Source organism: Streptomyces sp. S465 (assembly GCF_026898115.1).
Classification (GTDB): Bacteria; Actinomycetota; Actinomycetes; order Streptomycetales; family Streptomycetaceae; genus Streptomyces; species Streptomyces luomodiensis.
On record NZ_CP114036.1, the window covers coordinates 230,687 to 286,702 of the forward strand.

The 56,016-nt window shown below is 71.3% G+C and carries 53 protein-coding genes and 2 pseudogenes (1 of these 55 running past the window's edge); 22 read left to right on the plus strand and 33 right to left on the minus strand.

Annotated features, from left to right (window positions below; all coding sequences use genetic code 11):
* Together N6H00_RS01090 and N6H00_RS01095 are read left to right on the plus strand one after the other, a co-directional pair.
* Positions 1 to 943, plus strand: the 3' portion of a protein-coding gene (locus N6H00_RS01090) for a cytochrome P450 (protein WP_268969583.1). The gene continues 359 nt to the left of window position 1, outside the view; 943 of the gene's 1,302 nt are visible here — the last part of the coding sequence; the start codon falls outside the window, past its left edge; its stop codon occupies positions 941 to 943.
* Positions 944 to 1,053: 110 nt separating this feature from the next.
* A complete protein-coding gene (locus N6H00_RS01095) occupies positions 1,054 to 2,094 on the plus strand; it encodes a vWA domain-containing protein (protein WP_268969584.1) in 1,041 nt (346 codons plus the stop codon).
* 164 nt (positions 2,095 to 2,258) lie between these two features.
* On the opposite strand, the gene N6H00_RS01100 is transcribed toward N6H00_RS01095, so the two are convergent.
* Entirely contained in the window at positions 2,259 to 3,905 is a 1,647-nt protein-coding gene (locus tag N6H00_RS01100; RefSeq protein WP_268969585.1) for an alpha/beta hydrolase, read from the minus strand.
* Between the two features lie 529 nt (positions 3,906 to 4,434).
* On the opposite strand from N6H00_RS01100, the gene N6H00_RS01105 reads away from it, so the two are divergent.
* The gene (locus tag N6H00_RS01105) at positions 4,435 to 5,232 is read left to right on the plus strand and encodes a serine hydrolase (protein WP_443073189.1); all 798 of its coding nucleotides are present in this window, start codon (positions 4,435 to 4,437) and stop codon (positions 5,230 to 5,232) included.
* Positions 5,233 to 5,603: 371 nt separating this feature from the next.
* On the opposite strand, the gene N6H00_RS01110 is transcribed toward N6H00_RS01105, so the two are convergent.
* Both N6H00_RS01110 and N6H00_RS01115 read right to left on the minus strand, forming a co-directional pair.
* Entirely contained in the window at positions 5,604 to 5,903 is a 300-nt protein-coding gene (locus N6H00_RS01110) for a hypothetical protein (protein WP_268969586.1), read from the minus strand.
* Positions 5,900 to 6,184, minus strand: a complete 285-nt coding sequence (locus N6H00_RS01115) for a hypothetical protein (RefSeq protein WP_268969587.1) — start codon at positions 6,182 to 6,184, stop codon at positions 5,900 to 5,902. Before N6H00_RS01115 ends, N6H00_RS01110 begins: the two co-directional genes overlap by 4 nt.
* Positions 6,185 to 6,431: 247 nt before the next feature.
* Here N6H00_RS01115 and panD point away from each other — a divergent pair, with 247 nt between their 5' ends.
* Positions 6,432 to 6,854, plus strand: a complete 423-nt coding sequence (panD, locus tag N6H00_RS01120; RefSeq protein ID WP_268969588.1) for an aspartate 1-decarboxylase — start codon at positions 6,432 to 6,434, stop codon at positions 6,852 to 6,854.
* 100 nt (positions 6,855 to 6,954) lie between these two features.
* Here panD and N6H00_RS01125 read toward each other — a convergent pair whose 3' ends face one another.
* From N6H00_RS01125 to N6H00_RS01135, 3 genes are all read right to left on the minus strand, one after another.
* Positions 6,955 to 7,416: a MarR family winged helix-turn-helix transcriptional regulator gene (locus N6H00_RS01125; RefSeq protein ID WP_268969589.1), complete on the minus strand. Its 462-nt coding sequence runs from the start codon at positions 7,414 to 7,416 to the stop codon at positions 6,955 to 6,957.
* A 14-nt stretch (positions 7,417 to 7,430) separates the two neighbouring features.
* Positions 7,431 to 8,504, minus strand: a complete 1,074-nt coding sequence (locus tag N6H00_RS01130) for an alkene reductase (protein ID WP_268969590.1) — start codon at positions 8,502 to 8,504, stop codon at positions 7,431 to 7,433.
* 97 nt (positions 8,505 to 8,601) lie between these two features.
* Entirely contained in the window at positions 8,602 to 9,516 is a 915-nt protein-coding gene (locus tag N6H00_RS01135; RefSeq protein ID WP_268969591.1) for an NADP-dependent oxidoreductase, read from the minus strand.
* Positions 9,517 to 9,804: 288 nt separating this feature from the next.
* Here N6H00_RS01135 and N6H00_RS01140 point away from each other — a divergent pair, with 288 nt between their 5' ends.
* Positions 9,805 to 11,046 (plus strand): PP2C family protein-serine/threonine phosphatase, encoded by a 1,242-nt coding sequence (locus tag N6H00_RS01140; RefSeq protein WP_268969592.1) that lies wholly within the window; start codon positions 9,805 to 9,807, stop codon positions 11,044 to 11,046.
* A 103-nt stretch (positions 11,047 to 11,149) separates the two neighbouring features.
* Here the strand turns inward: N6H00_RS01140 and N6H00_RS01145 are convergent, their stop codons facing one another.
* Positions 11,150 to 12,190, minus strand: coding sequence for a DMT family transporter (locus N6H00_RS01145; protein WP_268969593.1), 1,041 nt, complete (start codon positions 12,188 to 12,190; stop codon positions 11,150 to 11,152).
* 390 nt (positions 12,191 to 12,580) lie between these two features.
* Here N6H00_RS01145 and N6H00_RS01150 point away from each other — a divergent pair, with 390 nt between their 5' ends.
* Entirely contained in the window at positions 12,581 to 12,937 is a 357-nt protein-coding gene (locus tag N6H00_RS01150) for a deoxyxylulose-5-phosphate synthase (protein ID WP_268969594.1), read from the plus strand.
* 768 nt (positions 12,938 to 13,705) lie between these two features.
* Positions 13,706 to 15,712 (plus strand): ABC transporter ATP-binding protein, encoded by a 2,007-nt coding sequence (locus tag N6H00_RS01155; RefSeq protein ID WP_268969595.1) that lies wholly within the window; start codon positions 13,706 to 13,708, stop codon positions 15,710 to 15,712.
* Positions 15,713 to 15,731: 19 nt separating this feature from the next.
* Here N6H00_RS01155 and N6H00_RS01160 read toward each other — a convergent pair whose 3' ends face one another.
* From N6H00_RS01160 to N6H00_RS01170, 3 genes are all read right to left on the minus strand, one after another.
* Positions 15,732 to 16,661 carry an alpha/beta hydrolase gene (locus N6H00_RS01160; RefSeq protein WP_268969596.1) on the minus strand — a complete coding sequence of 310 codons (930 nt, stop codon included), beginning with the start codon at positions 16,659 to 16,661 and terminating at the stop codon, positions 15,732 to 15,734.
* Positions 16,658 to 17,644, minus strand: a complete 987-nt coding sequence (locus N6H00_RS01165; protein WP_268969597.1) for an amidohydrolase family protein — start codon at positions 17,642 to 17,644, stop codon at positions 16,658 to 16,660. Before N6H00_RS01165 ends, N6H00_RS01160 begins: the two co-directional genes overlap by 4 nt.
* Before the next feature lie 123 nt (positions 17,645 to 17,767).
* Positions 17,768 to 18,328 (minus strand): quercetin 2,3-dioxygenase, encoded by a 561-nt coding sequence (locus N6H00_RS01170; RefSeq protein WP_268969598.1) that lies wholly within the window; start codon positions 18,326 to 18,328, stop codon positions 17,768 to 17,770.
* A 106-nt stretch (positions 18,329 to 18,434) separates the two neighbouring features.
* Here N6H00_RS01170 and N6H00_RS01175 point away from each other — a divergent pair, with 106 nt between their 5' ends.
* Positions 18,435 to 19,340 (plus strand): helix-turn-helix transcriptional regulator, encoded by a 906-nt coding sequence (locus tag N6H00_RS01175; RefSeq protein ID WP_268969599.1) that lies wholly within the window; start codon positions 18,435 to 18,437, stop codon positions 19,338 to 19,340.
* Positions 19,341 to 19,445: 105 nt separating this feature from the next.
* Here N6H00_RS01175 and N6H00_RS01180 read toward each other — a convergent pair whose 3' ends face one another.
* From N6H00_RS01180 to N6H00_RS01220, 10 genes and pseudogenes are all read right to left on the minus strand, one after another.
* Positions 19,446 to 20,348, minus strand: a complete 903-nt coding sequence (locus N6H00_RS01180) for a DMT family transporter (protein ID WP_268969600.1) — start codon at positions 20,346 to 20,348, stop codon at positions 19,446 to 19,448.
* Positions 20,349 to 20,469: 121 nt separating this feature from the next.
* A complete protein-coding gene (locus tag N6H00_RS01185) occupies positions 20,470 to 21,399 on the minus strand; it encodes a DMT family transporter (protein ID WP_268969601.1) in 930 nt (309 codons plus the stop codon).
* Positions 21,400 to 22,117: 718 nt separating this feature from the next.
* The gene (locus tag N6H00_RS40390; RefSeq protein ID WP_443072890.1) at positions 22,118 to 22,522 is read right to left on the minus strand and encodes a hypothetical protein; all 405 of its coding nucleotides are present in this window, start codon (positions 22,520 to 22,522) and stop codon (positions 22,118 to 22,120) included.
* A 112-nt stretch (positions 22,523 to 22,634) separates the two neighbouring features.
* Complete coding sequence (locus N6H00_RS01195) at positions 22,635 to 23,303, minus strand: bifunctional 4-hydroxy-2-oxoglutarate aldolase/2-dehydro-3-deoxy-phosphogluconate aldolase (protein WP_268969602.1); 669 nt, start codon at positions 23,301 to 23,303, stop codon at positions 22,635 to 22,637.
* On the minus strand, positions 23,300 to 24,052 hold the full coding sequence (locus tag N6H00_RS01200; protein WP_268969603.1) for an IclR family transcriptional regulator: 753 nt from the start codon (positions 24,050 to 24,052) through the stop codon (positions 23,300 to 23,302). Before N6H00_RS01200 ends, N6H00_RS01195 begins: the two co-directional genes overlap by 4 nt.
* 11 nt (positions 24,053 to 24,063) lie before the next feature.
* Entirely contained in the window at positions 24,064 to 25,098 is a 1,035-nt protein-coding gene (locus tag N6H00_RS01205; RefSeq protein WP_268969604.1) for a sugar kinase, read from the minus strand.
* Positions 25,095 to 26,108 (minus strand): 2-hydroxyacid dehydrogenase, encoded by a 1,014-nt coding sequence (locus tag N6H00_RS01210; protein WP_268969605.1) that lies wholly within the window; start codon positions 26,106 to 26,108, stop codon positions 25,095 to 25,097. Before N6H00_RS01210 ends, N6H00_RS01205 begins: the two co-directional genes overlap by 4 nt.
* A complete protein-coding gene (locus N6H00_RS01215; protein WP_268976821.1) occupies positions 26,105 to 26,557 on the minus strand; it encodes an SDR family oxidoreductase in 453 nt (150 codons plus the stop codon). Before N6H00_RS01215 ends, N6H00_RS01210 begins: the two co-directional genes overlap by 4 nt.
* Positions 26,496 to 26,903, minus strand: a pseudogene (locus tag N6H00_RS40395) (SDR family NAD(P)-dependent oxidoreductase); the annotation flags it as partial. The pseudogene N6H00_RS40395 and the gene N6H00_RS01215, both read right to left, overlap by 62 nt.
* Positions 26,904 to 26,909: 6 nt before the next feature.
* Positions 26,910 to 27,065, minus strand: a complete 156-nt coding sequence (locus tag N6H00_RS01220) for a hypothetical protein (RefSeq protein WP_268977288.1) — start codon at positions 27,063 to 27,065, stop codon at positions 26,910 to 26,912.
* A 215-nt stretch (positions 27,066 to 27,280) separates the two neighbouring features.
* Between N6H00_RS01220 and N6H00_RS01225 the strand changes: the two genes are divergently transcribed.
* Positions 27,281 to 27,649 (plus strand): carboxylesterase family protein, encoded by a 369-nt coding sequence (locus N6H00_RS01225; RefSeq protein WP_268969606.1) that lies wholly within the window; start codon positions 27,281 to 27,283, stop codon positions 27,647 to 27,649.
* A gap of 52 nt (positions 27,650 to 27,701) precedes the next feature.
* Positions 27,702 to 27,932, plus strand: coding sequence for a hypothetical protein (locus N6H00_RS01230; protein ID WP_268969607.1), 231 nt, complete (start codon positions 27,702 to 27,704; stop codon positions 27,930 to 27,932).
* A gap of 241 nt (positions 27,933 to 28,173) precedes the next feature.
* Here N6H00_RS01230 and N6H00_RS01235 read toward each other — a convergent pair whose 3' ends face one another.
* Positions 28,174 to 29,037, minus strand: a complete 864-nt coding sequence (locus N6H00_RS01235) for an SCO6745 family protein (RefSeq protein ID WP_268976822.1) — start codon at positions 29,035 to 29,037, stop codon at positions 28,174 to 28,176.
* Positions 29,038 to 29,081: 44 nt separating this feature from the next.
* Positions 29,082 to 29,786, minus strand: coding sequence for a GntR family transcriptional regulator (locus N6H00_RS01240; protein ID WP_268969609.1), 705 nt, complete (start codon positions 29,784 to 29,786; stop codon positions 29,082 to 29,084).
* A 186-nt stretch (positions 29,787 to 29,972) separates the two neighbouring features.
* Between N6H00_RS01240 and N6H00_RS01245 the strand changes: the two genes are divergently transcribed.
* Positions 29,973 to 30,512: a YbhB/YbcL family Raf kinase inhibitor-like protein gene (locus N6H00_RS01245; RefSeq protein WP_268969610.1), complete on the plus strand. Its 540-nt coding sequence runs from the start codon at positions 29,973 to 29,975 to the stop codon at positions 30,510 to 30,512.
* A 266-nt stretch (positions 30,513 to 30,778) separates the two neighbouring features.
* On the opposite strand, the gene rox is transcribed toward N6H00_RS01245, so the two are convergent.
* Positions 30,779 to 32,206 (minus strand): rifampin monooxygenase, encoded by a 1,428-nt coding sequence (gene rox / locus N6H00_RS01250; RefSeq protein WP_268969611.1) that lies wholly within the window; start codon positions 32,204 to 32,206, stop codon positions 30,779 to 30,781.
* A gap of 369 nt (positions 32,207 to 32,575) precedes the next feature.
* Between rox and N6H00_RS01255 the strand changes: the two genes are divergently transcribed.
* Positions 32,576 to 33,415: a peptidoglycan-binding protein gene (locus N6H00_RS01255; protein WP_268969612.1), complete on the plus strand. Its 840-nt coding sequence runs from the start codon at positions 32,576 to 32,578 to the stop codon at positions 33,413 to 33,415.
* The gene (locus N6H00_RS01260) at positions 33,412 to 34,302 is read left to right on the plus strand and encodes a helix-turn-helix domain-containing protein (protein WP_268969613.1); all 891 of its coding nucleotides are present in this window, start codon (positions 33,412 to 33,414) and stop codon (positions 34,300 to 34,302) included. Before N6H00_RS01255 ends, N6H00_RS01260 begins: the two co-directional genes overlap by 4 nt.
* A 118-nt stretch (positions 34,303 to 34,420) precedes the next feature.
* On the opposite strand, the gene N6H00_RS01265 is transcribed toward N6H00_RS01260, so the two are convergent.
* Positions 34,421 to 36,745, minus strand: coding sequence for a glycoside hydrolase domain-containing protein (locus N6H00_RS01265; protein WP_268969614.1), 2,325 nt, complete (start codon positions 36,743 to 36,745; stop codon positions 34,421 to 34,423).
* 25 nt (positions 36,746 to 36,770) lie between these two features.
* Complete coding sequence (locus tag N6H00_RS01270) at positions 36,771 to 37,193, minus strand: hypothetical protein (protein WP_268969615.1); 423 nt, start codon at positions 37,191 to 37,193, stop codon at positions 36,771 to 36,773.
* Positions 37,194 to 37,451: 258 nt separating this feature from the next.
* On the opposite strand from N6H00_RS01270, the gene N6H00_RS01275 reads away from it, so the two are divergent.
* From N6H00_RS01275 to N6H00_RS01285, 3 genes are all read left to right on the plus strand, one after another.
* Positions 37,452 to 40,451 (plus strand): AfsR/SARP family transcriptional regulator, encoded by a 3,000-nt coding sequence (locus N6H00_RS01275; RefSeq protein WP_268969616.1) that lies wholly within the window; start codon positions 37,452 to 37,454, stop codon positions 40,449 to 40,451.
* A gap of 80 nt (positions 40,452 to 40,531) precedes the next feature.
* Positions 40,532 to 41,587 (plus strand): acyl-CoA dehydrogenase family protein, encoded by a 1,056-nt coding sequence (locus N6H00_RS01280; protein ID WP_268969618.1) that lies wholly within the window; start codon positions 40,532 to 40,534, stop codon positions 41,585 to 41,587.
* Between the two features lie 143 nt (positions 41,588 to 41,730).
* Positions 41,731 to 43,215, plus strand: a complete 1,485-nt coding sequence (locus tag N6H00_RS01285; protein WP_268969619.1) for an MFS transporter — start codon at positions 41,731 to 41,733, stop codon at positions 43,213 to 43,215.
* Positions 43,216 to 43,327: 112 nt separating this feature from the next.
* On the opposite strand, the gene N6H00_RS01290 is transcribed toward N6H00_RS01285, so the two are convergent.
* From N6H00_RS01290 to N6H00_RS01300, 3 genes are read right to left on the minus strand one after another with little or no spacing between them, the layout of a single operon-like run.
* Positions 43,328 to 44,323, minus strand: a complete 996-nt coding sequence (locus N6H00_RS01290; protein WP_268969620.1) for an amidohydrolase family protein — start codon at positions 44,321 to 44,323, stop codon at positions 43,328 to 43,330.
* Positions 44,320 to 45,066, minus strand: a complete 747-nt coding sequence (locus N6H00_RS01295) for an SDR family NAD(P)-dependent oxidoreductase (RefSeq protein ID WP_268969621.1) — start codon at positions 45,064 to 45,066, stop codon at positions 44,320 to 44,322. The genes N6H00_RS01290 and N6H00_RS01295 overlap by 4 nt, the downstream gene beginning before the upstream one ends.
* A complete protein-coding gene (locus tag N6H00_RS01300) occupies positions 45,063 to 45,380 on the minus strand; it encodes a hypothetical protein (RefSeq protein WP_198276028.1) in 318 nt (105 codons plus the stop codon). Before N6H00_RS01300 ends, N6H00_RS01295 begins: the two co-directional genes overlap by 4 nt.
* Before the next feature lie 70 nt (positions 45,381 to 45,450).
* Between N6H00_RS01300 and N6H00_RS01305 the strand changes: the two genes are divergently transcribed.
* From N6H00_RS01305 to N6H00_RS01315, 3 genes are all read left to right on the plus strand, one after another.
* Entirely contained in the window at positions 45,451 to 46,308 is an 858-nt protein-coding gene (locus N6H00_RS01305; protein ID WP_268969622.1) for a LysR family transcriptional regulator, read from the plus strand.
* 242 nt (positions 46,309 to 46,550) lie between these two features.
* On the plus strand, positions 46,551 to 47,282 hold the full coding sequence (locus tag N6H00_RS01310; protein WP_268969623.1) for a trimeric intracellular cation channel family protein: 732 nt from the start codon (positions 46,551 to 46,553) through the stop codon (positions 47,280 to 47,282).
* Positions 47,266 to 48,534 (plus strand): amidohydrolase, encoded by a 1,269-nt coding sequence (locus N6H00_RS01315; protein WP_268969624.1) that lies wholly within the window; start codon positions 47,266 to 47,268, stop codon positions 48,532 to 48,534. Before N6H00_RS01310 ends, N6H00_RS01315 begins: the two co-directional genes overlap by 17 nt.
* Before the next feature lie 38 nt (positions 48,535 to 48,572).
* Here the strand turns inward: N6H00_RS01315 and N6H00_RS01320 are convergent, their stop codons facing one another.
* Positions 48,573 to 49,394: an SDR family oxidoreductase gene (locus N6H00_RS01320; RefSeq protein WP_268969625.1), complete on the minus strand. Its 822-nt coding sequence runs from the start codon at positions 49,392 to 49,394 to the stop codon at positions 48,573 to 48,575.
* A 238-nt stretch (positions 49,395 to 49,632) separates the two neighbouring features.
* Here N6H00_RS01320 and N6H00_RS01325 point away from each other — a divergent pair, with 238 nt between their 5' ends.
* Positions 49,633 to 50,022, plus strand: coding sequence for a hypothetical protein (locus N6H00_RS01325; protein WP_268969626.1), 390 nt, complete (start codon positions 49,633 to 49,635; stop codon positions 50,020 to 50,022).
* A gap of 35 nt (positions 50,023 to 50,057) precedes the next feature.
* Here the strand turns inward: N6H00_RS01325 and N6H00_RS01330 are convergent, their stop codons facing one another.
* From N6H00_RS01330 to N6H00_RS01345, 4 genes are read right to left on the minus strand one after another with little or no spacing between them, the layout of a single operon-like run.
* On the minus strand, positions 50,058 to 51,239 hold the full coding sequence (locus N6H00_RS01330) for an epoxide hydrolase family protein (protein ID WP_268969627.1): 1,182 nt from the start codon (positions 51,237 to 51,239) through the stop codon (positions 50,058 to 50,060).
* Positions 51,240 to 51,298: 59 nt separating this feature from the next.
* The gene (locus N6H00_RS01335; protein ID WP_268969628.1) at positions 51,299 to 52,192 is read right to left on the minus strand and encodes an AraC family transcriptional regulator; all 894 of its coding nucleotides are present in this window, start codon (positions 52,190 to 52,192) and stop codon (positions 51,299 to 51,301) included.
* 41 nt (positions 52,193 to 52,233) lie between these two features.
* Positions 52,234 to 52,968: an ABC transporter permease gene (locus tag N6H00_RS01340; RefSeq protein WP_268969629.1), complete on the minus strand. Its 735-nt coding sequence runs from the start codon at positions 52,966 to 52,968 to the stop codon at positions 52,234 to 52,236.
* Position 52,969: 1 nt separating this feature from the next.
* A complete protein-coding gene (locus N6H00_RS01345; protein WP_268969631.1) occupies positions 52,970 to 53,911 on the minus strand; it encodes an ABC transporter ATP-binding protein in 942 nt (313 codons plus the stop codon).
* A 129-nt stretch (positions 53,912 to 54,040) separates the two neighbouring features.
* Here N6H00_RS01345 and N6H00_RS01350 point away from each other — a divergent pair, with 129 nt between their 5' ends.
* Together N6H00_RS01350 and N6H00_RS01355 are read left to right on the plus strand one after the other, a co-directional pair.
* The gene (locus N6H00_RS01350) at positions 54,041 to 55,255 is read left to right on the plus strand and encodes a sensor histidine kinase (RefSeq protein WP_268969632.1); all 1,215 of its coding nucleotides are present in this window, start codon (positions 54,041 to 54,043) and stop codon (positions 55,253 to 55,255) included.
* A 14-nt stretch (positions 55,256 to 55,269) separates the two neighbouring features.
* A pseudogene (locus N6H00_RS01355) lies at positions 55,270 to 55,923 on the plus strand (response regulator transcription factor); the annotation flags it as partial.
* Positions 55,924 to 56,016 lie beyond the last annotated feature (93 nt).

The window sequence follows — 56,016 nt, forward strand, 5'->3', positions numbered from 1 at the left end:
CCACTGGGCGGAGTGCGCCCGTACCGGCACACCGACCGACGTCGGCGAGGACATGCGCTTCTTCGCCCTGGACACCATCTGGCGCTCCCTGACCGGCCACCCCCTCGACGAGACCACGAACCGCGAACTCGCCGCCGTCGAGGCGGTAGGAGCCGCCCTTCCGGCCACCCCCTCCGCGTCGGCCGACGCGGCCGGGCTGCGCGCCGCCGTGGCCGCGGACCTCGCGAGGATCGACGCCGTCGCCGGACGGGCGATCGCGGCCGCCCGCCGAGAAGAGGCAGGACCGGAAGGCCCCGGCCTGCTGCACGTCCTGGTGGACGCCGGGAGGACCCACCCCGAATACACCGACCAGCTGATCCGCGATGAGCTGGTCACCCTGCTCGCCGCTGGTCACGAAACCACTGCCAAGACGCTGACCTGGCTGTATCTGCTGCTCGACCGCCATCCCGAAGCCCGCCGCTGGGCCCTGGGCGCGGGAGCCGCGGGATCGCCCGAGCGGGAGAAGGCCCTCCGGGCCCTCGTCTCGGAGACCCTGCGGCTCTACCCTGCGGCGTGGCTGATCCCCCGTCACGCCACCGAGGACGACACCATCGCCGGCTACCGCGTGGTGGACGGCACTGACATCTTCGTGTGCCCGTACCTCACCCATCGCGATCCGGCACTGTGGCCCGAGCCGGAGCGGTTCGACCCCGAACGGTTCACCGCCGCGGGCGAGGACCGCCGCCCCTCCCGGCACGGCGCGTACTACCCCTTCGGCACCGGTCCCCGGGCCTGCCTGGGCGCGCAGTTCGCCATGCGCGAGACGACCGTGCTCCTGGAGCACCTGCTCCCCGCCTTCACCCCCTCCTTCCACACCACCCCGGCCTCAGCCGTCTTCGGGCTCACCGTCCGCCCCGACGGCCCGACGCCCGCCACCATCACGCCCACTCCGGACGGCTCATAGAACACCCCCGCCGGCGGCGGGCTGGTCCGGAGACCAGAGCCCGGTCCGAGATCGATTGTCAGTGGTGGGTGAGAAGGTAGGAGCATCGAGAGAGAAAAGGGGGAGCGGCCATGTCCGGAAACCAGAACTACATCAATCACGTTGCTCTTGTACTGGATGCCAGTTCGTCCATGTCGCACTTGAGCCGCAAGGTCGTCGAAGTCGCCGACCAGCAAATTGCGTATCTGGCCCGCCGGTCGAAGGAACTGGACCAGGAAACCCGCGTCACAGTGTACGTTTTCGCGGACAAGGTGGAGTGCGTCATCTACGACAAGGACGTGCTGCGGATGCCGTCCCTGAAGCAGCTCTACCGGGTCGGTGGAATGACGGCTCTGCTGGCGGCCACACTCAAGTCGCAGCGCGAGCTGGCGCAGACGGCCCAGCTGTACGGCGACCACAGCTTCCTGACGTTCGTGCTGACCGACGGTCAGGAGAACGCAAGTCATCGCTGCCCGGATGCCCCTACCAAGAACCAGCGTGACCTGGTGCAGGCCGTGGCCAAGATGATCGAGACGCAGGAGGACAACTGGACGCTGGCCGTCCTGGTGCCGGACCAGATGGGCAAGCGCGAGGCCATGCAGTGCGGCTTCCCGAAGGACAACGTCGCCATCTGGGACGCCACGAGCACACAGGGTCTGGAGGAGGCAGGGCAGGTCATCCAGCAGGCCACCGAGAACTTCATGGTGGGCCGGACCCGGGGCATCCGGGGATCGCGGGCGGTGTTCTCCACGAGCGCGGAAGCGGTCAACAAGGACACTATCGAAGCGGCCGGCCTCACCCCGGTGGATCCCTCGGAATACCAGCTGATTCCGGTGGCTCGCGAAGCGGCGATACGGGACTGGGTCATCGAATGCGGACACACTTACCGCACCGGTTGTGCCTTCTATCAGCTGAGCAAATCGGAGAAGATCCAGGCGCGAAAGCAGATAGCAGTGCTGGAGAAGAAGACGGACCGGGTATACACGGGTCCGGAAGCCCGATCCCTGCTCGGCCTGCCGGACCAGGAAGTCCGCGTCAGCCCGGACCGCAACGACGACTTCACCATCTTCGTACAGAGCACGAGCGTGAACCGGAAACTGGTCCCCCACACCCGGCTCTTGCTCATGATCTGAGAGACCGGAATCCCCACCGGACCGACTGGCAATGTGACCTTGAGGCGGCGCGAGCCGGGACCCGAGCCCGGCCCGCCGAGGTGAGCGAGGGGGCCGCGGCTCCGCGGTTCGGAGACGCGGCCCCAAGGCTTCCGCCCCGACTCCCGCGCATCACGCCTCAGCGGTCAGAAGCGGTCCGGGGAGCGCTGCGGGAGCGGGCTCCCGGAAGGTACGTCCTGCTTCCGGTCCTCCCCGGCGTCGGCGTTCGAGTCGGCCGTCGCCTGGCAGGTCAGGTCCTTCGCGGGAAGCTTGCCGGTGGTCAGGTAGCCCGCCACCGTGCCGTCCGTGCACGCGTTGCCGCTCGGGTAGACGCCGTGGCCCTCGCCGCCGAGGACCGTCAGCATCTTCGAGCCCTTCAGGTCGGCGTGCAGGGCCTGACCGCTGGGCAGCGGGGTCTGGGAGTCCCACTGGTTCTGCACGACCAGCGAGCCGACCTTGTTGTTCACGACGGTGGCCGGTTCAGCGGACTTGTCCCAGAACGCGCAGGGCTTGATGCTGGACGCGAAGTCGCCGAAGAGGGGATAGCGGTTCTTGTCCTCGATGGCGTCCCGCCGATAGCTCTCGGGGTCGCGGGACCAGGCGGCGGAGTTGTCGTTGCACACCACGGTCCAGAAGCTCGCGGTGCCGTTGTCGGCCGGTGTGTCGGAGTCAGCGGCCAGGCGCGCCGTTCCGGCCGGGGCCGGGAGCTTCTTCGCGGAGGCGGGCTCGCCGGCCGCGGCCTTCTTCAGCTCCACGACCAGTTCGGTGCCGTCCTGCACACTGAAGACCGCGCCGCGCATCATGCTCCGGATGTCATCGCCGGTGTAGGTCTGCCCGTCCATCTCGATGGGCGTCTCGTCCGCCTGCTGGACCAGGTCCCAGAACGTCCGGTCGACCTTCTTCGGAGTGTCACCGAGGCCGTACTTCTCCGAACGCGCCGCGGCCCACTCGGTCCACCGGTCGAACGCGGGCTCGGCGCCCTCCGCCCACCACTGGATCATCCCCCGCCAGGCGCGCGCCGGATCGACCGCGCTGTCCAGCACGAACCGGTCGGCCCGTTGCGGGAACAGCTGCGTGTAGACGGCGCCGAGGTAGGTCCCGTACGAGTAGCCGAGGTATGAGATCTTCTTCTCGCCGAGGATCGCCCGGAGCAGATCCATGTCACGCGCCGTGTTGCGCGTGGTGATGTGCTTGAGCGTGTCGCCCGACTTCTGGCGGCACTTGGCGGCCACGTCACGCGCCCAGGCGACATCCTTGTCGAACGTCGCTTCCTGGTACGGCCGCAACCAGTTCTCCTCCTCCGGTTCCAGATTGCAGGTGACGGGCGTGCTCCGGCCCACTCCACGCGGGTCGAAGCCGATGAGGTCGTACTTCTGCCGGGTGGACCCGGGCAGCGCGTCCTTCATGTGCAACGGCATGTCGAGCCCCGGACCGCCGGGTCCGCCGGGGTTGGAGAGCAGGACACCGTGCCGCTGGTCGGGTGTGGCGCTCTTGATCCGGGATATGGCCATGTCGATCCGCTTGCCACCGGGAACCCGGTAGTCAAGCGGCACCTTGATCGTCGCGCACTGATACTCCGCGGGCAGGTCGTCCTGGCACCGCTGCCACTTCGGCTTCTGCTTGACGTACCAGTCCATGGCGCTCGCGGTGGCGGAGGAGGAGGCGGCGGACGTCGGGGCGGCCGCCTCAACCGTGTCGGCCGGGGCGGCGCTGGCCGTCGAGGTGGCGAGCACGGGCGCCAGCGTTGCCGTGACACTGACGGCCAGCAGGGGCGCGAGACCTCGTCTACGCACGAAATCGTTCCTTCCGGTCACGTGTTGCGAACAGGAACGATCATTCAGGTGGCGTGCGTCGGGGAACATCGGCCGTGCGGCCCCAACTCCCCTCCGCCTTGAGAGTGATGGGGCGGCTCGTGCCTGGTCCCCTGGTTGTAGCGGACGGGTGCGGGGTGCCCGGTACGCCGTCCCTCGTCAGCCACGGGAAACGGTCGGACGGTCGGCGGAGCCATGACCGACGTCAACGCCCTGGCCACAGACCGGCGTTGTCCACCCCGGCGTGTCCGGACGCTGTGCGGATTGTGGAACCATCTTGTGAGACTCGGACACGTATCCGAACATCACTTGCGACCGGCTTGATATCCAGAGCCGGAGCACCGGGATGTCTTCGAGGCGCAGCCAAAGTCCCCGCGTGACGAACCGCCCCCACGAACGAACGGACAAGCACACCATGGGCCGACACCGCCGAATATCCCCGTCTCCCCGTACCGCCCTGGCGTCACGCGCGGCGCTGGCCGCGGGAGCGCTCGTGCCGACGATCGTCGCGGTGGGGTCGGCTCACGCAGCCACCCCGCAGGCGGCGATCTGCACCTCGGACAATCCGGAACTCGCCGACAAGCTCTCCCAGGACATCAACTCGGCACTGGACGGCTCCCCCGCCACGACCGCGATCAGCCTCCATGACCGCACCACGAACACGACTTGCACTCTGGATGCGGACCGCACGTTCGACTCGGCGAGCACGGTCAAGGTGACCGTGCTCGCCACACTGCTGTGGGACGCGCAGAAGGAGGATCGCGCCCTGACGCAGGAGGAGAAGGACCGCGCCACCGCCATGATCACACAGTCCGACAACGATGCCACCACCGCGCTGTGGAAGCAGCTCGGGACGGACAGGATCAGCGGGTTCCTGCAAGCCGCGGGAATGACCAACACCACCCTGGACAGCGAAGGTCACTGGGGACTCACCCAGATCACCGCGAACGACGAGGAAAAACTCCTCCACCTGGTCACCCACGCCAACCCGGTGCTCAACGAGGACTCCCGCGCCTACATCCTGAAGCTGACGAGCGAGGTCATCCCCTCACAGCGCTGGGGAACCCCGGCCGGCGCGCCGAGCGACGCGCAGGTGCATGTGAAGAACGGCTGGCTGGAGCGGGCCACGAACGGCTGGCGTGTGCACAGCCTCGGCGCTTTCACCGGCGGCGACCACGACTACACCATCACGGTGCTCTCGCAGGACAACGCCACGATGGACGACGGCATCGCCACCATCGAAGGCATCGCCCGCGCCGTCCACAAGAACCTCAACGCCCCCGCGTCCAGCGCTCACTCACCGGGATGAGCTGGGGGCCTTGCCTTACGACCTGGAGCCCCGGCCGCCGTCCCCGGTGGCGGAGAAGCCAGACAGAGCGCTGACCGTACCGATCACCATCGGTATCGCTCTCGGATCGTTCTGGCTGGCCTCCGGCCGCCGGTCAACCCAGACGGCAGCTGGAACCCGCAGTGGGCTGCTGTCGTGGCCTTCCCCGCACCTGACCAGGAGTCGATGCCGGCGGCTGCCGCCTGCCACGTCCGCCATTCCCAACCGGCCCTCCAGCCGGTGGGCCGGCTGTCGGGCAGGGCGCAAACGGTTTTATCGATCGCCACACGGTGCCCACGGGCAGTTGCCGGCGAGCCATGAAGCTCGGCGACCCCGAGGCGCCCAGGGCTCGGTCAGCGGAACCAGACCAGCACCGGGATACGGATCTCGCGTATGTCGCGGAGAGCGACGTACTCGAACACGACGGGCTCGCCGGGGCTCTGGAGGCTGTACCGGGTGCCGAGGTCGTCCATGTCGTCCATCGGGTCACCGGGCGGCCGCCGGTCACGGTCGATCGCGCCACCGACCTCCAGGGCCAACGCGCGCAGGAAGTTGACCACCTTCTTCGACAGGTCCGGTGGCATGTCGAGCATCGTCTGAGCCGGGATCTCCTCCGTCCAGACGGTCCAGCCGCGGCGCGGGGCGTCGCTCACCGAGCGGCCCCTTCGAGCTGGTCGGCGAGCTCGTCCACAGACACCAGGCGGCGGCCGGCAGCGGCGTTCGCACGGCTGTCCTCGGCACCAGGGGCGCGATCGAGCATCGCGGCCTTCCACCAGCTGCGCATGACGCCGGGAACGTCCTCCTCCTCGGCAGCCAGAACCTCGCTGTAGAAGCGGGCCCGCTGCGCACCGCGCAAAGCGTCACCGATGGCATTGATCGTGTGCGGGATCGCCGTGACCTGGCGGTCAGTCGGGTGGTCCGGCTGTGCGCTCATCCCTCGTTCCCTTCGTTCCCTCGTCGCTCCGAGTCTGACGACCGGCGGCCGAACCGTCCAGACCCGCTCGGCACCTCCGATTCTCCCGTACCACACAGCCTGTCCCCGGCCTGTCCCCGGGGCGACGGCCGGGATGCCGCGGAACGCCCCGCCGACCCCTCGGCAGCTCCTCCGGACCCGCGTCTACTCTGGATACGTCGGCGCGCACCCTGACAGGGACGCGACCTCTTCACCGAAGGGCAGTACCGTGCTGCGCACCATGTTCAAGTCCAAGATCCACCGGGCCACCGTGACCCAGGCCGATCTGCACTATGTGGGCTCCGTGACCGTTGACCGCGACCTGATGGACGCCGCCGACCTACTCCCCGGCGAACTGGTACATATCGTCGACATCACCAATGGCGCCCGGCTGGAGACCTATGTGATCGAGGGCGAGCGAGGCACTGGCGTGCTCGGCATCAACGGCGCCGCCGCCCATCTGGTGCACCCCGGTGACCTGGTCATCCTCATCAGCTACGCCCAGGTCGACGACGCGGAGGCCCGTACCCTGCGGCCTGCCGTCGTCCATGTCGACGCCGCCAACCGGATCATCGCGCTGGGCGACGACGCTGCCGAGCCCGCCCCCGGCACAGACACCGTCCGCCCTCCGCACGCGGCCGCGCACGCCTGAGCCATCGCCGCATCCGCCGTCGCCGACGATGTCGGCGACGGCCCGTTCGGCGTCGGACGTGGCGCTGCGCCCAGGGGGCGGGCGCGCGATCAGTGGACCTTCAGTCCCTGACCGCGCCCTCGATCTTGTACGCGATGGCGATGAACGCCTCGACCTCGTCCGGTGTCAGGTTCGCCACCGAGTCCTGCTCCAGGGTCCGCCACATGGCCGCGATCGGCTGCCGCATGGCGCGGCCCTTCTCGGTGAGGTGGACGACCATCACCCGCCGGTCGTGCTCGGCCGGCTCGCGGGTGAGCAGGCCCGCTTCCTGCATGCGGCGCAGCGACTTGGAAACGGTGGAGTGGTCCAGCCCGACGCTTTCGAGGAGTTCGGACTGGGTCTGGCCGTCCTTGTCGAACAGCTGCATCAGCAGCAGTTCCTGTCCCGGGTGCAGACGCATCTCCCGGAGCATGGCGGCGGCCCTGCCGCGGTGGGCTCGGGAGAGCTGGAAGACCGCGTAGCTCAGCCGCCCCTCGCCGACCGCGCCTGGGGACTGCGGGATGGGGGAAGCGGGGTCGGTCACGGGTGGGTCCTCCTTCAGGACGCGAGCGTGGGGTAGTCGGTGTATCCGGCCGCGCCGCCGCCGTAGAACGTCGTCGGGTCGGGGGTGTTGAGGGGTGCCCCTGAGCGTATCCGCTCGACCAGGTCGGGGTTGGCCAGGGCCGGCGCGCCGACGGTGACGACGTCGGCACGCCCGTCGGCGATGTCCGCCGCGCGGGCGGCCAGGTCGGCACCGGCCCGGTTGACCAGCAGGGCGGTCGGCCACAGTGTCCGCAGGGTGTCCAGCAGTTCCTCGTCCCCGGCGTGGACGATGTGCAGGTAGGCGAGGTTGAGCGGGGCGAGCGCGCGGACCAGGGCGGGGTACAGCTCGTGGGTGTCGTCCTCCTCGATGTCGTTGTACGGGTTGGCGGGCGAGATCCGGATGCCGGTGCGGCCGGCGCCGATCTCCTCCGCCACCGCCGTGGCGACCTCCAGCGCGAAGCGGATGCGGCCCTCGACGGAGCCACCGTAGCGGTCGGTGCGGCGGTTGGCGTTGGTGGACAGGAACTGGTGCACGAGGTAGCCGCTGGCGCCGTGGATCTCGACACCGTCGGCCCCGGCCTCGACGGCGGCCGCGGCGGCGCGCCGGAAGTCCTCGACCGTCGCGGCGACCTCCCCGGTGGTCAGCTCGCGCGGCTGTGGCATCGGCTGGGGTCCGGAGGCGGTGAACATGGTGCCCGCGGGGCGGATCGCGGACGGGGCCACCGGCTGCCGCCCGTGCGGGGTGTTGTCGGGGTGGGCGATCCGCCCGGTGTGCATGAGCTGGATGACGATCCGTCCGCCGGCCGTGTGCACGGCGTCGGTGACCTTGCGCCAGCCGGCGATCTGCTCCTCGGTGTGGATTCCGGGGGTCAGCAGATAGCCCTGTCCGTCGGCGGAGGGCTGGGTTCCTTCGGTGACGATGAGGGCGTGCGAGGCCCGCTGGGCGTAGTACTCGGCGTTCAGCCCGGTCGGGACGCCTTCCGGGGTGGAGCGGTCCCTGGTCATCGGGGCCATGGCCAGCCGGTGCGGCAGGGCGATGTCGCCGATGGCGGTCGGTGTCCACAGGGCGTCCAGTGGGGTGTCGGGCATGAGGATTCCTCCTTGAGGGGCTGGTCCGACGGGCAAGGGCCACCCCTGCACGCAGGGTCTGGCCCGGCGGGCAAGGGCGGGGCGGCCGGGGCGGGTTTCAGGCGACGGTGAGGACGAGCTTGCCGCGGCCGTGGCCGGCGTCGCTGGCCCGCTGGGCCTCGGCGGCCTCGCCGAGCGGGTAGGTGGCGCCGACCGTGGTCACCAGCCGGCCGGTGGCGGCCTGACGGGCGAGTTCGGCCAGCCGGGTGGCCGACTTGCGCTGGGGGCCCTCGGCGAAGACGACGCCCAGTTCTCCGGCGCGGAAGTCGGCGGTGGTGACGATCCGGTCGGTGCCGTCGCGCAGGGTGATGGAGTCCTCCAGCGCACCCTTGCCGGCGGCGTCGAGGACGGCGTCCACACCGTCGGGGGCGAGGGCGCGGACCCGCTCGACCAGGCCCTCGCCGTAGGTCGTGGCTGTGGCGCCGAGAGAGGTGAGGTACTCCTGGTTGCCGGGGCCGGCGGTGCCGATGACGCGTGCGCCGCGGGCGGTGGCCAGCTGGACGGCGATGGTGCCGAGGGCCCCGGCCGCGCCGTGGATCAGCAGGGTCTCCCCGGCCTTGACGTCCAAGAGGTCCAGGACGCGGTCGGCGGCGTCGCTCGCGACCGGCAGCGCGACCGCATGCGTCCAGTCCAGCCCGGCGGGCTTGGGCGCTATGGCGGCGGGGGTGGTCAGGGCGTACTCGGCGTAGGCGCCGGTGTCGGACCAGCCGAGCACCTCGTCCCCCACCTTCACCTGGTCGACGCCCTCGCCCAGGGCGTCGACGACGCCGGCGATCTCACTGCCGGGGGTCGCGGGCAGCGGGACGGGGAAGATGGCCGCCATGCTCCCGGAGCGGATCTTGCCCTCCACCGGGTTGACCCCGACCGCCTTGATCCGGACGCGGACCTGGCCGGGGCCGGGCTCGGGGATCCCGGTCTCGGCCTCGTGCAGGACCTCGGTGCCGCCGAAGCGGTCGAAAACAATGGCCTTCATGGCAACTCCTTGAGCGGAACCTGGGTCGTCGCGCCACTTATGTGGCCGACCACGTAAACATAGCACCGGATTGCGTGGCTAGCCAAGTAATTGGGTGTGGTCCGCTGCGGAGCGGACCGACCGGGGGCTTCCCGCGCTGCTGCACGGCTTCGACGCACCGGCCGAGAGCGCCGCCAGTCGGTCGTTCGAGTACGCGGCGCCTCCGGCGAACCGACAGGCCACCGCTCAAGGCCGGTCACATGGTCGAGAATCGGTAAGGAGACAGGGGGGACCGGACAGGAGCCCATCGTGACCACACCGCGGATCGACTACCAGGCAGTGTTCGCCGTGACGCCCAGCCCCTACCTGCTGCTGAGTCCCGACCTGGTGATCGTCGCGGCCAACGAGGCCTATCTGCGGGCCACGGGCCGGACCAGGGAGGAGCTGATCGGCCGGTACCTCTTCGCTGTCCACCCCGACAATCCGGCAGACCCGCATGCCGACGGGGTGCGCAATCTGGACGCCTCCCTGCAGCGCGTTCTGCAATCGAAGAGACCGGACACGATGGCGGTGCAGAAGTACGACATCCCTGTCTCCGGCCGCCCGGGAGTGTTCCGGGCGAAATGGTGGTCGCCCATCAACACCCCCGTCCTCGGGCCTGACGGAGAGGTGCGGTGGATCATCCACCGGGTGGAGGACATGACCGAGTTCGTGCTGACCCGCCCTTCTCGCCCACGGCCGGAGGATCCAGGCGGGGAGCGCGAGGCGATGGAGGCAGAACTGTACACGCGGATGCGGGAACTCCAGCGCCTCAACGAGGAACTCCGCGAAGCCCACGACCGGGAGCGCCGCACGGCCCTCACCCTCCAAGAGGCCATGCTGCACTCCCCCGACCTGGCCGAACACCGAGAGATCGCCGTGCGCTACATGCCCGCCGCCCGATCACTCAACATCTGCGGCGACTGGTACGACGTGGTGGACCTCTCCAAGGACACCTACACCGTCGCGGTCGGCGACGTGGTCGGCCACGGACTGGAGGCCGCCACCATCATGGGCATGCTCCGCAGCGCCCTGTCCGCCGCCGTCCGCGCCATCTACGAGCCCGGCAGAGCGATGGACGTCCTCAGCCGCTACGCCAGCGCCTTCGAGGGGGCACTGGCCACGACCGCGGTCAAGGCCGTGATCGACACCCGTCATCAGCACATCACCTACACCAGCGCCGGCCATCCCCCGCCCGTCCTGTCCCGGTCGGACGGCACCGTCGTCCTGCTCGACCAGGCCACCGACCCTCCGCTGGGCGTCTTCGCCGGCCATGACCAGCGTCCTCAGGCCACGGTGTCCTACACCCCGGGCGACACGCTGGTGCTCTACACCGACGGACTCATCGAACGCCGCGGCGAGGACATCGACGCCGGTCTGCACCGCCTCACCGACGCCCTCGCCCGCCACACCTGCCTCAGCCCCGACCAACTGGCCGACACCCTGCTCACCCGGCTCGGCGTGGCCAACGGCGGACGCGACGACATCGCCTTGATCGTCGTCCGGCTGTGACCCCGCGGACGCACACGCCGGCGTTTCGCTGTCCGGTCCGCCGTCGCGCGGCCCCGTGCCGTCGGACACGCGGCGATGGCGACGCACGGCGGATCACCGTCAGCTACCTGCCGGTCGGTCCGCCGCTCGCCGACGGCACCCCGTGATGGTCGCCGGACCTTCCGGCCTCGCTCAGGCGGCGTCCGCGGCCGGCGTCCGGATGGAGAGCGCGCGCTTCGGGCGGCTGGACCTGTTCAGCCGTACTTCGCCCGGAACGGCCGCGAGGTGTCTGGGGCAGGCAGGTGGTGATCACTCCGGCGAAGATCAGTGCGCAACCGGCCCACGCCGAGGGCGAGAGGTGCTCGTGGAGGAGGAGCACGCCGATCAGGGCCGCGGCCAGGGGTTCGGCGAGGCTGAGCGTCCCGGCCGTGGTCGCCCGCACTCGGCTGAGACCTGTGGTGAACAGCCAGTACGCGGCGGCGGTGGTGGCTATACCCAGCCAGGCGATCAAGGCGAGGGTGGCCTCGTCGCGCAGCGGGGCGGCATCCTCGGCCAGCCAGGGCAGCAGGGACAGGGAGCCCACCAGCAGGGAGAGCGCGGAGAGCGTGGGCAGGTGGGTGGCGGGAGCGACGACGGCCAGCTTCTTGGCGAACACCGTGTACAGGCCGTAGCAGGTGCCGGCGGCCACGGCCAGGAACAGGCCGAGCGGATCCACGTGGGCGCTTCCCGGTGCCAGCAGCAGAGCGCAGCCGGCGACGGCCGCGACCGTGCTGACCAGCCAGGCGGTGCCCATCCGTTCACCGGTGACCCACCGGGCACACAGGCCGGTCGCCGCAGGGGCAGTGCCCAGGGCGATCACCGTGGCCAGAGCCGCGCCGGTCCGCGCCACCGAGGACAGGAAAGCCGCCTGGTAGATGCCCGTCGAGAACGCGCAGATCAGCAACGGGCTCAAGACCGTACGCGCGGCGAGAGCCCGCACCATTTTCGGGCGCACGGTGAACGCCCCCAGGACCAGCCCACCCGTGAGCAGCCGCCACCCGCCGAGGGCCGCCGGCGTCATGGAACTGGACGCCAGCACTTGGGCGGGACCGACAGTGCCCCACAGCACCGCCGCCGCCAGCACCAGACTCGCGCCGAATGCCGGGGCGTTCGTTCGTGTACTCATGACGAGCGAGACTAAGCAGAAGTCCGATCCGATACACCGCTGGGCGCACGTCGTTCGGAGAAAGGCGGATTTCACAGAACGTGATGCGCTGGGCCGGGTCGTTCTGCGCGAACCGCGGAACGATGCACGGCAGACGACGCGGCCGTCATGGGGTTCGGTGAGCGGGGGCAGCGTCTGGAGCCGGGCGAGTGCCCGACGGTGGACGGCCACGGCGGCGCTCAGGACCGTCCGCTGCCCTCGGCGGTGCGGCGCCAGCTGTCACCGCGACCGGCCTCGAGCCACCCGGCGTTCTCGGCGCAGGCCGGAGGCCAGGGCCGCGGCACAACGCGGCACGCCGCGCCTGTGGAAATCCTGTCGCTCCCCGGTGCGCGTGGCATTTAGCCTGAGCGCATGCCTCCCGCGAAGACCTCGTACGTGTGCCTGCCGTGCCGGGCCTCGTACAAGCAGCCCTACCTCGGTGACCACGACCGGCTCTGCCCGCGCTGCGCGAAGCCGATGATCCACGTGGGGTCCGCCTTCGCCGCCCCTCGCCGACGGGACACGCAGGGATGGAGGGTACTTTCCGTGCTGCTCCACGCGGGCGTGCGATTCCACAAGAGCTGCTGTGGAGGTCCCGGCTACCGCCCCCGCACCCTGCACGAGGTACGCGAACGGATGAGGTACGCCCGGACTACCGGGGAGCCGTTCGCCCAGGTGCTCGTCCGCCATGAGCTTCATATGCGGCGGGACCGGTCACCGCGGAGTTGAGCACGGTGCGAACGGGGCCGCGCCCGCCCGCCGTCCGCACCTCCCCTCCAGGACCATCGACGGCTTCGTTCTGTCCCAGCGTGGCCTCAGCGCGGTCTCTCTTCCCGCAGGTCATGGGATGGGACATCCCATTTTTGCCCCGGACCGGCCGTCTTCCGGTGCGGTAGGGGGCCCAACCAGCGAAACTCATTGCTGCGAGCGGGACCGGCACCACCGGCCTCGCTCCTGACGGGGCCCGGGAGGGCCTGGCCGACGCCCCACGGGGGTGGGTATCGGCCGGGCCCGACCGCCCGGTAAGCCGCCTGCGCGATGAGCGAGTCGAGGGCGGCGTCGAGGCTCCGCCGGCCGGGCGCGGGCTTCCGCGATCCTCCGGTCACGCGAAGCCGCCTCGTCGAGGCATCGCAGCGCGAAGCCGAGGGCGGCCTGTTCGCACGACGGCGCACTGGCGGCTCCGCCTCCGTCGGTCAGGGCCACCGTGCCCGAAGACGGCGTCCGATGACCGCGCATCGTCGGCAGAACCTCGGCGAGAGGTGCCAGGCCACGTATTCGATGCCGAACGATGTGCTCCGGCCTCCTCCGGCGGGCCATCGGCGTTTCGGCCAACCAGTCCGCGCGGTGCGCTCTTGCGGGACAAGGGTCCATGCATCCGGCACCTTCCGCCATCCGCGCAGCGCCGGGTTTCACAGACCGGCCGAAAGACAGGTGTTCGAAAGGCGGGCGGCGTCGTTGAACCCGGCGACACCGCCACACCGTCGGGAGGGAGCGACGTTGACAACGGCCGGACCACGCCGCGATACGCCGCAGAACGCGAAAACCACCACAGTCGAGGACGGGATCTCCAACGCGGAGCGCGAGCTCTACGGGGGCAGACTCCGCTACGACCAGTCCTATGTGCGCCACGAGGGCCCGCTGACCCGGCTCTCGTTCGGGCACATGGCCGCCGCGCTGCCGCGCATGGCGGGCATGGTGCTGCGCACCGGCTGGCGGACGGACCCACGGGCCCTGGCCGGCGTCGTCGCGGCCCAGATCGGGCAGGGGGTGACGGCCGCGTGGGGGCTGGTCGCGGTGAACTCCATGCTCACCCGGCTGTTCGCGGACGGCCCGACCGCGGACAAGCTCCGCGACGCCCTGCCGGCGCTGACGGTGCTGGCCGTCACCGCGGTGGGCGCGGCGCTGCTGGCGGCGTGGTCGACGGCGATGTCGGGCCGGCTGGAGCCCCAGGTGGAACGGGCCGTCTCCGCGCGGTACTACGAGGCCGTCACCCGTGTCGAGGTGGAGGCGACCGAGCGGCCGGAGATCCAGCGCGTCCTGGAGGCGGGCAGGTTCGGCACCGACTCCGCCCGCAGCATGCTCCGCCTGTCGGTGGGAGTGGGCAATGTGCTCATCGGCATGGTGGCGGCCGCGGTCGTCCTGGCGTCGCTGCACTGGACCCTCCTGCCGATGCTGCTGGCGATCGCGCTGCCGAAGGGGTGGGGCGCGGTGCGTTCCGCGCGCCGCGAGTACGTCTCACGGCTGGCCTGGGTCGACCACCGGCGGGCGATCGTCTCGCTGCTGTCGTATCTGACCCGCCCGCATGCGGCCGGAGAGATCCGCGTGCACGCGGCCGGGAGCAAGCTGCTGTCGAGCTACCAGGAGATGTCCAGGCAGACGGAGGCCGAGCAGCGGCGGCTGGCCCGTGCGCAGGCCTCCACGGACCTGGTCGCCGGTGGCCTCGCGGGTCTGGCGTCGCTGGCCTGCTACGGGGTCCTGTGGTGGCTGCTGGCGAGCGGTGGACTGCCGCTCGCCGTCGGCGGGACCGCGGTCATCGCCATCCGTAACTCGACCGCACGGCTCACCTCCCTCGTCCAGCAGGTCAACCGCCTCTACGAGGAACTGCTGTTCCTCACGGACACGGAGACCGCCATCGAGCTGGCCACCGAGCACGCCATCCCGTCCGCCGGGGCCCCGCTGCCCTCGTCCGTGCGCGCGGTGCGGGTGGAGGACGTGTCGTTCACCTACCCGGGGGCGGCCTCCCCGTCGCTGACGGGGGTGAGCCTGTCGGTCCACCGGGGCGAGGTGACGGCCCTGGTGGGCGCGAACGGCTCCGGGAAGACCACCCTGACCAAGGTGCTCGCCGGGCTGCTGGTCCCCGGCGAGGGGGAGGTGTGGTGGGAGGGTGAGGACGGCAAACGGGTCGAGCTGCGGGAGGCCGACCGGGCCCAGGTCTTCCGCGCGGTCGGGATGCTGGCGCAGGACTTCCCGCGCTGGGAGATGACGGCCGCCGCGAACGTGGCCATCGGCGCCGGCGACCGTCCCCGGGACATGGACCGCGTCAAGGACGCCGCACGGGCCGCCGATGTGCTGGGGCTGCTCGAAGGACTGCCGCACGGCTTCGACTCGATCGTCTTCAAGGGCTACGAGCGTGGTGTCCAGCTTTCGGGCGGGCAGTGGCAGAAGCTCGGCACCGCGCGCAGCCTCTATCGTGGCGCGCCGTTCCTGTTCGTCGACGAGCCGACGTCGGCGCTCGATCCGCATGCGGAGATCGCGGCGTTCGAAGGACTGCGGTCCCTTGCCCGGGAGGGGTGTGCGGTCGTGCTGGTCACCCACAGGCTCGCGGCGACCGCGACGGCCGACCGCATCTACGTCCTCGAGCAGGGGCGTGTCGTCGAAGAGGGCACCCATGAAGAGCTGATGGCGCGCGAGGACGGCCTCTACCGGGGGATGTTCACCGCCCAGGCCGCGCAGTACGGGCACACCGTCCCGTCGGCGGGCACACTGCCGGCCCCACGGGGATGACCGGCACATCCTGCTCGGCTCAGGCTTCCTCCGCGTCCGTACGGCGACGGGCGAAGTCCACGGTGCGGGCGTAGCAGTCCGTCACCTCCTCGTCGGCCAGGCCCACCCAGAGGTGGTTGCCGCCGGTGACCAGGTGCAGGTCCGGGTGGTGCCCGGCCGCCCGCAGGGCCTCGGCGAGGCGGACGGACTGCCGGGCGGGCACCAGGGCGTCGTCGGTGCCGTGCAGGATGAGGAACGGCGGCGCGTGCGTGCTCACATGGGTGACCGGGCTGGCGTCGCGCGCCGCCTCGGGTCTGTCCGCCGGGGCCCCGCCGAGCAGCATGGCCTCGAAGGAGGCCGGGTCGTGCGGGTCGTAGGCGCCCGGCGGCCGGTCCTCGGCGAGTCCCGGCAGGTCGGTGGGGGCGTACCAGGTGACGCAGCCGGTGATGGTGGCGGTGTCGGTACGGGTGTGCCCGGTCAGTGCGGTCAGGGCGGCGAGGTGTCCCCCGGCGGACTCGCCCCACAGTACGGTCCGCGCGGTGTCGAGGCCGAGGCCGGCGGCGTGGGTGTGGAGCCAGGCCAGTGCGGCGGCCAGGTCGTCGGCCTGGGCGGGGTGCGGCGCCTCGCCGCTGAGGCGGTAGTCGGGGCAGGCCACGGCGAACCCGGCCTGGGCCAACCGGGCGAAGGGGCCCGGCCGCCAGTGGCGGAAGCGCGGGCCGAGATCGTCGCGCAGGCCCGTGCGCCAGGCACCGCCGTGGACGAACACGACGACGGGCACGCATCCGGCGGCGTCCTCGGGCAGCCACAGGTCGACGGTCAGCGGGCGGCTGCCGTCCGGTATCGCGTAGACGGCGCCGCGCAGGAGCCGCACGCCCGCGGCGGGGGCGGCCGGCGGGGGCAGGGGCAGGGCCGCCGGGTCGGGCGGTGCCAGCAGGTGCGGGGGGAGCGGTATGGGGCCGCGGTCGGTCACGAGGGGGACTCCGTAGGTCGGCGGGGAGTGCGGGGCAGGACGCGGCGGGCGTTGGCGGTGGTCAGCGCCCGCCAGCTCACGGCGCCTTCGGGTGCCGGAGCGGAGTCCAGGCCCGCGATGTGGGCCTGGACCGCGGCGGCTGGGGTCCAGCAGTGGTCGCTGCCGTACAGGAGCCGGTCGGTGCCCACCAGTCCCAGCAGGGCGGGGAGCTGACGGGGCAGGACGGGTCCGGCGAGGTCGTAGTAGAGCCGGCCGAGCTGTTCGACGGCGGTGGGCGACTCCGGGCGCGGCGGCATGAACGTGTTCATGAATCCGTCGATACGGTCGGCCAGGACCGGCAGGGCGCCACCGCAGTGCGGCACGATCACGGTGAGGTCGCGGTGGCGCTCCAGGGTGCCCGCCATGAGCAGGTCGGTGACGCTGCGGGCGGTGTCGAAGATGAACTCGATCATCGGCCGGGGGCGGCCGAGGGCGGACCGCTCCCAGCACACCGGGGACGTCGGGTGCAGGAAAACCACCGCGCCGCGCCGGTCGAGCTCGGCCCACACCGGCTCCAGGTCCCCGTTGCCGAGGTAGCTGCCGTGGGTGTTGGTCTCCAGGATCACACCGTCGGCGTGCAGGTCGTCGTAGGCGTAGGCGATCTCCTCCAGGGCGCCGTCGACGTCCGGCAGGGGCAACGAGGCGAACAGGCCGAAACGGCCCGGGTGCTCGCGTACGGTCTCGGCGCCTGCCTCGTTGACCTCACGGGCCAGGCGGCGGGCGGCGGTGTCGTCGCCGAAGTGGATGCCCGGGGAGGAGATCGAGAGCATCGCGGTCTCGATGGCGCAGCGGTCCATCAGCTCCAGGTGGGCGGTGGCCGACCAGGTGGGCCAGGCGGGGACGCCGTCGGGGAGTTCGTGCCCGGCGGCGCGCGCCTGGCGGACGTAGGAGTCGGTGACGAAGTGGGCGTGGACGTCGAGGTATCCAGGGGTGTCGCAGGACATGGGCCCTTCCGGTGTCTTCGGCGGACGGTGCGGGGGGGCGGTGCGGGCGACTCGGCACGTGCTACCGGGGTGTCCGTGCCGATCAGTGGCCGGCGAACGGCGCCTTCGGACAGGCGTGGTCGCTCAGCCGCCGGTGCGCCACTGGTGGTCGGGCAGGAAGCGCACGTCGTACTGGCGCGGCACGCTGGCGAACGCATGCGGCTCCGGCACGAACGGCTCCTGGGGGAGGCCGAGTTCGGCCGTGGGCGTGCCGAGGTTCTCGAAGAACCGCTCGAAGGTTCCGCCGGGGCCCGCGGCCACGCCCACGATGCGGCTGTGATGGCGCTCGATGCGGTAGGCGTGCGGGCAGTTCTTGGGGACGAACCCGAAGTCACCACTGGTGAGCAGCTTCTCGTACTGCTCGCCCGCCAGGTCCTCGACGAACAGGCGCACCGCGCCGTCGGTGATGTAGAAGACCTCGTAGGTGTCCGGGTGGGAGTGAGCGGGAATGGTGTCGCCCTTGGGGCCCTCGCAGGTGAAGAAGTTGAAGGTGTTTTCGGTCTGCTCACCACCGGCGTAGATGGTGAACAGGTCCGTGAAGAGGTGGGCGCGGTCCCCCATGCCCTTCTCGATGAAGTAGGGCCGGCCCGGCTCGGGCGGGATGCGGGAGCTCTGGCGGTAACGGGTGGCGAACTCGATCGTCATGGCGATCCTTCCTGAGGGCGGGTCACGGCTCGTGGGTCGGTGGCGCTTCCCGCCGGCCAATCTAGGACGGGCGGGTGGGAGCGGCCGGCGTAGACTCGGGCAGGCGATGAAGAAAAACGGACAGATCGCGGCCGACCGAGCGGCGACCGGCATCCCGGCCGTGTCGTACCGCCCGACACCCGGTCGGCCACCCGGTCTGGAAGTCCTCGACCTTCCCGGACTCGCCGCCCGCGCCGACGAGCGGGGGCTGCCCCTCACCATGCCCGCGCGTCCGGCCTTCCACCTGATCGTCGCGGTGCGCGGCGGGCGCCTGGAGTGCTCGGTGGACCTCACCTCGTACACACTGAGCGCGGGCGACTGGCTGTGGGTGTGGCCAGGGCAGGTGCTCCGGTTCCCGGACGGAGCCGGTGCCGGCGACGCCACCGCGCTGGTCTTTCCGTCCGGCTTCCCCAGTGCGGCGACGGACGCTCTCATCCGGGACGGCGAGGACATCCCGCACCGTCTCATCACACCGGACCCGCCCCGTCAGGCCGCCTTGCTCGGCCTCCTGGACGCGCTGGTGGCGGAGCACGCCGAGCTGTCCGGCCTGGCGCTGGAGGCATACCTCGAGACACTGCGCAACCTGCTGTCGGTGATCGTCATCCGGCTGGTCCATCTCGCCGACCCGCGACGGCGGAGGGACTCCGGCAGCAGCGAACCGTTCCACCGGTTCCGGCGGGCTGTCGAGGAGGACTTCCACCGCACCCACCGCGTGGAGGACTACGCCGCCCGGCTCGGCTACAGCGCCCGCACCCTCACCCGTGCCACCCGGGCCGCCGTCGGCTGCGGCGCCAAGCGCTACATCGACGACCGGGTGGTGCTGGAGGCGAAACGCCTGCTCGTCCACACCTCGCTGGCGCAGGCCGTCATCGGCGAGCGCGTCGGATTCGCCCTCCCGACGGTCTTCAGCGCGTTCTTCCACCGGCGCACCGGTATGACGCCGACCGAGTTCCGGTCGGTGGCCAGACCCTGAGCAGCGGTCCTCGGCGACTGTCGCCGAGATCGGCGCAGAAATCGGTGCTGTTCGACGGCGCCTTCGACGGGCCGGGAGCGGTGGTCGCGCGGGACGCGATGTCCCTCACCCCTCTCCCCGCGGATCTCCGCCGCCACGTGGACCAGCATCTGCCGGCCGGACCCCGGACGGCATCGCCGGGTGGCGGCCGAGCACGACGACCCCCGCCACCACGGCGAGCAGACCCCCCGCCTGCCAGGCCAGCGCGGCAGGGTCGAGACGCAGCCGGTCGCCGAGGAAGCCGACGCCGCAGACGATCCCGGCCAGGGGCTCGGCCGCGGTGAGGCCCGGCAGGGACATCCGCAGCGGACCGGTCTCGAAAGCGCTCTGCACCAGCATGAGCCCGGTCACCGCGAGCGCGACGATCGTGTAGGGCTGCCAGCTCGTCACCACCGCCATCACACCGCCGGCGCCGAACAACTCGCTCGACATCCGGGTCAGCGCGTCCTGTAGGCCGTACAGCACACCCGCCGCGGCAGCCAGGAACGGCGGCTCCTCCGCCAGGCGCAGATGGCGAGCGACCACGACCAGCGCGAGCGCCGTGGCCAGCACACCGCCGAAGACCAGCCAGAACCGCAGCGCGCCGATCTCCGCCCTGGAGCCGCCGGCCGGCCGGCCGGCCAGCATGAACGCCGCCACCCCACCGCTGAGCAGCACCACGCCCGCCCATCCCGACCAGCCCAGACTCTGACCGCTGAGCCGCCGGGCCAGGGCCATGGCGAACAGCAGATTGGTGGCCAGCAGCGGCTCGACCATGGACACATCGCCCTGGGCGAGTGCCAGCGCCCCGAAGATCTGGCCGACCACCATGCAGCCGATGCCGGCCAGCCACACCCGGTCATGGAGCAGGTCGAGGAGCAGCCGGAAGGACAGCAAGTCGGCCAGGGGCGCGCTCTGCGCCGCGTGCTGCTGCAGCACGAAACCCAGTCCGAGCAGGCAGGCGGCGGTGAGTCCGTACGCGTAGACCACGCTGCCACATCCCGTTCGATGGAGTTACTCGCCGCCCGGCGCAGCGGACTGTCCGCCCACGTCGGCACACGGGAGGTACCCCGCGACCGCGCGGCGGATGCCTCGCCGTGCCCCTCCTCGGCTATCTTTCGCCCGGTTGCCGGTGACCGTCCCTCGATGGTGTGACGGAGGGAAGGTCCCCGTCGCCCAGCAGGTCGGAGCGTGCCAGCACGAGCACGGAGAAGGCCAGCAGCGCACCGCCGGCCATCGCGAGCAGCAGATATGTGCCGCCCCGCACCCGCTCGCCGAACACCGCGACCGCCCACATGACGGAGACGAGCGGATCGGACAGCGTGAGAGCGGGCTGGGCGGCGATCAGGCGCCCGGCATGCATCGCCGACTGGAGCAGGAACATCGCCACCAGGCCGGAGACGGCCATCGCGTAGACCTCCCACCCGGTCAGGACGGCCCCGATGCCGTGCCCCAGCCGGAGCGTCATCGCCTTGACGAACGCGGCCGTCATCCCGAACTGGCACCCCGCGGCCAGTCCGAACCCCGCCGCCCGCCGGGCGCTGCCCACACGCTGGTCCGTCGCGATGTCACCGCGGCGTGCCCACTCGAACGCCGCGAGCGTCAACGCCTCCGTGGCGCCGGTCGCCATCAGCCAGACCTGCCACGGCACGGATCCGGGTGGGCCCGAAGAGGGGGCCAGAAAGTACAGGACCGCGGCCAGTCCGGCCGACATCCCCAGGCAGGCGGCCCACTCGCGGTGCCGCAGCGGCGCGTGGAAAACGCGTGCCGCGATCATCAGGGTCAGGGGCAGTTCGAAGGCGAGGATCGGTGCCACCACGGACAGCTGCCCGCGGTGCAGCGCCGCCGCCTGGAGCAGGAATCCCGCGATCACCCCCAGCACCCCGGCCACCCACACCGGGCGGCGCAGCAGCTGCGTGATCAGCTGCGGCTTCAGCTCGAACTCGACAGGGACTTCCCGGTTCGCCTTCCGTTGCAGCACCGACGCCACGGCGTTGGCGCATGCCGCCAGCACCGACAACACGTACGTCAGCACGGCCATGAAGTGCACCTCGTGACGCTGGAGCCGTACCTCCCCGGGGAGCCCGCCCCCGGTGCGGGGGATGCCTCCAATCTACGGGCCCGCGGCCACCCGGGCTCCCCGGCGGGCGGTCCCCGCCGGGCTGGGCCGCTGCGGTGTCACTCCGGGGCGACGACGCCTCCCGCGGGTGCGGCGGAGGTGTCCGGTCGGTGACCAGGACGTCGGCGAGCGAGAGGTCGCCCAGTGTCATTCGGCGGACAGGCCCCCGCAGCCGAGGATCAGGACGTCGAGGTGGACGTGCGGCCGCTCCTGCGCGGCGCTGATCACTGTCAGGTCGTCCCGGTGCGCGCATTGCGCGGCGACAGCGGCGCAGGTGGTACCGGTGCCGATGCCGACGGCGGCGGCCGCCCTCGACGAGGGCGGCCGCCGCGCGGGCGATCCTGGACGGAGCCCTTCCCGACCATGGTCACCCTGGGCGTGGTCGGGTCGCCGTGCCGCAGGACATCTGCGTCCCCCTGCCGGACACCGTCCCGCTGGAGACCGGCGCCCTGCCGGAGCCTGCCGGGGTCGCGGTGCACGCTCTGCAACGCGCGGGCTACGCGGTCGCCGGGAGCGGTGATCGTCAGCGGGGCCGGGCCGGCCGGCATGATCGTGGCACACCTGGCACACCTCATGGGCGCCGCGTACGTGATCGTCGGCGGGCAGTCCCGGCCGGCAGGCCGGCCGGGACGCTGGGTTCTCAGGTTCTCGAGGCGAGTGCCGTGCGGTCCGCACCGTCGAGCTCCCCGGAGTCCTCTCGCTCGGCGCGGGTGCGCGGTGAGCGGGCCAGGGCGAGGCCCAGCACCGTCAGTGCCTGGCAGGCGATGACGAAGCCGACGACCAGCCAGGGCCCGTCGGCCACGGCCACGAGCGCGGTGGCGATGAAGGGGGTGGTGCCTCCCAGGACCATCACGTTCAGCTCACGGGAGAAGGCGATCGCGGTGAAGCGGTAGCGGGTCTCGACGAGCGGTCCGAAGACCAGCGCTGATGCCACGCCGTACAGGGCGAAGTCGTACCACTCGATGACGGTGCCGATGGAACTGGCGACGACGACTCGTCTGATGGCTTTCAGGTCGACTTCGGGCGCGGAGGGTGTGTGGGTCATGGGGACTCTCTTCAGGATCGCCTTGCGGATCTCACCGTTGAAGTGCAGTGCGACGCCGCTGTCCGGGGGTGCGGCTGGTGCGGCTCTCGGGGGCGGGAGGTTCCCGCGGCGGTCAGGACAGGGGTGAGCGGGGCCCTGCCGTGTAGGACGGTGTTTCTCGTCGCACGGGGCTCACCGCCTCCCGCAGCCGGGGAAGGGCGGCGGGGTCGGCCAGCGCCGACCCCACGGCGACGGCGGCGCACCCTGCCGACAGGAAGCCGGCGGCGTTGTGCGCACCGATGCCTCCGGTGGCGACGAAGTGCACATCGGGGAACGGCGCGCGGTGCGCGGTGATCCAGCCCGTGCCGAGCTGCTCCGCGGGGAACGCCTTGAGCCAGGTCAGGCCGGTGGCGGTGGCGTTGGCGATGTCGGTGGCGGTGGCGACGCCCGGCAGGTGGGGCAGCCGGGCCTGGGCGGAGGCCTCGACGACCTCCGGATGCAGACCGGGGGCCACGGTGAAGGCGGCGCCGATGTCCTGGACCTGCCGCAGGCGTCGCGCGGTGGTGACCGTGCCGGCCCCGACCTGCTTGCCGTGGGCGCGGGCCGCTTCGACGGCGGCCTCCAGGGAGGGCAGGGCCGATTCGGACTGTACGGGGATTTCGACGAGTGTGACGCCGAAGTCCCAGGCGCGGCGGCACAGTTCGACGGTGGTGGCCGGGTCCTGGCCGCGGAAGATGCCGATCACGGGGATGGCGGCCAGGTGCCGGGCGAAGAAGCCGTTGCTGAGGTCGGCGGCGGTCATGGGGTGTTTCCTTTCCAGCCCAGTTCGGTGCTGATCTGCTGGGCGGCCGAGCGGAATTCGTCGAGATGGCCGCGGAGTTCGGCGAGCGGGGCGACCGCGGCCAGGGCGGTGACGGAGATGCCATGGGTGACCTTGCCCCGGGCGTCGAAGACGGGCACGGCGACGCAGTTGATGTAGCCCTCGTGTTCGCCGTTGTCCTCCGCCCAGCCGCGGGCGCGGGTCTCCCGCAGATCCGCGACGAGGGACTCGCGGCTGGTGTGTGTGGTGTCGGTGTAGCGCTCGAACGTGGCCTGGTCGAGGATGCGTTCCTGCGCCGCCGGGTCCTGGTACGCGGTGATCACCTTGGCGACGCCGGCGGTGTGGGTCTGGGCCTGGAGGCCGATGCGGGAGCCCATGGCCACGGTGCCCTTGCCGTCGACCTTGTCGACGTAGACGACGCGGTCGCCGACGAGTTCACCGAGATGGACCGTGTGGCCGTACCGCGCGGCCAGTTCCTGGAGGACGGGGTGGGCCAGGGAGCGCGCCTCGACCTGGTCGAGAGCGAGCTGGCCGTAGGCGATGAGCTGGAAGCCCATGGCGTAGTGGCCACCGGCGTCCTTGCGGACGAATCCGGCCTCCTCCAGGGTCTGGAGGAGTCGCAGAGCCGTCGACTTGTGTACACCGAGGTGTTCGGCGACATCGTTGAGCGAGCGCGGCTGGTGGGAGACGAAGCCGATGATGTCGATGGCGCGGGCGACGGTCTGCGACATGAAGGGGTTCCTCAGTTCCTGTCCTGGGAGCTGCTGCCGGACTCATCCTCCAGCAAGGTGATGACGTCCCCGGCCGCCGGGAGTGTCGTCAGATCGGAGGCGGACGCGAGGACCCGCGAGGCGGCATAGTGTCCGAGTCCCAGCCGCAGGCTCTCCCGCTGTCCGTGGAGCCAGCCACTCAGCCAGCCGGCCGCGAAGGCGTCTCCTGCGCCGACCGGGTCGACGACGCGGACCCGGCGGGAGGGCATCCGTACGGTGCCGGCGCCGGTGAAGGAGACCGCCTCGACGGCGGCGTCCTTCACGATGAGGTGTTCCGGCTTGTCGATCAGGGCGCGGACGCTCTCGGCGTCGGTGGTGCCCCACAGTGCGGCGGCCTCGTCTCGCCCGACGAAGACGATGTCACTGTGCTGGGCGAGGTCGTACAGCGTGTCCGCGGCCCGCTCACCGGGGGCCGGGGGGCCGTCACCCGCGCGCTGCCACAGTACGGGGCGGTGGTTGACGTCGAAGCTGACGGGTGTGTTGGGCCAGGGGCGGTCGAACACGATGTGGCGGGTGAGTTCGGCGCAGCTCGGTGAGAGGGCCGGCAGCACGCCGGACAGGTGGACGACGCGGGGGCTGAGGCTGGTCCATGCCGGGAGGTCGGCGGTGCTCAGGCCGGTGGCCGCCGATCCGCCGCGGTAGTAGGCGACCTGTGTGCCCTGCGGCGTGGGGTCCTTGAAGTAGACGGCGGTCGGGCGGTGGGGGTCGCGGCGCACCAGAGAGGTGTCCACTCCGTGACGGGACAGTACGGTGGTGACGATGTCGCCGAGCCGGTCGGTGCCCAGGGCGCCGGCCCAGTGCGTGGGGTGACCGAGTTCGGCGAGGAGGGCGGCGACGTTGGACTCGGCACCGCCGGGCCTCAGGACGAAGCTGGACTCGGCGTCGAGCCGGCCGCCTTCCTGAGGGGTGACCATCACCATGGTCTCGCCGATGGTGAGGGCGTCGGTGGTGTGCGGGCGGGTCCGGTTGACCGGGTGGGTCCGGTTCATCGGGTGGGTCCGGTTCATCGGGTGGCCTCCGCTTCCCCGGTGCGGATCACGTTGCGCAGTGGCCGTCGTGTGGCCAGGCGCGTGAGGTTGTCGGCGACTTCCCTTGCCCGGTCGCGGTAGGTGTCCTCCGCGGTGGCGGAGTAATGCGGTGTCATGATCACGTTGGTGAGTTCGTGGAAGGGCAGGGGTGAGGGCGGGGTGGGTGCGGGGCCGGCCGGTGTCGTCCAGACGTCGAGCGCTGCCGCGCCCAGCCGCCGGGTGCGCAGTGCCTCGTACAGGCACCGTTCCTGGACCAGTGCTCCGCGGCCGACGTTGACCAGGAGTGCGTCGGGTCCGAGCAGGTCCAGTTCGGTGGCACCGATCAGGTGGCGGGTGGTGTCGTCCAGGGGGCAGGCCAGCACCAGGACGGCGCTTTCGCCGAGGAGGTCGGGCAGGGCGTGGGGTCCGTCCACCCAGGCGAGGTCGGGGTCGTCGGTGCTGCGTTCGGCCGCCGAGCGCCGGATGCCGATGGGGCGCATGCCGACCGCCGAGCACAGCCGCGCGATGGACCGTCCCATGTGGCCGAGTCCCACGATTCCGGCGGTGGTGCCGGGAAGGGTGCGAAAGGTGGGTGCCTCGGGGTCGGCCAGCCGGCTGTGCCAGTGTCCCCGGCGCAGCCGCGCATCGTGCCACAACAGGTGTCTGCGGGCGGCCAGCACGGTCATCAGTACGTGTTCGGCGACGGATCGGCCGTGGCCGAAGGAGTTGGCCACCGTGACCGTGGCGGGGAGATCCTGCCAGGCGATCTGGTCGGTGCCGGCCACGGTGATCTGCAGCAGCCGCAGCCGGTGTCCGGCGCTTCGGGCGAGGTCCGCGGGGAAGAACACGCTGACGCAGGTGTCGGCGGTGGCCAGGTGCCGCTTCAGGCGTTGGGTGTCGGTCAGGGGCACGAAGCGCGCATCGACGCCGTGGTCGGCGAATGTGGTGTCCTCGCGCAGCCAGGGCCAGACGTTGTCGTCGGTGACCACGGCGGTCAGCTGGGCGGTCACGCTCGGGCCTCCGGGGGCGGGCAGGCGCTGGTGTCGACGTACATGCGGTTGTGGACGGGGGTGAGGACGAGTTCGTTGACGCATACCTTCGCGCGCAGGCCCGCCAGCCAGCTGACGGCTTCGGCCACGTCGTCGGGGTCGAGCATGCGCGCCATCTCCTCCTCGGACGGGGGGACGGGCCGGGTGCGCAGGATGTCGGTGACGACCTCGCCGGGACACAGGTGGGTGGCCCGGATTCCGGAACGTCCTTCCTGGTCGTTGAGGGTTTGTACGAGGGCTCCCAGGGCCGTCTTGCTGGCGCTGTAGGCGGCTCCGGCGGCGGACATGTACTGCCATCCGGCCCAGGAGGACACGATGACGACCTGTCCGAAGCCCTTGTGCCGGAAAGCCGGGGAGCACGGTGAGGGCGCAGCGGGTGACCGCGTTGAGGTTGGTGTCGACGACCTGATCGAAGTCGGCGGGGGTGAGGTCGGACCACCAGCGGTTGCGGACGTTGGTGCCGGCCGAGCACACCAGGAGTTCCAGGGGGCCGTCGAGTACGGCGTCGATGTCGGCGTAGGCGGCTGCGACGGAGGCGGCGTCCGTGACGTCGACCGGGATGGCGTGGGCCCGGCCGCCTTGGGCCGCGATGTCCCGGACCACCTCCTCCAGCAGTTCCCTGCGCCGTCCGGAGACGGCGACGACGTAGCCGTCGCGGGCCAGGCGTTCGGCCGTGGCGCGGCCGATTCCGCTGGTGCCTCCGACGACCCAGGCGCCGGGTGCGCGGGTGGGGGCGGTTCGCGTGGGTGCGGGCACGGGTGTTCAGCTTCCGTTGTGGTGCGGGTTGATGAGGATCTTGACGCTGCCCTCGCCCTGTCCCACGGCGTGAAAGGCGTCCTGGCTCCGGGCGAGCGGGAAGGTGGTGACCGGCAGGGTCGCAACGATCGTGTTGCAACATTTGCAACATCGTGGCAGCATATGCAAAAACTAGGGTGCTTGTGCTTAACATGTCAACGGGACGGCAGCGCGTATCCAGCCGGTGGCTGGACAGCATGGCGTTGAACGGCCCGTTCAGGCGGCCCTCGGCGTCGGTGAGCGGGAACAGCTGGTGGCCGGCCGCGCGCGGACCGCCGGTGATCTCCTCGTACAGGGTCCGTTGTGCCGCGGGGAGCCGGTCGGGGTGGACCCGGTTCGTGGGTCCCGTATGGCACTGGGCCCGCACTCACCAGGCCACATCGACCTCGCCCACCTGGATGTACCGCTTCGCCCGCCGGCCCGCGCTGCCGCCCGGTCTGCCCGACCTCGGCGTCTATCACACGGCCGGACTCCCCTACGTACTGGACAACTTGGCGCAGCGCCCCACCTGGCCGTGGCAGGACACCGACCGGCGTCTGGCAGCCGTCATGGCCGACGCCTGGGCGCGCTTCGTCACCTCCGGCGATCCGAACGGCGGCGGCCTGCCCCACTGGCCGCGGTTCACCGGCCCCGACGAGACCCCCGCCCTGGTGTTCGGCGACACCGTGCACCAGGCCGTGCTGCGGGCACCCGCGCGGCCGGATTGACCGGCGTCCCCTCTTCTGAGGCCGCCTCCTCCTCACGAGAAAGGAACATCCCGTGGCACGACTCCCGGGAACCGACGGCGCCGGGGACATCGCGGACCGGATCCGCGGTCGGCGCGGGGGCACCCTGCGCCCTGTGGACCGGATGCTGCTGCACAGCCCACCCCTCGCGGACGGCTGGAACAGCCTGCTCGGCGCCCTCCGGCAACGCGTGGAGCTGCCCGCCGACATCGGGCATGGCCGACCGGCACGCGTGCTGTCGGAGGCGGTGAGAAACGACGGATGAACCGACGGAAGACGTGCCCACTCCGCGGGTCGGCTCAGGGCATGCCGAGCAGATGACCGGCATGTATGGCGGTTCTCCTCTTATGAGGCTTGACGGGACCATACTGTCGACACTTGTCGCAACATCAAGAGGGTCAGTCACCGCGAAAACTCCGCAGTCTGGCGACACTAATGCGCAACGGGAGTCGAAGCCGGGTGGTGTCGGCCTCCAGGGCGACACCACCCGGCTCCCGGTTCCGGCCTCAGCCCTTGCCGAAGTGCACCGCGGGGAAGGCACCCGCCGCCCTGAGGGTTGCGGTGAAGCCGCCGGCCAGCTCGGTCAGGCGCGCGGTGGCGGCCGCACCGAGGTGGTCGTACGGGGCGGCGTCGAGGCGGTCGGTGAGCACCTCGGCCTCACCGCGCAGGGCCGCGCCCGCCTTGGTGAGCTCCCCCGCCTCGTCCAGCAGACCGCGCTCGCGCAACCCGTCCCGGGCGTCGGCCCACTGCCGGGCGGACCACCCGCGAGTCCGCATGAACAGCGCCGATGTCGGCGCCTTGCCGGTGGCGTTGTGCAGGACCAGCGCCTCGATCCCGGACAGGCCGGCGACCGCCAGGGCGGCGAGGTGACCGTCACCCCGGTGCTCGCGCAGCAGTGTCGCGGCGTGCCACAGGGTCAGATGCGGTTCCCCGGGCACGGGCAGGTCGGCGTTGGCGGCGTACAGCGGGCGCGCCTCTCGGCGGCACGCCTCGGTGGCCCGCATCGCCAACTCGGCCGCCTCGGCCATCTCCTTCGAGGTGAGGGCCTCCTCCCCGAGCAGCCGTCGCAGTGTTCTGTCCGCGCCGCGCAGCCGGGCCGCGAGCACCGCCTCCGGTGTGGCGAGCGCCCACGCGGCGGGGATGTACCGCTCCACGTGCGCGGGGTTGAAGTTGTAGAACGTCGCCGTGACGGTGCCCGCGCCCACCGCCCCGAGCGGGGCCGCGCGGCCCGCGAAGTAGGCCATGGCGCCGCGCTCCAGCCCGAGCGCCGCGAGTTCGTCCTGCCACTCCGGCGCGAAGTACACGCATGAGTGCAGGGGACCGACGGCGTCGTGGCAGTGGCGGCCGGCGCTCGCCTCGTACGACGTCATGCCGCAGCTCAGGTGCGGCCGTCCGGCCAGGTCGGCGAGGTGCATCAGATGTCCTCCGCGGATTCGTGGTGGGTACGGCCGGTCAGCACGGCCGCGGTCATGGTGAGGTGCTGGGCCAGTACCTCGGCCGCGGTGTCGGCGTCGCGGGCCAGCGCCGCCTCCTCCAGCCGACGGTGCTCGGCGGCGCCGTCCCGGTCGGGGTTGCGGTGCGCCGACCAGCGGCGGGCCAGCTCGCTCGCGGTCCACATCCGGTCGAAGGTCTCCAGCAGGACCGGATTGCCGCACCCCTCCAGCAGGGTGCGGTGGAAGACCCGGTGCGCCTCGGACCACGCGCCGCTGTAGTGCGCGCCCTCCTCCGGCACGTACGGCGGGGTGCGGACCAGACGGTGGTGGGCGGCCCGCACGCGGGTCTCCCAGTCGAGATCGCCGCGCTCGACGGACATGCGCAGCACGACCGGTTCGATGGTCCGGCGAGCCTCCGCGATCTCCTGCCAGCGGCGATCGGAGAAGGCCGGGACGGCGAAACCGCGGTTGGGCAGCCGGTCGGCGAGGCCCTCGCCGACCACCCGCACGAGCGCCTCGCGCACGACGGCGAGGCTCACGCCCTGTTCCTTGGCGAGGTCCTGCGGTTTGAGGGCGTCGCCGGGGGCGTAGTCCCCGCGCATGATCGCGTCCCGCAGATGTGCGTAGACCTGCTCGGAGAGCATCCGCTTCCCCGGTGGGGTCGAGGTGTGGGTTGTCTGGGTCATGCACCCAGGATAGATGATCGTCTCGATAATCGATTATTGCTGCTATGGTCGATCCATAGTCGAGGCAGGTGATGACGGCGATACCGCCACGCCACGTCGCGGGCCCTTCGCCGACCGCGTCACCGCCACCCACGGCACGGCCGGGCATCACGCCCACCCACAGCACGGCCTGAAAGGAACGACGCCATGAGCGCCAACGACCCCTTCGCCCGCCTCCCCGAGGCGGCCTCCTTCACCGTTACCAGCACCACCGTCACCGACGGCGCCGCCTGGCCGCTCGAGCAGTTCTCCGGTATCTCCGGCGTCCCCGGCGGCAAGGACATCTCCCCGCAGCTGTCCTGGAGCGGCGCCCCGGAAGGCACCAAGAGCTACGCCGTCACCGTCTACGACCCCGACGCCCCCACCGGATCCGGGTTCTGGCACTGGGCGGTCGCCGACATCCCCGCCACCGTCACCGAACTGCCCGAGGGCGCCGGTGACGACACCGGCTCCGGCCTGCCCGACGGCGCCTACCACCTGCCCAACGACGCCCGCGCGGCCCGCTTCATCGGGGCCGCCCCGCCGGCCGGGCACGGCCCGCACCGCTACTTCATCGTGGTGCACGCCCTCGACGTCGAGTCCATCGGTGTCCCGGCCGACGCCACCCCGGCCGTCCTCGGCTTCACCATGGCCGCCCACATCCTCGGCCGCGCGGTCCTGACCGTCACCGCCGAAACCCCCGCCTGACGAACAGCGACGGGGAGGGTCCTCGACCGCTGGGGTGGAGGATCGCGCTCCCGGACCGTCCCCGTCGCGGCAACCGCGAGGCCCCCGTGACCAGGCCGCGGCGCCCCTCCCGGCGCGGGCGGCGGTAGACCGCGCGGTGCCCTGCGGCCGGGTTCGGGGCGCCGCGACGGAGCGACCACATCGTGACCGCGGCTCAGCCCCGGGCCGGGAAGACGTCGCCCTGGGCTGTCCTGGATCGGCTCGCCCTCGTGGGGCGGACCGCGCCCTCAGCTCACGGCGGCGCCGAACCACTCGGGCATCCGGCCGAGCAGATCCCGCTGGTCCTCACCGGCCCATGCCACATGGCCGTCCGGCCGCAGCAGCACCGCGGGCACATCGAGTTCCTCACTGACGTCGACGACGTGATCGACCCGGTCCGCCCAGCCCGCCACCGAGAGCCGGCCGGTCCGGTCGAGCAGCAGTCCGCGCCCGCCGTGCATCAGCTCGTACAGGCGCCCCCGCTTCAGCCGTACGTCCCGCATCCGCCCGCCGAGCAGTTCGTGACCCTCACCGAAGTCGTAGCGGACCCCGACCGCGGTGATCATCTCGGTCACGTACCGGTTCACCTCCTCGAAGTCCATCAGCTTCGAGAACAGCTCCCGCAGCGCGGTCGCACCCGGATCGGTCCCCAACAGGGTGATCTGCGCACGGGTGTTGTCCAGTACGCCGGCGCCCACCGGGTGCCGTTCGGTGTGATAACTGTCCAGCAGCCCCTCCGGCGCCCAGCCGCCCACCTCGGCGGCCAGCTTCCAGCCGAGGTTGAACGCGTCCTGGATGCCGAGGTTGAGCCCCTGCCCGCCGGTCGGCGGGTGGATGTGCGCCGCGTCGCCGGCCAGCAGCACCCGGCCGACCCGGTAGCGCTCGGCCTGCCGGGTGGCGTCGCCGAACCGGGACAGCCAACGCGGCGAGTGCACCCCGAAGTCGGTGCCCGCGACGGCCCGCAGCTGTCGCTTGAACTCCTCGAAGGTCGGGGCGGTCGCACGGTCCTCGGCCACACCGTCGGCGGGCACGATGAGGCGGTACACCCCGTCCCCTTCGGGGATGGCGCCGAACCGCAGCTGGGTCCTGCGGACCTCTGCTACGACGGCCGCGACCGTCGCCGGATCCTCGGTCACCTCCATATCCCCCAGCAGCGTCTCCACCTGGGCGGGCTCACCGGGGAAACCGACACCGAGCCGCTTGCGCACCGTGCTGCGGCCGCCGTCGCACCCGACGAGGTAGCGCGAGCGCAGCCGCGTGCCGTCCGCCAGCTCCACGGTCACCCCGTCCTCGTCCTGGCTCAGCCCGGCCACCTCGCAGCCGCGCCGGATCTCGGCACCGAGTTCGAGGGCACGCTCGTTGAACAGCCGCTCGGTGACCGACTGCGGGGTGGCGAGGCCGTACGGGTGAGCCGTGTCCAACCGGTCCGGCCACGGCTTGACGATGCCGCCGAAGAGACCGCCGGCCTGGAACTTCTCACTGACCGCGAGGAACCGGTCCAGCAGGCCGCGCTGGTCCATCAGCTCGACGCTGCGCGCGTGCAGACCGCGTCCGCGGGACTGCCCGGTGGGCTCGGTCAACTTCTCCAGCACCACCACGTGCACACCGTGCAGCCGCACTTCACAGGCCAGCATCAAACCGGTCGGTCCGCCGCCGACCACGATCACGTCAATCATCAAACCCCCCCTTGACCACGGTTGCATTTCAGCCAGCTGCTCCGGCCGGAGAGTGTGCAGCACCGCCGGGGCCTTGCCGCAAGGCCCCCCGTGCGCTATACGTTGAGAGTGGCAAGGAGTGCACAACGCTCCTTGCCTTTGTCTTTTGCCGTCCGCCTTTTGTCTTTTGCCGTCCGCTGTGGACGGTCGGCCTCCTCCCGAAGCGGTGACGCGCCCCGTACGGCGCGGATGCAGTCGGCAGCGAAGGGGGCTGACATGGAGTCACCCCATGGCCGAATCGCCGCTACCCGAGGAAAGTGAAGCGGCGCACCGCAGGACGCGGGAGGCGGATACTGAGCCTCACGGAACTCGACGCGTATGGGGTGGAGCATGCCGCGTTGGAAGGAATTACCGGATTCGCTCGACGAGCGGGTGCGGAAACTGATCATCCAGTTGCGCCGGCTGAAGGACCGCAGCGGGCTGAGCCTGGTATCGCTTGAGTCCAAGACCGGATACAGCCGCGCCTCCTGGGAGCGCTACTTCAACGGGAAGGCGCTGCCGCCACGGCAGGCAGTGGAGGCACTGGCGCGGGTCGTCGGGGCGGAGCCGACCCAGGTGCTCGTCCTGCACGAGATGGCCGAGCAAGCGTGGCAGCAGCGAGAGGCCCGGTCCCCGGCGGCCGCCGCGCAGGACGGCGGCGAGCAGGCGGCGGAGAAGGAGGAACGGCGCATGGCGGTGGGGGCCGAGCGGCCGCCAGGGGTGCGCAGGCCCATCGCCCTCGCCGCCGTCGTGGCCGCCGCGCTCGTGGGGATGGGCGCCGGAATGCTGATCGCCGCGCCCTGGGGCGACGACGACGGCGGAGACGGGAAGGCGAGGACGGCCGTGGACAGCCCACGGCCGAGCGGCAGCACCGGCACCGCCACCGAGGGGCCGGGCCCGTACGTCTACCAGCTGGGCAAGACCTATCCCTGCGACGTGCGCAGGTCCCGTGCGGTGGGCGGGGGACTGACCGCGCGGTACAGCACCACGCGCACCGCCATCCTCGCGGGACCGGGCTGGGACGTGGTGGAGGCCCAGTGCCTGCTGCGCCATCACAAGGTGGATCCGGGCGTCGTCGACGGGATCTACGGGCAGCAGACCATCGCAGCAGTGGTGCGTCTCCAGAAGAAGGCCGGACTGCCGGAGGACGGCATCGTGGGCCCGGACACCTGGCAGGTGCTGCGAAAATGACCGGTCCCGCACCGGAATGTGCGGCGCTGGCCGAAGGACTCCGCGACGTACGGGCGCGCACGGGCCTGAGCCTGGCGGCGCTGGCCGAGCGCACCGCGTACAGCAAGTCCTCGTGGGAGCGCTACCTCAACGGCAAGAAGCCCGTGCCCCGGCAAGCCGTCCTGGCCCTGTGCGCACTGGCTCAGGAGCCCACCGGGCGGCTGTTGGCGCTGTGGGAACTGGCGGACGCGGAGTGGAGCGGGCGCGCCCGGCACGCCCCCTCCACCTCCACCCCCTCCACCCCGACCGTGCCGCCGCCCGTACCTGCCCCGGCTGCCGCCGGCGCCCCGAGTGCCACGGCCGCCCCGACCGCGACAGGCGCCACGGGCATCACCACGGCCGCGCTTGGCAAGGCTTGGCACCGGTGGCTGTTCATCCTCGGCGCGGGAGTGGCCGCGTTGGCCGCCACCGCGGTGATCACGGCGCTGTCCGTGCAGGACTCGGGTGCCGGACAGGCGACGAGTCTGGCGTCCCCCGTCCTGGAACCCCCTGTCGGTTGCCGGGGGAAGACGTGCGAGGGGAAGGACTCCGGCGCCCCCACGTACTGCTCGTTGCCCGATCGGTCGGAGGTGCTCGGGCCCAAGCACCGCACCCGGACCGGTGCTTTCGTGCAAATCCGGTACAGCAAGGTGTGCGCGGCGGCATGGGGCCGGTTCTGGCATGCGAAGGTCGGAGACGCGATCGAGATCTCGGCTCCCGGCAGCCCGTCGCAGCGAGAAGAAGTCGCCGACGTCCACGACACCAAGGCTTACCTCTTCACCTACATGGTCGACGCGAGCGAGATCACCGGACTGCGGGTGTGCTTCGACCCGGTGGGCGTCGGCCGCCCGGAATGTTTCCGCCCCTGACCGGTCACGGCAGCGGGTTCGGAAGCGGCCGGGCGGCGGTCCGCGGTCCCGGTGGTGCACGCCCGGACGGCACGGTCCGCCCCCGCGCCGTCCGGGCCCCGAGGACCCATGTCCTGCGTCAGCCGTCCCCCGGTCCCGCCAGTGCCTGGATGGTGTCGGCATAGCCCTGGAGGAACGGGTCGAGCTTCTCGTCAGGCAGCCACGCGGGCATGACGGCGTCCCATGCGGTCACGCGGATCGCGGCCAGGCGCAGCGCGCTCCATTCGCCCTCGTCGACGAGCATGGAGCGGGCGGTGGCGACCGTATCGGCGACGCTGTTCCCGTAACGCTCTGCGAAGAACCGCCTGAACCTTCGCACCGGCGCGTCACCGCTCAGGTAGCCGCGAAAGGCTTCGTCGATTCTGGCCCCCTGGCGCAGGGCCTGACCTATGAAGTACCCGTCGACGTCGTCGACGAGGTCTTCGAGGGAGAAGCTGGTGGCCGCGTTGACTTTCGCCAGACGATCACTACAGAAGGCGTAGCCGGAGGGGTAGGCGGCATCGGCGTTGCGCCAGTCGGCGTAGAAGGTGCACAGGTCGCCGCCCCAACCGGCGAAGTCACCGAGACCGGCCGTGGTGCCGGATCCGGGACCCTTCAGATAGACGCCGCTGGCGGTGGCGCTCAGGTGGTCGGCGTTGATGGTGATGCCGTAGGCCGGATCCTTGTAGGTCGGGATGCGGGCCGGTCCGTTGGCTTCCGCGTAGGCGATCCACTCGTAGTCGGGATCACCGATCAGTATCTCCCAGCCGTATCTGTTGACGCCCGTCGTGTACCGCGGGTGGCGCAGGTATTCCAGCACCCGCAGATTCGGATCGCCGCCGTTGTACCTGACCGCGGTCGCGTACAAGGCGTCGACGTGATCGAGAAAGGCCTCGACCGTGGCGACTTCTCCGTTGACGCCGTCCGCGCCGACCCCCGGGTCGACCGCGGGCCGGTGGGCGTCGCGGTCGAGGTCGAAGGTGTCCGCGCCGTTGCTGAATTTGATCTCCTGGATCTGGTTGAACGCCCAGTTGGACGGCAGTGGAAAGCCCAGGTTTCCGGAGTATCCCGAGGACATGCCGGAAACGAAGGAACAGGCGGTATAAGCCTCGTCGCTGACCCGGATGCACACGTTGCGCGAGCCGTACACCCCCGCGATGTACCGCTTGCCCTGCGAGACGAGACCGGCCTGGACGCCGTGGAAGTACGGGACGATGTTGCTGCTGATCTCCGCGTCGGTGGCGTCGTAGTCAACGGCGAAGTAGATGACGACGCCCCGGGCGAATCCGTACCCGACCGCTCGGGCATGGGCTCTCACCGCGTGTTGGTATCCCTGTTGGTAGGTGAAGTTCGAAAGATTCCGGGAGTTGTACTGCCAGATGGGGAATACCCGCAGTCCGCCGGCGAAAATGGCGTCCAGCTCCCCCGGCTGGATCTCCTTGTCGAGCTTGCTGGACTCCTCCTCGTCGAGATACCGCCCCACGACCCCGTATCCGGCATTCTTCAGCGCCCGCGCCCGATCCAGGGAGATGGGGTATCGGGTGTCGCAGGCGTGTACGGTCCGGTCCGGGTCACCGGTGGACACCAGGAGTTGCGCCCAGGTGGCGAAGTCCCCGTCGCCATGGTTCTCGAGGAGCGAGAATTCCTGGAACTTCTTGACATATGCGGTGAGTCCGGAGTCGAAGGTGGAGGTGAATGAGGCGGTGTGCCCGCCAACCTGCCCATTGAACACACAAGCGGCGCTGAACAGCTCCACGAAGACACCGGAGTCTCCCGAGCGGAGCCGGTGATCGCGCAATCCTTGTCTGGTCGCCGGGCCGAAGCTCCCGGTGACCTGGTCCTCGGGCAGTCCGAGCTCGTATTGGATCGCCTTCATCAGCGCCTGCTGGACGGCACGGGAGTAGTGACCGTCGCATGGTCCGATGAAATAGGTGGACTTCCCGACGTACCTGCCGTTGAGCCACTGCTGGATCTCGCGTATGCGCTCGCTGCCCCCTTGCGTCAGGACGTAGGCGTCCATGGTCAGAATGGCTTTGAACAGTTTCGGCTGGACCCAGCCGTTGGAGAAGATCCCGGCGTTCGCGGCGAGGTCCGCGACGGCGATCTCCGTGTCGGTGTCGTAGGAGCCGATGCGCGATCCTCCCCAGTACCCCTTGCAGAAGAGTCCGTACTGAAGGATCTTGATGATGTTTCCGTTGCCGTAGTCCGGTCCGATGTCGCCCTTCTCGCCGAGCTTGGCCAGGGTGGTGGGGCCGAAACTGTCGGACAGTGCGGTGATGCCGAGTTCGTGCTGGAGGGCCCGGGTGAGGGAGTACATGGTGGCCCACCCGGTGTTACCGGTCTCCGGGCACGTGGTGTACCCGGAAACGGCGCCGTAGGTGGAGTTCACCCATCTCTGGGCTTCCAGGACTTTTTCGTCTGCCACGGGATTCCTTTCGAACCTGGATGTCTCAGCAGTGGCTGATGACCTTGCTCCACTGCGCGTAACCGCCGCTGTCCAGGTACCAGTCGTTCACATATCCGATGGGCTGGTCACCGCCCCCGACTCCGGACACCAGCATCCAGTAGCGGTAGCCGTGCCCGTCGGCGTCAGCGTCCCCGGTGGTCCAGCACTCCAGGTGGAGCCAGTCCCCGTTGAAGCGGACGCCGGTGACCTCGCTGCCGTAGTAGGGGTCGACGCGCATCAACAGCCGCGACCCGGAGTTGATGCCGGTGACTTGGGCGCACCAGGCGGTGGTCCCGGGGCAGTACCGAACCGCCGCCGAGGCGGACGGCGCCGCCACCAGCGACGTCAGGAGCGCACCGGCCGTGGCCACGGCCGCGACAGCGATCCGTGCTCCGGCCGATGTCATGCGCTTGGTCGTGCTGCGCACACCGGTCCTCAGCTTCCGATACACAGAAGGTTCCATCCTTTCGTCCGAGGCTCTGAGAGGGGCGGCGCGAGACGTTCTGGGGCAGCGCCCGGCCGGCGATCTGCTTCCGGTGCCGCTCGTCCCTCGGCCGCTCGATGACGAGCTTGGACGAAAGCGCTCTCGCGCCGCTGTCCTGCCGCTGTCGTGAGCAGGCTGACAGTGATCGCCCGCGTTTCTATGCTGGTTATCCGTCGGCGTGCAGATCAGGGGGGACACGACATGACGACGGTGCGGTTCGAGCTGTGGGGGCCCATGCGGGTGTTCGTCGACGGCCGGGAGGCATCGATACCGGCCGCGAAACACCGCGCCCTCCTCGCGGCGCTGCTGCTCAGGGCGGGCCAATCCGTCCCGGTGAGCGACCTCGTCGACCGGTTGTGGGACACCGATCCCCCGCTCAGGGCCAAGGCTGTGCTACAGACCTATGTGTTACGCGCGCGCCGAGCGCTGGGACCTGCCGCCCATCTGCTGCGCACGACCACCGGGGGGTACCTCCTCGCAGTGGAGCCGCACGCCCTGGACGTCACGGAGTTCCGGGACCTGACGGCACGAGCGGCCCGCCACGCGGGCAGCAAAGAGGCCACCGCGGAGGAGGCCTGCCTGGCACAAGCGGTGGCTCTCCGCCGCGGCCCCCTGCTCGCGGACGTCCCCTCCGAGGTGCTGCATCGCGAGGAGGTGCCCCACTGGGAGGAGCTGCACCTGACAGCGTGCGAGCGGCTTGCCGAGCTGGAGCTCGAGCAGGGCCGCCTCACCCAGTCGCTCGCCCGTCTCACAGCGCTCTCCGCCGCCCATCCGCTGCGGGAGCGACTGTGGTACCTGCGCATGCTCGCCTTGTACCGCGGCGGACGGCAGGCCGACGCGCTGCGCGCCTACCGCGAGCTGCATCGCCTTCTCGACGAAGAACTGGCGGTCGCCCCATCGGCCCGCCTACAGGAGCTGCACCAGGCCATCCTGGCCGGTGCGCCCGAGCTGCTGCCGCCGGCACCGGAACAGGCGACCACCGCCCCACCCGCTCAGGACGGAACGTCTCCCAAGCCGCCTGTGTTCTCCCCCTGGACGGCGGCGTGCCAACTTCCTCCCTCACCCTCGGCCTTCGTCGGCCGGACGGCGGCCCTGTCGGCGATATCGCGGCACTTGGCACCGTCCGCGCGCACCGAGGGCAACGTCCCCGTGCTCAACGTCTGCGGGCCGCCCGGCGTCGGCAAGACGGCACTGGCGGTCACGGCCGCCCACAGCCTCAGCGGCCACTACCCGGACGGCCAGTGGTACCTCCCCCTGGCGGGGGCCACGCCGGCCCCCCGAGACCCCGCTGAGGTGCTGGCCGATCTGCTGCACCTGGCGGGCTGCCAGGGGCCGCTGCCGCAGACCCTCGAGGCCCGGACCGCGGCACTGCGCGGCCGCCTCACCGGGCGCCGCGTCCTGCTGGTGCTCGACGACGCCCGCGACACCGAACAGATCACGCCCCTGCTGCCCGGAACCGCCGGGTGTGCCGCGCTGGTCACCAGCCGCCGCATGAGTACCGCGTCAGCGGGCATCCACGATCTGCCGCTGTCCTCGCTCAGCCCGGACGAATCCGTTGCACTGCTGGAACGGCTGCTCGGGCGGCGACGTGTCCACGACGAGCCGGAGGCGTGCCGGGAGACCGTCCGGCTGTGCGGTCACCTCCCCTTGGCCCTGCGCGTCGCCGCGGCGCGGCTGTCCCGCCGCCCCGATGCCAGTCTGGCGTCCTTCGTGGCCCGGCTGGACAGCCCCCGGCGCCGTCTGGACGAGCTCTCCGAGGGCGACGTAGGACTGCGCACCCTGTTCGACTACTCCTACGCGGTCATGACGCTGGGTGATCAGCGTGCCTTCCGAATGCTCGGTCTGCTGCCGCATTCCCACTTCGCGTGCTGGATGCTCGGTGCCCTGCTGGGCGGCGACGGTGACCGGGCCACGGAGCGTCTCGTCGCGGGCAATCTGGTGGAGCCCGCCGGCACCGACCTGGCAGGCGAACCCGTCTACCGCCTCCACGACTTACTGGCCGTCCACGCCCGCGAACGCGCCACCCTCACCGACGGGCCCCACGACGCCACGGAGATCGCCGCCGCACAGGACCGTCTGCTGGACGCGGTGGTCCTTCTCGCGACCACCGCCTACGCCCGCGGCGCCCGGTCCGCGGACGACCTGCCACCGGACGACACTCCCGTGCCTCCGGTACTGGCCGGCCATGACGTCGAGCGGCTTCTCGCGCACCCCACCCGCTGGATGCGTGCCAACCGGTCGCACCTCGAGGCGCTCATCGAGGACGCCTGCGCCCGGGGCCGCTACCCGGCCGCGGCGCGCCTGACCGACACCGTGCTGGCCACCTTGGGGGAGCCCGGCGATGCCCCCAGGCTGCTCCGGCATTACCAAGCCGTGGAGCGAACAGCCGCGGCCGCCGGTGACGAGCGCCTCGCCTGGCGTGCCGCCTACGGACGCGCCCAGTCCCTGCTGTACGAGGACGCCCCTCGCGCACGCGACATCTTCGCCGAGTGCGTCCAGGCCTTCAAACGGCTCGGTGCCCAGCGGGAATACCTCTACAGCCTCTCCGGACTCTCCTACTGCGAGGAGACGCTCGGGAACACCGAGGCTCAGCTGGACCATGCCCGGGAGGCGGCGAGACTCGCCGATCGCTCGTTCTCGCCGGCCGACAAGGGGGTCGCGCTGCGCGCCCTGGGAGCAGCGCTGCACACGGCCGGACAGTCCCAGGAGGCTCTCACCGTCTACGAGGAAGCGGCCGGAATCGCCCGTGCCCAAGGACTCGCCCAGGCGGAAGCCACGACACTCTACGGCCTGGCCCGCAGCGCGGTCGCGGTCGGCCGTCTCGCTCGGGCGCGGTCCGCGTGCGGACGTGCGCTCACTTTGTACGAGGAGGTGGGAAGCGCGCACGGCGCCGCCTGGATAACGCTCATGACCGCGACCGTCGCCCTGGAGGACGGCACACCGGGGGAGTCGGCTTCGCTGGCCGCCCGTGCGATGGTCCTGCTGCGCGAATGCGGTGATCTGCGGGGTGCGGCGACCGCGATGCTGCGGCGCGGCGAAGCACTGCTGGCCGACGGCCGCCCGGCAGAAGCGCGTGCGGTGCTGCGTGAGGCCGTCGCCGAACTCGACAGGACCGGCGCGCGAGGCCACCACGCCAGGGCGGTCGCCTTGCTCACCAGGGTGGAGGGGGAGACGCCCCGCGCGTCACCCGCTCAGCCGTGAACGGCCGAGTCGGCGTGGCGTGACAGACTTCTGATGCTCGCCCTGGGCGAGCCCCGTTCCACCGCAGAGGAGCATTCCGCGTGACCGCCACGCTCGACCACCCCCTCGTCACAGCGGCCCGTCGGCTGGCCGACGACGTCCTCTCCCCCGCCGCCGAGGCGCACGACCGGGAGGGCGTCACGCCCGCGGCCATCGACTCCGTCAAGGCGTCGGGCGTGCTGGGGGTGAGCGCACCGGCGGCGTACGGCGGCGCGGAGGCTCCGGCGGCCGTCGGCCGGGAGATCGCCGAGATTCTCGCGGGCGCCTGCTGTTCGACGTTCTTCGTCCAGGCCCAGCACCACACGCCGGTGCGCATGCTGGCCGAGGGCGAGGAGGCGATACGGAGGCGGTGGCTGCGCCCGCTGAGCGAGGGCACGCTGCTCGCCGGAATCGCCTTCTCGCACCTGCGCGCCTACCCGGAGCTGCCCGTGCGGGCCACCCGGGTGGCGGGCGGCTGGCGCTTCGACGGACGTGTGCCCTGGTACACCGGCTGGGGGCTGAACGACGTGTTCCTGCTGGGCGGTGCGACCGAGGACGGCGAGGTGGTCTTCGCCGGCGTCGCCGCCCGCGAGCAGCCGGGCCTCACCGCCACGGACCCGCTCCAGCTCGCCGCGCTCACCGGTGCGCGGACGGTGGGGCTGTTGCTCGACGGGCTCGTGCTGCCCGACGAGGCGGTGGTGGTGCGCCTTCCGTACGAGCGCTGGGCGACGGAGGACCGCCCGAAGAACACCAACACCAACCCCGCCGTCTTCGGCGTGGCCCGCGCCGCGCTCGACCTCCTCGACGCGTCCGGCGACGGCGAGGCCAAGGAGACGGCGGGTGTGCTGCGCGAACGCCTGGCCGCGGCACGCCGCGACGCCTACGCCCTGATCGATGAGGTGCCACCCGCCGAGCGGCTGGACGACCGGCTCGCGGTCAAGGTCCGGGCCTACGACCTGATGCGCGCCGCCACCACGGCCGCGATCGCCGCGGGCGGCGGCCGTGCCTTCGGCCTCTCCCACCCGGCCCAGCGCCTCGCCAGGGAGGGCCTGTTCCTCGTCGTCCAGGGCCAGACCCGCGAGGTCCGCACGGCCCACCTGGAGGCCCTGCGGTCCTGACACGGTGCGGCCGCGACTTCGGGTGTCCTTCCGTGGGTCGGCATGGGCACGGCGCGGTGACCGCTATGCGGACGCATGTGCGAATACCTGCCCGGTCATGCATACGATCCCGCAGTACGTCCCTGCACCACCGGAAGGCTCCCGTGAGCTCCACCTCTCCCCAACCCGCCACCACGTCGTCGAAGACGGCGTCCGGCACGGCGCTGATCCGTTCGGCGGCCGACGTCTCCGATCTGGTCAATTCGGGCACCGCACGCGGCCGGCACGCGCGCATGATCGTGATCATCGCACTCGGCGGGATCTTCCTCGACGCCTACGACCTGAGCTCCCTGGCGTACGGGCTGCCCGACATCACCCAGCAGTTCGGCCTCAGCTCCAGCCTGGCCGGGCTGGTCACCGCCTCGATCAGCATCGGTTCGCTGCTGGGTGCCCTGGTCGGCGGCTGGCTGGTGGACCGCATAGGCCGCTACCGGGTCTTCATGGCCAACATGCTCTTCTTCGTCGTCACCGCCCTGGTGTGCGCGGTGGCCCAGGACACGTGGACGCTGATCGCCGCGCGCTTCGTGATGGGCATCGGCGTCGGCATGGACATCCCGGTCGCCATCGCGTTCCTCGCCGAGTTCTCCCGGCTGCGGGGCAAGGGGAGCAAGGGCTCGCGCACAGCCGCCTGGTCGCCCGCCTGGTACGCGGCGACCAGCGGCTGCTACCTGGTGATCATGCTGCTGTACTTCCTCCTGCCGGACGCCCAGCTGGGCTGGCTGTGGCGGTTCACCGTCGGCTTCGGGGCGGTGCCCGCGCTGGTCGTGCTGCTGCTGCGCCGGCGCTATATGAACGAGTCCCCGACCTGGGCCGCCGACCAGGGTGACCTGGAGGGCGCGGCGCGGATCCTGCGTGAGTCCTACGGTGTGGACGCCCGTGTCGCCGACGGCGTGCCCGCGCGGACACCCCGTTCGCCCCGGCCCGGACTGAGCGCCTACGCCCGGCTCTTCACCCCGCCCTACCGCGCACGCACGATCCAATCGGTGACGGTCGGGGTGGCCGAGACCTTCGGCTACAACGCGGTCGCGTTCGGGCTGCCGATCATCATCGCCACGCTGATGACCCAGGCCCCGCTGACCACGATCGCGTCCTCCTTCGCCCTGAACCTCGTCTTCGCCCTGACCGGCGGGCTGCTCGGCATCCGCTGGGCGTCGACCCGTGGCGCCTGGCCGATGATGACGCTGGGCTTCGCGATCCAGCTCGTCGCCATCGTGGCGCTCGGCCTGATCGGGAAGCCGTCCGGGACGGGCGTGGTGACGGCGTCGATCCTGATGCTCGGCGCCTTCATGTTCGCCCAGGGCTTCGGGCCGGGCGCGCACATCATGAGCTATGCCTCGCTGGGCTTCCCGACCTCGATGCGCGGCGTCAGCATCGGCTTCAACCAGGCCGTCCTGCGCCTCGGGTCGACGCTGACGCTGTTCTTCTTCCCCATCCTCAGCAGCGGCCTGGGAACGGACGTGTACTGGGTCATCCTCGCCGCTCCCGTCCTCGGCCTGATCGCCCTCCTCGTGAAGCGCTGGGAGCCGGTCGGCTTCGACGCGGACGCGGAGGAGCGGGCCCGGGTCGGAGCCGAGACGGCTCGGGGCTGAACCCCGGGAAACCCGCCCGGAATGGTGTGTCCGGCTTCGGGCCGGTCCAGGGGCGCCAGGGAGAAGGCCCGCATCGGGATCGCCGGCGAGGCGGTCCCGATGCGGACCCGGCCTAAGCGATACCGAACACGCGCTCGGCCGTGCGGTGGCCGATCGCCGTCCGCTGATCGTCGGTCAGCGGCACGTCCCGCAGGAAGGCCACGGCAGCCGCCGGATCCTCGTACGGCCAGTCGATCGCGAACATGATGTTGTCCTCGCCGACCGCGCGCAGCGCCAGCCCGAGCACGTCCGGATCATCGATGCCGCTCGTGGTGACCACGAAGTTGCGCCGGAAGTACTCGCTCGGTGTGAGCGACAGTCGCGGCATCGGCGTGGCCGCCCCGGCCGTCCGGGTCGCGAACGCGTGCCGGTTGTCGATCCGCCGCAGCCAGTACGGAATGCCTTCACCCAGGTGTCCGAGCACGACGGTCAGTCCCGGGTGGCGGTCCAGCGTGCCGCTGAGGATGAGCCGCATGGCGTGCAGCCCGGCCTCGGCCTGGTAACCCCAGATCGCCCCGAGCATCCCGTGGTCGCGGTAGGGGGCCGGCATGCTCGGCGCCCGCGGGTGCAGATAGACCGGCGCCCGGTTCGCCTCGGCCGCCTCCAGCAGCGGCGCGAACTCCGGCTCGTCCAGGTAGCGCCCGCCGGTGTGCGAGTTGACCATGATGCCGTTGAGGCCGAGCGGGCCCATGGCCCGCTCGATCTCGGCGGCCGCGGCGGCCGGGTCCTGCGGCGCCACTGTGGCCAGCCCGCCGAACCGGTCCGGGTGCCGCCGCACGATCGCGGCCAGCGCGTCGTTGAACTCCCGGGCCAGCGGCACCGCGTCGGCCGCCGGATAGGGCTGGACCCCGGGCGGATTGAGGCTGAGCACCGCCATGTCCTGTCCGAGCGCGTCCATCTGCCGCAGCCGGGCATCGAGATCGACGAGCCGGGCGCGCAGAGGGGGAGCCTTCTCCACCCTACGCATCAAGGCCATCTCGGTCTCGTCGCCCGGCACCACGTCCAGGCCGTGCGCGACCCGCAGGAACGCCTCGGTGGCCAGGTGCTCCTCGACCGCGACGACCCTCATGCCCGCCGTCCGCCGTCGACCGACAGGGCGATCCCGGTGATGTAGGACGCGGCGTCCGAGCAGAGCCAGACCGCCGCCGCCGCGGCCTCCTCGGGCGTGGCCATCCGGCCGAGCGGAGTGATCGCCTCCTGCATCGCGATCATGTCGGTACCGGCCGCCACCTGCTCGAACCCGGGCGTGCGGGTGGGGCCGGGGCAGACGGCGTTGACCCGGATGCCATCCGGCGCGTAGTCGACCGCGGCGACCTTGGTGAGCCCGACGATGCCGTGCTTGGCGGCCACGTAGGCGGGGGCGGTCGGGATCGCGTACAGGCCGCCGTTGGAGGCGACGTTGACGATCGCGCCGCCGCCCTTGAGCAGGGGCAGCTCGTACTTCATGCACAGGAAGGTCCCGGCCAGGTTGACGTGGACCACGCGCTCGAACTCGTCCAGGGTCATCTGGTCGAGCTGCCGGTGGTGCGAGGCCAGACCGGCGTTGTTCACGGCGAAATCGAGGCCGCCGTACGCCGCGACCGTACGCTCGACGGCCGCCCGGACCGACTCCTCGTCGGCGATGTCGACGCGGACCGCCAGTGCCTCCCCGCCGTCCTTCCTGATCATCTCGGTGGTCTCGGCCGCCGCGCTCTCGTCGATGTCGAGCACGGCGACCGCGGCGCCGCTCCGGGCGAACTCCAGCGCCGCCGAGCGCCCGATCCCGCTGCCGGCGCCGGTGACCAGTCCTACCTTCCGGGTTTCGTCGCTCATGCCAGCGGCTCGTGGTTCGCCCAGGCGACCTTGTACGGGTGCCGCGACTGCCAGCGGGCGATGACCTCGTGCGCGCCGGGTGCGGCGAACGCCTTCGCCAGCGCGTCGGTGTCGGCCACGGCGAACTGCACGATCGCGGTCGCGATCAGTGCCGGAATGTTCTCCTCGCCGGGGATGGGGATGTGGCGCCGGGCCACGGCCGACTGCACGAAACCGGTGTCAAGCATGACCCGTTCGATGTCCGCGAGGTATTGGTCGAGTTCGGTGGTCGGCAAGGGCTGATCGAAGGAGACGATCATCGTGTGGTTGATCATGCTTCGATTCTTCAGGACAGAGGCCGCCGACGTCCAAGATCAGTTCGGAATTCGGCGATAACCTGGAGGCATGATCGAACTGGAGACCCGCGAGCTCGAGTACTTCATGGCGGTCGCCGACGAGCTGCACTTCGGCCGGGCCGCCGTCCGGCTCTCGATCGCCCAGCCGGCCCTGTCGAAGGCGATCCGGCGGATCGAGACCCGGCTCGGCGTCCAGTTGTTCGTCCGGTCCAGCCGGCACGTCGAGCTCACCCCGGCCGGGGAGGCGTTGCAGGAACACGGACGGCATGCGCTCAACGCGGTCAGCGCCGCCGTCCGGAACGCCCGGCGCGCCGGCGACGCCCAGGTCCACCTGCGGCTCGTGCTCAAGCCCGGCGGCGACGCCGGCCTGCTGTCCGGGATCCTGGCCGAGTACGCCCACCAGCCCGACGCCCGGCGGGTGGACATCCTGTTCAGCGGGCCCGCCGACCGCGCCGACTTCCTGCTCGACGGCCGGGCCGACGTCGGCCTGCTCTACGCGCCGTTCGACCCTCTCGACGGACTGGCCCACGAGACGCTGCTCACCGAGGACCGCGTGGTCATCGTCCCGTCCGGGCACCGGCTGGCCGGGCACGCCTCGGTGCGCATGTCCGATCTGGAGGGTGAGACGCTGCCGCGGTGGAAAGGGGTGCCCGGGGGTGACGGCACCGGCCCCGAGGTCGCGGACGTGGTCCAGATGCTCCACATGATCACGGTGAGCCGGATGATCGGGGTACTGCCCCGCTCGCTGGTCGAACCGCTCCCGGCCGGCCTGGTCTGCGTTCCGGTGACCGACGCACCGCCCAGCCGCCTGGTACTCGCCTGGAACGAGCAGGACCGCCGGCCGCTGGTCGCCTCGTTCGTGGCCGCCGCACTCGGGACGCGCCGGCACGGAGCCCGATACCGGTGACCCACGGCGGCCGACGGCGTACCGCTGCCGTCGCCGCACACCCAGCGGAACGGCGATGGGCTGCCGCAGAGCGCCTGGCCTCCCCCGGCGTGCCGCATTGGCAACGCCACACCCGGAAGGCACGGTGGAGCTGCGGCCGGTTCCCGGCCTGCGCGTCGCCGGCCCGCGGCCGGTGCGACAGCGGGCCGGCGGCCGGGAGCGCGGAAGGCCGCTGACAGCCCGCGGACCGCGCAGGAGGACGCATGACCGCATGGCTCTCACCGGCAGACGTGAACATGGTCGCCGGATACCTCGACCTCGCCGGGGTGCTCATCTGCGGACTGCTCGGTGGCGCGGTCGCCCGTGCCGAGGGGCTCGACCTCTTCGGCTACCTGGTCGTCGGCACCGTCTCCGGCCTCGGCGGCGGAATCATCCGCGACACCTTGCTCCAGCGCGGCACTCCGGTGGCGCTGACCGACGCCGCGTATCTGCCCACCGCCTTCGCGGGCGCCTTCCTCGCCTTTGTCATCGCCATCGGAGAAGAACACTGGCATCGCCTGTTCACCGCACTGGACGCGGCCGTTCTGGGTTTCTGGGCCATCTCCGGGGCTCAGAAGACACTGGCCGCCGGATTGGCCTGGCTGCCCGCCGTGCTCGTCGGCACCGTGACCGCTGTGGGCGGCGGAGCGGTCCGCGACTTGCTGCTCACCCGGATTCCGGCTGTGCTGGGAGGCAACGGGCTCTACGCCACGGTCGCGGTGGTGGTGTCCGGGCTGTACATCGTGTGCGCCCACTTCAGGATTCCCACCCTCGGGATCGTCGGCGGCGTCCTGGGCGCGGTGCTGCTGCGCCTGGTGGCCAACCGCCGTGGCTGGTCCCTCCCGGGTGGCCTTCCGCTGGAGCCGTCCAGAGCGCTCGCCAGGATGCGCCGCCGGTCCAAGGGCGGGCGCCCCTCCGACCCGCCCGAGGAGTTCCCGCATGACCGTCGCGATTGACACCGTCCTGAGGGGCCTGGACGGGATCAGAACACAGGTCGAGGACCTGTACCGGGATCTGCACGCCCACCCCGAGCTCGGCCTTGCCGAGACCCGGACCTCCGCGCGGGTGGCCGAGCGCCTGCGCGCTGAGGGCTACGAGGTCATCGACGGCATCGGCGGCACCGGTGTCATCGGCGTCCTGACCCGCGGCGACGGGCCCACCGTGCTGCTGCGCGCCGACATGGACGCGCTGCCGGTGGCGGAAGCCACCGGGCTCCCCTACGCCTCGACCGTGACCGCCACCGACCGGTCCGGCCGCGAGGTCCCGGTCATGCACGCGTGCGGCCACGACGTCCATGTCGCCTGCCTGCTGGGCTTCGCGCAGCTCATGGCCCAGGCGGCCCCGGACGCGTGGCAGGGGACGCTGGTGGTGCTGTTCCAGCCGTCGGAGGAGAACGGCGACGGCGCGGACGCGATGCTCGCAGACGGTCTGGTGGACCGGATCCCGCGTCCGGACGTCGCCTTCGCCCAGCATGTGCTGCCCTACCCGGCCGGCTACGTCGGCGTCCGGTCCGGCGCGTTCCTCAGCGCCGCCGACAGTCTGCGCATCACCCTGCACGGACGTGGCGCCCACGGCTCCATGCCGCACGCCGCCGTCGACCCGGTCGTGCTCGCCGCGATGTGCGTACTGCGGCTCCAGACCATCGTCTCCCGCGAGGTGCCGCCCACCACACCGGCGGTCCTGACGGTCGGCAGCGTCACGGCCGGAGCCGGCCCGAACGTGATCCCGGAAACCGCGGTCCTCGAACTCAACGTGCGCAGCTACGACGACGCCACGCGGCGGCGGATCCTGGAGGCGATCGCCCGCTGTGTCCGCGCCGAATCCGACGCCTCCGGGGCCCCGAGGGAACCGAGCATCGAGAAGCTGGCCCAGTTCCCTGCCACCCGTAACGACGCCGAGGTGACCGCACGGCTGGACCAGGCGTTCCGCGCCCACTTCGGCGACGGTGCGGGCACCGTGGACCTCCAGACCGCCAGCGAGGACTTCAGCGAGATTCCCCGGGCCCTGGGCGCCCCGTACTGCTACTGGGCCATCGGGGGCGCCGATCCGGACCGCTACGCCGAGGCCGAGCGCAACGGCACGGTCCACCAGGACATCCCGGTCAACCACTCGGCGCACTTCGCCCCGCTGATCCAGCCCACCCTCGACACCGGCATCACCGCACTGGTCGTCGCCGCCCTGGCCTGGCTCGGCCACGAAGCCGCCTGACGTCCGTACCCGGCCTGGTCCGTCGACAACACGGTGGTTCAGCCCCGGCGCCAGTCGTCGTCACGCAGATGGGAGCCGGCCATCGGGCCCATGCGGAGCATGCCACCGTCCACGGCCCAGGAAGCACCGGTGACGTAGCCGGCGTCCGGGCCGGCGAGGAAGGCGATCACGGCCGCGACCTCCCGGGCGTCGCCGGGCCGGCCCGCCGGCACTCCGGGGCGGTCCTCGGTCCGGACGTTGGTGCCCTCCTGGCCGGTCATGGGTGTGGCGATCTCGCCCGGTGCCACCGCGTTGACCTGGATGCCGTGTTCGGCCAGCTCAAGGGCCATCACCTGGGTGAGCAGGCCGAGTCCGCCCTTCGCCGCGCAGTAGGGTGCGGCGCCCACGCGCGGCTGGTGCTCGTGCACGCTGGTGACGTTGACGATACGGCCGCCTCCGCCTTGGCGGATCATGTGCCGGGCGGCGCGCTGACCGCACAGGAAGGGGCCCACCAGGTCGACGTCGAGCACCTGCCGGACGGTCGCCAGGTCGATGTCGAGGAACGGGGTGGCGGTGCCGGTGCCCGCGTTGTTGACCAGCACATCGAGGCGGCCGAGGCGGTCGGCGAGCCGGTCGATCACGTCTGCGGCCTCCGGCAGCCCGGTCAGGTCCATGTGCTCGACAACGGCCCGCCGTCCGAGCTCCCGGACCTCGGTCGCGGTCCGCTCCGCGCCCTCGCGGTCACTGTGCCAGGTGATGCCGATGTCCATGCCTTCGGCGGCCAGCCGTACGGCCGTGGCCCGCCCGATGCCGGAGTCCGCGCCGGTGAGAACGGCGACGCGGGCGATGCCCTCGGGTCCGGTGTTCTGGTGGGTGCTCATCCGTCGACTCCGTTGGAGAGTGGCCGGGCCGGCCGGGACGCCTGGTACGAGGCGCACGGGTACCCGCCCCTCGCGGGCCGTAACCGGGGTCAGGGCCGGCGGGACGTCCGCGAGCAGTGCGAACGCAGGCTTCCCGGCCCAAGACCGCCGAAGCACCCTCTGCCGCGGCCAACCGGTACTGTGCCCCGGGACAATGAGGCTGATCCACTACAGCGATGCATCTCCTTGGGGGGACCACATGACACCCAGCCGCCGGCTGACCGCCATCCTGAGCGCACTGCTCGGCACGACACTGCTGCTGGCCGCGCCCGCATCGGCCATTGCCGCCCAGCAGCCCACGGCGCAAGGACAGACGGTCAACACCACCGCCGGCACCGTCCTGTCCTCCACCCCGCAGAGTCACAAGCACACGGGCACCGCTCACCACCCCGCCACGGCCAAGCCCGTCCACAAGGCGTCGGTGAGCAAGGAGAAGGTCAAGAAGCAGGGCAAGAAGAAGAAGCGCGGGTTCTTCAAGAAGCTGGGCATTGCCCTGATCGTGCTCCTCATCGTCCTCATCGTCATCGTGGTGCTGGTGATCTGGCTGATCGTCCACTTCGTACGGAAGGCGTTCCGCCGCCGCGGCTGACACACCGGGCCGGTCCAGGCCGAGGACGCGGCCCGTCACCGCAGACTACGGAAGGCCTCCCGCAGCTCCCGCACCAGCAGCTCGGGCTGTTCCAGCCCGGGGAAGTGACCGCCTCGGTCCATCTCGTGCCAGGAGCGCAGGTCCGTGTAGCGTCGCTCGGCCCACCGCTTGGCCGTTGGCCATGGCTCGGCCGGGAACAGCGAGCACGCCGTCGGCACGGTCACCCGCAGGGCGTTCTCCTCCTCGGCGCTGCGCGGCACCCAGCGCAGCGCCTCCCAGTACCAGCGGGAACTGGATGCCCCGGTCCCGGTGAGCCAGTACAAAGCGATGTTGTCAGCCTGCCGGTCGAGGCTCACTCCCCCGCCGGCCTCGGCCCGGGTGTCGGCGTAGGCGGCGAACTTCTCGCCCAGCCAGGCGGCCAGGCCGGCGGGTGAGTCGACCAAGGCGTAGCCGAGGGTCTGGGGGCGGGTGCCCATCTGGATTCCGAATCCGTAGCCGTCGGCCAGGTGCAGATCACGCCGTTCGATCAGCCGCGCCTCCTCAGGGGTGGCGGTGTCCCGGTCCTGTGGGAGGGGCGAGGCTATCGGCATCGTCAGGTGCAGGCCCACCACCCGTGCGGGAAACCGGCGGGCCAGCTCGGTGCTGACGTACGCGCCCCAGTCTCCGCCGTGCGCGCCGAAGCGGTCGTAGCCCAGCCGGCTCATCAGCGTCGCCCAGGCGCTCGCCGTGCGAGCGGGGTTCCATCCCGGCCGCGCGGGACGGCCGCTGAATCCGAACCCGGGCAGCGACGGAATGACCACGTCGAAGGCGTCCGCCCGGTCGCCGCCATGGCCGACCGGATCGGTCAGCGGGCCGATGACCTGCTCGAACTCCAGGATCGACCCCGGCCAGCCGTGTGTCAGCAGCAGTGGCAGCGCGGCCGGCTCCGGCGACCGCACATGCCAGAAGGCCAGTTCCAGGCCGTTGATGACGGTGCGGTAGTGGCCGATCTCGTTCCATGTCCTCTCGCGTGCTCGCCAGTCCACAGCGCGCAACGCCGCCAGGAGCGCCTGCATGTGGTTCCACCGCACACCCTGGGACGCGTCCGGCACGGTCTGCGGTTCGGGCAGGCGGACCCGTTCCAGTCGGGTCCGCAGATCCTCGAGGTCGGCGTCGGGAACGCGGATGGCGAAGGGTTCGATGTCGGGCGTCACTCCGCCCGTGGAGTAAGTCGGCACACCACGAACGCTAGAACCGATCCAGGGGCCCGGGAATGCGCGCGATTGCCCTTCACGGGTCATCGATTGCGGTAGGCCGACGGCCGCACGCCCGTGTGCCGCAAGAACGCCGTGGACAGTGAGCCGGGGCTTCCGAAACCGCACCGCGTGGCGACCTGAGCGACGGACAGCCCACCTGCCCGGAGGAGCCGCTGTGCCTCCTCGACCCGCAGGCGCGTGAGGTAGCGGTGCGGCGTCTGCCCCGTGGCCTCCTTGAAGACCCGGATGAAGTGGTACACGCTGAAGCCGGCCTCGGCGGCCATGTCCGCCACCGTGACGGGGCCGCTCAGCCGGTCCCGCATCATCGCCACGGCCTTGTGCAGCCAGGGCCCTTCGGCGTTCGCCCGGCTCACCTTCGGTGGCCGGACGCCACGGGTCAGCACATGCACGGCGAGAAACGCCGCCGCCGACTCCGCGTACAGGTCATCGACGGCGCCGGCGCCGGCCGCGCCCAACGCTCGCATCGTGTGTTCGACGAGCGGATCCCCCGAAGCCACCGCGGCGGCCGCCCGCTCGTAGTCGATGCGTGCGCCGTCCACCTGCGCGACCGTACGCTCGACGACGACGCGCGGAACGTGCACCTGAAGGGTCCGCAAGGGAACCACGGACCGGTAGCGGCGCACCGACGCCACACCCGGTACCGGCATCTCGAGCCCGCCGGGCATCCAATGCCGCCGCTGCCAGCGCCCACCGGTACGGGTCTCCATGGACGCATCACCCGCGACGGTGAGAACGAGATGCAGATCTCCGGTGGCGGGCAAGGCCACCTCCTCCGCTCGCGCGGTGTGATGGAACCGCTGGAGCAGCAGCGAGCGCCACCCCAGGCTGTCCCAACTGCTGAACGTCCGCTCGACATACGGGTCCGGGTCGAATCCGGAATACGGCTCGAGGTCGAAATCTGGAACGTCACACACCACGTCGAGCATACCCACGAGCGGGGCCGGGTGCCGGAGTGTCAGGCGTCCCGGCGGCGCAGCGTGCACCAGCCGGCCAGCAGCGCGGCCGCTGCCCACAGCGCCGTCACCGCGAGGCCCGGCCACGGGGCGAGACCTCCCGCCGGGTCCTGGTACAGGACTTGTTGTCCGGCGCGGTCCGGAAGGTAGCCGGCGGCGCCCCCGGCGACGTCTCCCACCACGAAGGACACGATCAAAATGAACGGGACGAGCAGGCTCAGCACCGCGACGGCGCTGCGCAGCAGGAAGGTGAGTCCCGCGGCGAACAGGGCCATCAGGGTCAGGTAGACGCCCGCGCCGAAGCAGGCCCGCAGCGCTCCCGGCTCGCCGAGGCCGATGGCGTACCGTCCCAGGAACGCCTGGCCCACGAAGAAGGTGGCGAATGTGGTGGCGAGCCCGACGGTGAGGGCGGCGGTGGTCACGACCGTGGTTTTCGCCGCGTAGAACAGGCCCCGGTGCGGCACGGCCGACAGGGAGATCCGCAGGGCACCGCCCGCGTACTCGGAGGACACGGCCGTGGTCCCGAAGGCGATGGCGGCGATCTGTGCGAAGTTGATCGCGTAGAAGGCTCCGAAGACGGGATCCCCGCCGTTGTCCGCCTCCGCTCGGCCCACGGTGGGGAAAACGAGCAGGGTGACGGCCAGCGTGGCGGCGAAGACCGCGATGAGCGATCCGAAGCTCGCCCGGACGGACCTGATCTTGATCCACTCGGAGTGGAGCACCGCGGTGACGGACATGTCAGACCTCCTGCGGTGTGGCCGGGGACGTGTGAGGCGCGGCGGCGAATTCCGTCTCGTCCGTGGTGAGAGCGAGATAGGCCTGCTCCAGGGAGGCGCGCAGCTCGACGAGTTCGAGGACGGGGATGCCCTCACGGGCGGCGATGGCCCCGACCTGTTCGGCTCTGGCGCCCTCCACGACCCATCCGCCGTCGTCGTCCGCCACGACCGGGTATCCCTCGGTGATCAGCGTGGCGCGCAGCCGGGCGGGGTCGCCGGCGCGTACGCGGACGCGTGCCTGGCTGTGCTGTTCGATGAAGTCCCGCATGGGGGTGTCGGCGAGGAGTCGGCCCCGGCCGAGGACGACGAGGTGGTCGGCGAAGGTGGCGGTCTCGTTCATCAAGTGGCTGGAGACCAGGACCGTGCGGCCTTCGCGGGCGAGCCGGCGCAGCAACTGGCGCATCCAGACGATCCCTTCCGGGTCGAGGCCGTTGGTGGGCTCGTCCAGCATGAGGACGGGCGGATCTCCGAGGAGCGCGGCGGCGATGCCGAGGCGCTGGCGCATGCCGAGCGAGAAGGTCCTGATGCGGCGGCCCGCGACAGTGGCGAGCCCGGTGTCCTGGAGGACCTCGTCGATGCGGCGGGCCGGGATGCGGTTGCTGACGGCGAGGAAGCGCAGATGGTCGCGTGCGGTACGGGAACCGTTCGCCGCCTGCGCGTCCAGCAGGGCACCGACCGTGCGCAGCGGCTCGTGCACCATGGCGTACGGGCGGCCGCCGACCACGGCGGTGCCGGAGGTGGGGCGGTCCAGGCCGAGGACGAGGCGCATGGTGGTGGACTTGCCGGCGCCGTTGGGGCCGAGGAACCCGGTGACCCGGCCCGGTTCGATACGGCACGTCAGCTGGTCAACAGCCCGGGTGCGGCCGTACTCCTTGGTGAGGTCCTCGATGTCGATGCGGCTCATGGCTTCAGCGTCATCGTGCGCGCGTGAGCGGACATCCCCCGCCGGAGGCAACCGTCTCCCCCGCCGGGGGCACCCTTCTCCCCCGCGCGGGGGAGACACCAGCACCGTCCGCTCTGCCAGCATGACGGCATGGTGCGCCTCCTTCTGCCGCTGACCCATGCGCTCACCTACACCCGCTGGCTTCACCTGCTGGTGGGAGCGATCGTGCCGTTCGTCTGCGCCATGGTCTATCCGGGGCTGAGCAGTCCGTCGCCGGGTGACTGGGTGCTGATCGCGGTCCTCCCGGTCCCCTTGGTCCTGGCCGTCGCCATGGTGCCCTCGGCTCGCCGCGCGGAGGGGCTGCAAGCGCGACTGATGCTGTTCCCCGGTCCGCTCGCACGCGTGAGGAGCGACGAGGAGCCGGGTGTCTCCGCCGCTCCGTCCGCTTCGTGGTCCGACCGGGCCAGAACCGCTGTCTGGATGGTGCTGCGGCTGGAAACGGGGCTCGTCACCGCGCTGGTGACGGGGCAGTTGATGGCCCTGTCGCTGTCGCTGGCCGGGGCGGCCGCCGGGGATCCGGGTTTCGCCGACCCGCTCATGCGCGTTTCCGGTGGCAGCTGGGGGTACGTCCTGCTGGCACCGGTGCCCGTGCTGGCGCTGGTCGCGGTGGCCGCCGGGGCAGGCGCGCTCATGGCTCAGGCTGCCCGGCGGCTGCTCGGACCGTCGCTCAAGGAGCGTCTGTCGGCGTTGGAGGAGCGCACCGAACGGCTGCTGGAAGGCAACCGCATCGCACGGGAGTTGCACGACACCCTCGGCCATGCGCTGACCCTCGCCGTGGTGCAGGCGGGTGCCGCCCGCGCGGCAGCCGACCCGGAGTTCACCGACCGGGCGCTGGAGACCATCGAGGAGACGGGCCGGGCCGCGCTGGAGGACCTGGAACGCGTTCTGGCCGGGCTGCGCGAGACGGGGCGGCCCCTGGGCAGCCGCCCCGCTCTCGACGAGGCGGGCCGGTTGCTGGAGTCCGCGCGGTCCTCGGGTGCGCGGGTCGACGCCGAGGTGACGGGACCGTTGGAGAAGCTGCCGGGGCCCGTGTCCCGTGAGGCCTACCGGATGCTCCAGGAGGCCCTCACCAATGTGCTGCGGCACGCGGGCCCCGTCCGGGTCGGCGTCCGTATCGCCGTGGAGGAGGCGTGGCTACGGCTCGAGGTGCGCAACCCGCTGGCCGAGGCGGCATCGGCGGCTGGCGTGGGCGGTGGCAGCGGGCTGCGCGGAATCCGCGAGCGCGCCACGCTGCTCGGAGGCGAGGCCCGAGCGGGACAGGACGGCAGCGAGTGGCTGCTGCACGTCGACCTGCCGCTGCGGTGACCTAGGCTGACCGTATGCCGCTCACCATTCTCCTGGTCGACGACGAGCCGCTGGTCCGGGCCGGCCTGCGGGCAGTGCTGGAGGCGCAACCGGACATCGAGGTGGTGGGCGAGGCGGCCGACGGGGCCGCCGTGATCCCCCTGGTGCGGCAACTGCGCCCCGATGTCGTGGCCATGGACGTGCGGATGCCGCTGATGGACGGCATCGAGGCCACCCGGGCAGTGCTGCGCACCGTGCCCGACCCGCCGAAGATCGTGGTGGTGACGACCTTCGAGAACGACGAGTACGTGTACGGGGCGCTGCGCGCGGGAGCCGACGGCTTCCTGCTCAAGCGGGCACGGCCGGCGGAGATCGTGCATGCCGTGCGGCTGGTGGCCGAGGGCGACTCCCTGTTGTTCCCGGCGGCGGTACGGCGGTTGGCCGCCTTCCACGGCCAGGCTCCCGGCAACGCCGCGGCCCGGAGGGCCATGGAGCGTGCCGCGCTGACCGAACGGGAGGAGGGGGTGCTGCGTCTCATGGCGCGCGGCCTGTCGAACGCGGAGATCGCCGCGTGCCTGACGGTGGGGACCGAGACCGTCAAATCCCATGTGAGTTCCGTGCTGGCGAAACTTGGCGCACGGGACCGCACACAAGCGGTCATCGCGGCGTACGAGTCCGGCTTCGTCTCCCTGTCCGAGGACCAGGCGGTGCCCGACGACCGCACCGTGCGTGGCCTTGACCCTCGTGGCGGCCGCCGGCCGATGTCCTGACGAGGCCGATCA

Excerpts from the sequence above, each read along its gene's own strand:
- N6H00_RS01195 (WP_268969602.1), bottom strand. The coding sequence starts at position 23,303 with ATGACCGCCGCCGACCTCAGCAACGGCTTCTTCGCCCGGCACCTGGCC.
- N6H00_RS01340 (WP_268969629.1), bottom strand. The coding sequence starts at position 52,968 with ATGTCCGTCACCGCGGTGCTCCACTCCGAGTGGATCAAGATCAGGTCC.
- N6H00_RS01235 (WP_268976822.1), bottom strand. The coding sequence starts at position 29,037 with ATGACGTCGTACGAGGCGAGCGCCGGCCGCCACTGCCACGACGCCGTC.
- N6H00_RS01305 (WP_268969622.1), top strand. The coding sequence starts at position 45,451 with ATGATCGAACTGGAGACCCGCGAGCTCGAGTACTTCATGGCGGTCGCC.
- N6H00_RS01095 (WP_268969584.1), top strand. The coding sequence starts at position 1,054 with ATGTCCGGAAACCAGAACTACATCAATCACGTTGCTCTTGTACTGGAT.
- N6H00_RS01300 (WP_198276028.1), bottom strand. The coding sequence starts at position 45,380 with ATGATCAACCACACGATGATCGTCTCCTTCGATCAGCCCTTGCCGACC.
- N6H00_RS01320 (WP_268969625.1), bottom strand. The coding sequence starts at position 49,394 with ATGAGCACCCACCAGAACACCGGACCCGAGGGCATCGCCCGCGTCGCC.
- N6H00_RS01175 (WP_268969599.1), top strand. The coding sequence starts at position 18,435 with ATGAAGAAAAACGGACAGATCGCGGCCGACCGAGCGGCGACCGGCATC.
- N6H00_RS01220 (WP_268977288.1), bottom strand. The coding sequence starts at position 27,065 with ATGCTGCCACGATGTTGCAAATGTTGCAACACGATCGTTGCGACCCTG.
- N6H00_RS01205 (WP_268969604.1), bottom strand. The coding sequence starts at position 25,098 with ATGAACCGGACCCACCCGATGAACCGGACCCACCCGGTCAACCGGACC.
- N6H00_RS01135 (WP_268969591.1), bottom strand. The coding sequence starts at position 9,516 with ATGAAGGCCATTGTTTTCGACCGCTTCGGCGGCACCGAGGTCCTGCAC.
- N6H00_RS01345 (WP_268969631.1), bottom strand. The coding sequence starts at position 53,911 with ATGAGCCGCATCGACATCGAGGACCTCACCAAGGAGTACGGCCGCACC.
- N6H00_RS01170 (WP_268969598.1), bottom strand. The coding sequence starts at position 18,328 with ATGACGATCGAGTTCGCCACCCGTTACCGCCAGAGCTCCCGCATCCCG.
- N6H00_RS01255 (WP_268969612.1), top strand. The coding sequence starts at position 32,576 with ATGCCGCGTTGGAAGGAATTACCGGATTCGCTCGACGAGCGGGTGCGG.
- N6H00_RS01325 (WP_268969626.1), top strand. The coding sequence starts at position 49,633 with ATGACACCCAGCCGCCGGCTGACCGCCATCCTGAGCGCACTGCTCGGC.
- N6H00_RS01260 (WP_268969613.1), top strand. The coding sequence starts at position 33,412 with ATGACCGGTCCCGCACCGGAATGTGCGGCGCTGGCCGAAGGACTCCGC.
- N6H00_RS01295 (WP_268969621.1), bottom strand. The coding sequence starts at position 45,066 with ATGAGCGACGAAACCCGGAAGGTAGGACTGGTCACCGGCGCCGGCAGC.
- N6H00_RS01290 (WP_268969620.1), bottom strand. The coding sequence starts at position 44,323 with ATGAGGGTCGTCGCGGTCGAGGAGCACCTGGCCACCGAGGCGTTCCTG.
- N6H00_RS01130 (WP_268969590.1), bottom strand. The coding sequence starts at position 8,504 with ATGCCCGACACCCCACTGGACGCCCTGTGGACACCGACCGCCATCGGC.
- N6H00_RS01240 (WP_268969609.1), bottom strand. The coding sequence starts at position 29,786 with ATGACCCAGACAACCCACACCTCGACCCCACCGGGGAAGCGGATGCTC.
- N6H00_RS01245 (WP_268969610.1), top strand. The coding sequence starts at position 29,973 with ATGAGCGCCAACGACCCCTTCGCCCGCCTCCCCGAGGCGGCCTCCTTC.
- N6H00_RS01350 (WP_268969632.1), top strand. The coding sequence starts at position 54,041 with ATGGTGCGCCTCCTTCTGCCGCTGACCCATGCGCTCACCTACACCCGC.
- N6H00_RS01200 (WP_268969603.1), bottom strand. The coding sequence starts at position 24,052 with ATGTCGCAGACCGTCGCCCGCGCCATCGACATCATCGGCTTCGTCTCC.
- N6H00_RS01185 (WP_268969601.1), bottom strand. The coding sequence starts at position 21,399 with ATGGCCGTGCTGACGTACGTGTTGTCGGTGCTGGCGGCATGCGCCAAC.
- N6H00_RS01275 (WP_268969616.1), top strand. The coding sequence starts at position 37,452 with ATGACGACGGTGCGGTTCGAGCTGTGGGGGCCCATGCGGGTGTTCGTC.
- N6H00_RS01315 (WP_268969624.1), top strand. The coding sequence starts at position 47,266 with ATGACCGTCGCGATTGACACCGTCCTGAGGGGCCTGGACGGGATCAGA.
- N6H00_RS40390 (WP_443072890.1), bottom strand. The coding sequence starts at position 22,522 with ATGACCCACACACCCTCCGCGCCCGAAGTCGACCTGAAAGCCATCAGA.
- N6H00_RS01145 (WP_268969593.1), bottom strand. The coding sequence starts at position 12,190 with ATGAGTACACGAACGAACGCCCCGGCATTCGGCGCGAGTCTGGTGCTG.
- N6H00_RS01310 (WP_268969623.1), top strand. The coding sequence starts at position 46,551 with ATGACCGCATGGCTCTCACCGGCAGACGTGAACATGGTCGCCGGATAC.
- N6H00_RS01165 (WP_268969597.1), bottom strand. The coding sequence starts at position 17,644 with ATGTCCTGCGACACCCCTGGATACCTCGACGTCCACGCCCACTTCGTC.
- rox (WP_268969611.1), bottom strand. The coding sequence starts at position 32,206 with ATGATTGACGTGATCGTGGTCGGCGGCGGACCGACCGGTTTGATGCTG.
- N6H00_RS01150 (WP_268969594.1), top strand. The coding sequence starts at position 12,581 with ATGCCTCCCGCGAAGACCTCGTACGTGTGCCTGCCGTGCCGGGCCTCG.
- N6H00_RS01115 (WP_268969587.1), bottom strand. The coding sequence starts at position 6,184 with ATGAGCGCACAGCCGGACCACCCGACTGACCGCCAGGTCACGGCGATC.